Source organism: Obesumbacterium proteus (assembly GCF_001586165.1).
Classification (GTDB): domain Bacteria; phylum Pseudomonadota; class Gammaproteobacteria; order Enterobacterales; family Enterobacteriaceae; genus Hafnia; species Hafnia protea.
In genome coordinates, this window is record NZ_CP014608.1 from 1,611,085 (window position 1) to 1,668,755 (window position 57,671).

49 protein-coding genes (2 of these 49 only partly in view) are annotated in these 57,671 nt (G+C 51.3%); 34 read left to right on the plus strand and 15 right to left on the minus strand.

Features of this window, described 5'->3' with window-relative positions:
• On the minus strand, window positions 1-500 hold the 5' portion of the coding sequence (can, locus tag DSM2777_RS07420; RefSeq protein ID WP_025800292.1) for a carbonate dehydratase. The gene continues 151 nt to the left of window position 1, outside the view; 500 of the gene's 651 nt are visible here — the first part of the coding sequence; its start codon is at window positions 498-500; its stop codon lies beyond the left edge, outside the window.
• 353 nt (window positions 501-853) lie between these two features.
• Here can and DSM2777_RS07425 point away from each other — a divergent pair, with 353 nt between their 5' ends.
• From DSM2777_RS07425 to DSM2777_RS07485, 13 genes are all read left to right on the plus strand, one after another.
• Window positions 854-1,801 carry an ABC transporter ATP-binding protein gene (locus tag DSM2777_RS07425; protein ID WP_061553566.1) on the plus strand — a complete coding sequence of 316 codons (948 nt, stop codon included), beginning with the start codon at window positions 854-856 and terminating at the stop codon, window positions 1,799-1,801.
• Window positions 1,798-2,568, plus strand: coding sequence for an ABC transporter permease (locus tag DSM2777_RS07430; RefSeq protein WP_061553567.1), 771 nt, complete (start codon window positions 1,798-1,800; stop codon window positions 2,566-2,568). The genes DSM2777_RS07425 and DSM2777_RS07430 overlap by 4 nt, the downstream gene beginning before the upstream one ends.
• Window positions 2,569-2,809: 241 nt before the next feature.
• On the plus strand, window positions 2,810-3,262 hold the full coding sequence (locus DSM2777_RS07435; RefSeq protein WP_061553568.1) for a PTS sugar transporter subunit IIA: 453 nt from the start codon (window positions 2,810-2,812) through the stop codon (window positions 3,260-3,262).
• Between the two features lie 129 nt (window positions 3,263-3,391).
• A complete protein-coding gene (locus tag DSM2777_RS07440; RefSeq protein WP_025800288.1) occupies window positions 3,392-3,856 on the plus strand; it encodes a YehS family protein in 465 nt (154 codons plus the stop codon).
• A gap of 476 nt (window positions 3,857-4,332) precedes the next feature.
• Complete coding sequence (gene agaR / locus DSM2777_RS07445) at window positions 4,333-5,106, plus strand: transcriptional repressor AgaR (protein WP_043495353.1); 774 nt, start codon at window positions 4,333-4,335, stop codon at window positions 5,104-5,106.
• Window positions 5,107-5,148: 42 nt separating this feature from the next.
• A complete protein-coding gene (locus DSM2777_RS07450; protein ID WP_061553569.1) occupies window positions 5,149-6,465 on the plus strand; it encodes a D-tagatose-bisphosphate aldolase, class II, non-catalytic subunit in 1,317 nt (438 codons plus the stop codon).
• Window positions 6,462-7,640, plus strand: coding sequence for an SIS domain-containing protein (locus DSM2777_RS07455; protein ID WP_025800285.1), 1,179 nt, complete (start codon window positions 6,462-6,464; stop codon window positions 7,638-7,640). Before DSM2777_RS07450 ends, DSM2777_RS07455 begins: the two co-directional genes overlap by 4 nt.
• 17 nt (window positions 7,641-7,657) lie before the next feature.
• A complete protein-coding gene (gene agaV, locus DSM2777_RS07460) occupies window positions 7,658-8,140 on the plus strand; it encodes a PTS N-acetylgalactosamine transporter subunit IIB (protein ID WP_061553570.1) in 483 nt (160 codons plus the stop codon).
• Window positions 8,141-8,152: 12 nt separating this feature from the next.
• The gene (gene agaW / locus DSM2777_RS07465; RefSeq protein ID WP_046458914.1) at window positions 8,153-8,944 is read left to right on the plus strand and encodes a PTS N-acetylgalactosamine transporter subunit IIC; all 792 of its coding nucleotides are present in this window, start codon (window positions 8,153-8,155) and stop codon (window positions 8,942-8,944) included.
• Window positions 8,934-9,827 carry a PTS system mannose/fructose/sorbose family transporter subunit IID gene (locus tag DSM2777_RS07470; protein WP_061553571.1) on the plus strand — a complete coding sequence of 298 codons (894 nt, stop codon included), beginning with the start codon at window positions 8,934-8,936 and terminating at the stop codon, window positions 9,825-9,827. Before agaW ends, DSM2777_RS07470 begins: the two co-directional genes overlap by 11 nt.
• A 9-nt stretch (window positions 9,828-9,836) precedes the next feature.
• Window positions 9,837-10,280, plus strand: coding sequence for a PTS galactosamine/N-acetylgalactosamine transporter subunit IIA (agaF, locus tag DSM2777_RS07475; protein WP_061553572.1), 444 nt, complete (start codon window positions 9,837-9,839; stop codon window positions 10,278-10,280).
• Between the two features lie 12 nt (window positions 10,281-10,292).
• Window positions 10,293-11,147, plus strand: a complete 855-nt coding sequence (locus DSM2777_RS07480) for a tagatose bisphosphate family class II aldolase (protein ID WP_025800280.1) — start codon at window positions 10,293-10,295, stop codon at window positions 11,145-11,147.
• Window positions 11,148-11,571: 424 nt separating this feature from the next.
• On the plus strand, window positions 11,572-12,891 hold the full coding sequence (locus DSM2777_RS07485; RefSeq protein ID WP_061553573.1) for a polysaccharide deacetylase family protein: 1,320 nt from the start codon (window positions 11,572-11,574) through the stop codon (window positions 12,889-12,891).
• A 150-nt stretch (window positions 12,892-13,041) separates the two neighbouring features.
• Here DSM2777_RS07485 and panD read toward each other — a convergent pair whose 3' ends face one another.
• The 9 genes from panD to thpR form a co-directional block, all read right to left on the minus strand.
• Window positions 13,042-13,422 carry an aspartate 1-decarboxylase gene (gene panD / locus DSM2777_RS07490; RefSeq protein WP_008814566.1) on the minus strand — a complete coding sequence of 127 codons (381 nt, stop codon included), beginning with the start codon at window positions 13,420-13,422 and terminating at the stop codon, window positions 13,042-13,044.
• A 127-nt stretch (window positions 13,423-13,549) separates the two neighbouring features.
• Window positions 13,550-14,410, minus strand: coding sequence for a pantoate--beta-alanine ligase (panC, locus tag DSM2777_RS07495; RefSeq protein ID WP_061553574.1), 861 nt, complete (start codon window positions 14,408-14,410; stop codon window positions 13,550-13,552).
• A 68-nt stretch (window positions 14,411-14,478) separates the two neighbouring features.
• Entirely contained in the window at window positions 14,479-15,273 is a 795-nt protein-coding gene (panB, locus tag DSM2777_RS07500; protein ID WP_061553575.1) for a 3-methyl-2-oxobutanoate hydroxymethyltransferase, read from the minus strand.
• A 221-nt stretch (window positions 15,274-15,494) separates the two neighbouring features.
• Window positions 15,495-15,974, minus strand: coding sequence for a 2-amino-4-hydroxy-6-hydroxymethyldihydropteridine diphosphokinase (gene folK / locus DSM2777_RS07505; protein ID WP_061553576.1), 480 nt, complete (start codon window positions 15,972-15,974; stop codon window positions 15,495-15,497).
• Window positions 15,971-17,365 (minus strand): polynucleotide adenylyltransferase PcnB, encoded by a 1,395-nt coding sequence (pcnB, locus tag DSM2777_RS07510; RefSeq protein ID WP_211271123.1) that lies wholly within the window; start codon window positions 17,363-17,365, stop codon window positions 15,971-15,973. Before pcnB ends, folK begins: the two co-directional genes overlap by 4 nt.
• Window positions 17,366-17,516: 151 nt before the next feature.
• On the minus strand, window positions 17,517-18,392 hold the full coding sequence (gene gluQRS, locus DSM2777_RS07515; protein ID WP_061553578.1) for a tRNA glutamyl-Q(34) synthetase GluQRS: 876 nt from the start codon (window positions 18,390-18,392) through the stop codon (window positions 17,517-17,519).
• A 151-nt stretch (window positions 18,393-18,543) separates the two neighbouring features.
• The gene (dksA, locus tag DSM2777_RS07520) at window positions 18,544-18,999 is read right to left on the minus strand and encodes an RNA polymerase-binding protein DksA (RefSeq protein WP_046458922.1); all 456 of its coding nucleotides are present in this window, start codon (window positions 18,997-18,999) and stop codon (window positions 18,544-18,546) included.
• Between the two features lie 192 nt (window positions 19,000-19,191).
• Window positions 19,192-19,899, minus strand: coding sequence for a DNA/RNA nuclease SfsA (gene sfsA / locus DSM2777_RS07525; RefSeq protein WP_061553579.1), 708 nt, complete (start codon window positions 19,897-19,899; stop codon window positions 19,192-19,194).
• 56 nt (window positions 19,900-19,955) lie between these two features.
• Complete coding sequence (gene thpR / locus DSM2777_RS07530) at window positions 19,956-20,516, minus strand: RNA 2',3'-cyclic phosphodiesterase (protein ID WP_061553580.1); 561 nt, start codon at window positions 20,514-20,516, stop codon at window positions 19,956-19,958.
• Window positions 20,517-20,607: 91 nt separating this feature from the next.
• On the opposite strand from thpR, the gene hrpB reads away from it, so the two are divergent.
• On the plus strand, window positions 20,608-23,046 hold the full coding sequence (gene hrpB / locus DSM2777_RS07535; protein WP_061553581.1) for an ATP-dependent helicase HrpB: 2,439 nt from the start codon (window positions 20,608-20,610) through the stop codon (window positions 23,044-23,046).
• Between the two features lie 106 nt (window positions 23,047-23,152).
• The gene (mrcB, locus tag DSM2777_RS07540; RefSeq protein ID WP_061553582.1) at window positions 23,153-25,717 is read left to right on the plus strand and encodes a bifunctional glycosyl transferase/transpeptidase; all 2,565 of its coding nucleotides are present in this window, start codon (window positions 23,153-23,155) and stop codon (window positions 25,715-25,717) included.
• Between the two features lie 181 nt (window positions 25,718-25,898).
• Here the strand turns inward: mrcB and ompC are convergent, their stop codons facing one another.
• The gene (gene ompC, locus DSM2777_RS07545) at window positions 25,899-27,035 is read right to left on the minus strand and encodes a porin OmpC (protein ID WP_061553583.1); all 1,137 of its coding nucleotides are present in this window, start codon (window positions 27,033-27,035) and stop codon (window positions 25,899-25,901) included.
• Between the two features lie 765 nt (window positions 27,036-27,800).
• On the opposite strand from ompC, the gene fhuA reads away from it, so the two are divergent.
• From fhuA to fhuB, 4 genes are all read left to right on the plus strand, one after another.
• Window positions 27,801-29,966: a ferrichrome porin FhuA gene (fhuA, locus tag DSM2777_RS07550; protein ID WP_418009397.1), complete on the plus strand. Its 2,166-nt coding sequence runs from the start codon at window positions 27,801-27,803 to the stop codon at window positions 29,964-29,966.
• Between the two features lie 78 nt (window positions 29,967-30,044).
• On the plus strand, window positions 30,045-30,842 hold the full coding sequence (fhuC, locus tag DSM2777_RS07555; RefSeq protein WP_162270905.1) for a Fe3+-hydroxamate ABC transporter ATP-binding protein FhuC: 798 nt from the start codon (window positions 30,045-30,047) through the stop codon (window positions 30,840-30,842).
• Between the two features lie 11 nt (window positions 30,843-30,853).
• A complete protein-coding gene (gene fhuD / locus DSM2777_RS07560) occupies window positions 30,854-31,771 on the plus strand; it encodes a Fe(3+)-hydroxamate ABC transporter substrate-binding protein FhuD (RefSeq protein ID WP_061555350.1) in 918 nt (305 codons plus the stop codon).
• Window positions 31,768-33,771, plus strand: coding sequence for a Fe(3+)-hydroxamate ABC transporter permease FhuB (gene fhuB / locus DSM2777_RS07565; protein ID WP_061553586.1), 2,004 nt, complete (start codon window positions 31,768-31,770; stop codon window positions 33,769-33,771). Before fhuD ends, fhuB begins: the two co-directional genes overlap by 4 nt.
• Before the next feature lie 52 nt (window positions 33,772-33,823).
• Here fhuB and DSM2777_RS07570 read toward each other — a convergent pair whose 3' ends face one another.
• The gene (locus DSM2777_RS07570; RefSeq protein ID WP_061553587.1) at window positions 33,824-34,576 is read right to left on the minus strand and encodes a DUF2076 domain-containing protein; all 753 of its coding nucleotides are present in this window, start codon (window positions 34,574-34,576) and stop codon (window positions 33,824-33,826) included.
• Window positions 34,577-34,892: 316 nt separating this feature from the next.
• Window positions 34,893-35,933: an aminopeptidase gene (locus tag DSM2777_RS07575; RefSeq protein WP_061553588.1), complete on the minus strand. Its 1,041-nt coding sequence runs from the start codon at window positions 35,931-35,933 to the stop codon at window positions 34,893-34,895.
• 373 nt (window positions 35,934-36,306) lie between these two features.
• Here DSM2777_RS07575 and cysD point away from each other — a divergent pair, with 373 nt between their 5' ends.
• The 7 genes from cysD to thyA all read left to right on the plus strand — a co-directional run bounded on the left by cysD (window position 36,307) and on the right by thyA (window position 42,157).
• The gene (gene cysD / locus DSM2777_RS07580) at window positions 36,307-37,215 is read left to right on the plus strand and encodes a sulfate adenylyltransferase subunit CysD (protein ID WP_025800261.1); all 909 of its coding nucleotides are present in this window, start codon (window positions 36,307-36,309) and stop codon (window positions 37,213-37,215) included.
• 22 nt (window positions 37,216-37,237) lie between these two features.
• Window positions 37,238-38,677 carry a sulfate adenylyltransferase subunit CysN gene (gene cysN, locus DSM2777_RS07585; RefSeq protein WP_061553589.1) on the plus strand — a complete coding sequence of 480 codons (1,440 nt, stop codon included), beginning with the start codon at window positions 37,238-37,240 and terminating at the stop codon, window positions 38,675-38,677.
• Window positions 38,678-38,679: 2 nt separating this feature from the next.
• Complete coding sequence (cysC, locus tag DSM2777_RS07590) at window positions 38,680-39,321, plus strand: adenylyl-sulfate kinase (protein WP_061553590.1); 642 nt, start codon at window positions 38,680-38,682, stop codon at window positions 39,319-39,321.
• A 58-nt stretch (window positions 39,322-39,379) separates the two neighbouring features.
• Complete coding sequence (locus DSM2777_RS07595; protein ID WP_046458976.1) at window positions 39,380-39,706, plus strand: DUF3561 family protein; 327 nt, start codon at window positions 39,380-39,382, stop codon at window positions 39,704-39,706.
• Between the two features lie 111 nt (window positions 39,707-39,817).
• Window positions 39,818-40,210, plus strand: coding sequence for a FlxA-like family protein (locus DSM2777_RS07600; RefSeq protein ID WP_080950911.1), 393 nt, complete (start codon window positions 39,818-39,820; stop codon window positions 40,208-40,210).
• 210 nt (window positions 40,211-40,420) lie between these two features.
• Window positions 40,421-41,290 carry a prolipoprotein diacylglyceryl transferase gene (gene lgt / locus DSM2777_RS07605; RefSeq protein ID WP_046458935.1) on the plus strand — a complete coding sequence of 290 codons (870 nt, stop codon included), beginning with the start codon at window positions 40,421-40,423 and terminating at the stop codon, window positions 41,288-41,290.
• Window positions 41,291-41,362: 72 nt separating this feature from the next.
• Window positions 41,363-42,157 carry a thymidylate synthase gene (gene thyA / locus DSM2777_RS07610; protein ID WP_043495300.1) on the plus strand — a complete coding sequence of 265 codons (795 nt, stop codon included), beginning with the start codon at window positions 41,363-41,365 and terminating at the stop codon, window positions 42,155-42,157.
• Window positions 42,158-42,427: 270 nt separating this feature from the next.
• Here the strand turns inward: thyA and DSM2777_RS24410 are convergent, their stop codons facing one another.
• Window positions 42,428-42,598, minus strand: coding sequence for a hypothetical protein (locus tag DSM2777_RS24410; protein ID WP_156088277.1), 171 nt, complete (start codon window positions 42,596-42,598; stop codon window positions 42,428-42,430).
• Window positions 42,599-42,644: 46 nt separating this feature from the next.
• On the opposite strand from DSM2777_RS24410, the gene DSM2777_RS07615 reads away from it, so the two are divergent.
• The 8 genes from DSM2777_RS07615 (at window position 42,645) to recD (ending at window position 56,594) form a co-directional block, all read left to right on the plus strand.
• Window positions 42,645-43,088, plus strand: coding sequence for a prepilin-type N-terminal cleavage/methylation domain-containing protein (locus tag DSM2777_RS07615; RefSeq protein ID WP_237087822.1), 444 nt, complete (start codon window positions 42,645-42,647; stop codon window positions 43,086-43,088).
• Window positions 43,079-43,660 carry a prepilin peptidase-dependent protein gene (locus DSM2777_RS07620; RefSeq protein WP_061553592.1) on the plus strand — a complete coding sequence of 194 codons (582 nt, stop codon included), beginning with the start codon at window positions 43,079-43,081 and terminating at the stop codon, window positions 43,658-43,660. The genes DSM2777_RS07615 and DSM2777_RS07620 overlap by 10 nt, the downstream gene beginning before the upstream one ends.
• The gene (locus DSM2777_RS07625; RefSeq protein ID WP_061553593.1) at window positions 43,657-44,124 is read left to right on the plus strand and encodes a DUF2509 family protein; all 468 of its coding nucleotides are present in this window, start codon (window positions 43,657-43,659) and stop codon (window positions 44,122-44,124) included. The genes DSM2777_RS07620 and DSM2777_RS07625 overlap by 4 nt, the downstream gene beginning before the upstream one ends.
• Window positions 44,118-44,489 (plus strand): prepilin-type N-terminal cleavage/methylation domain-containing protein, encoded by a 372-nt coding sequence (locus DSM2777_RS07630; RefSeq protein WP_061553594.1) that lies wholly within the window; start codon window positions 44,118-44,120, stop codon window positions 44,487-44,489. The genes DSM2777_RS07625 and DSM2777_RS07630 overlap by 7 nt, the downstream gene beginning before the upstream one ends.
• Before the next feature lie 247 nt (window positions 44,490-44,736).
• Window positions 44,737-48,108: an exodeoxyribonuclease V subunit gamma gene (gene recC, locus DSM2777_RS07635; RefSeq protein WP_061553595.1), complete on the plus strand. Its 3,372-nt coding sequence runs from the start codon at window positions 44,737-44,739 to the stop codon at window positions 48,106-48,108.
• 169 nt (window positions 48,109-48,277) lie between these two features.
• Entirely contained in the window at window positions 48,278-51,184 is a 2,907-nt protein-coding gene (gene ptrA / locus DSM2777_RS07640) for a pitrilysin (RefSeq protein ID WP_061553596.1), read from the plus strand.
• Window positions 51,184-54,741 (plus strand): exodeoxyribonuclease V subunit beta, encoded by a 3,558-nt coding sequence (gene recB, locus DSM2777_RS07645; RefSeq protein WP_061553597.1) that lies wholly within the window; start codon window positions 51,184-51,186, stop codon window positions 54,739-54,741. Before ptrA ends, recB begins: the two co-directional genes overlap by 1 nt.
• The gene (gene recD / locus DSM2777_RS07650) at window positions 54,735-56,594 is read left to right on the plus strand and encodes an exodeoxyribonuclease V subunit alpha (RefSeq protein WP_174521850.1); all 1,860 of its coding nucleotides are present in this window, start codon (window positions 54,735-54,737) and stop codon (window positions 56,592-56,594) included. The genes recB and recD overlap by 7 nt, the downstream gene beginning before the upstream one ends.
• Window positions 56,595-56,631: 37 nt before the next feature.
• Here the strand turns inward: recD and argA are convergent, their stop codons facing one another.
• Window positions 56,632-57,671 carry the 3' portion of an amino-acid N-acetyltransferase gene (gene argA, locus DSM2777_RS07655; protein ID WP_046458943.1) on the minus strand. 289 nt of this gene lie beyond the right edge of the window, so only the last 1,040 of its 1,329 coding nucleotides appear in the window; the start codon falls outside the window, past its right edge — the gene reads right to left on this strand; it ends in the stop codon at window positions 56,632-56,634.

Below are 57,671 nucleotides of genomic sequence, written 5' to 3' on the forward strand. Positions count from 1 at the left end.
GCTGATTGCATGATGGTGGAATGGCCGAGGTTATAGACCTGCTCAACCACGTTCAGTTCGCACAGGGTATCCAAGCGTTTTTCTGGTGGGAGTTCGCCCAGCAGCGAGCTGTGTTTGTACCACAGGTCGCGAATGTGCAGCAGCCAGTTATTGATCAGCCCAAGCTCAGGATTTTCGACCGCAGCCTCTATCCCACCGCAGCCCAAGTGGCCACAGATAATAATATGCTCAACCTGTAATACGTCGACGGCATATTGAACAACCGACAGGCAATTCAAATCGGTATGGATAACGAGGTTGGCAACGTTACGGTGAACGAAGAGTTCGCCAGCTTCCAGCCCTGTTAACTGTTCAGCCGGTACACGGCTGTCAGAACAACCAATCCATAGAAAGCGCGGACGCTGTGATTGAGCAAGACGGCCAAAAAATTCTGGGTCTTCCTGGCTCACGGTATCCGACCATGCATGGTTATTCGCAATAAGTTTTTCGATTTCTTTCATTGAGGTTAATCGTCTGTAACATGCGGTTTGCGATGGTTAATATAGGCTAATCGTCACAGTTTTGAAATCGGAACAGTGTCTTCAGTAAAAAATGGCATAGAAAATAACGGCGTTATTCCCTGAAAAAATTACCATCCGTTAACATTAAGTTATGCAAATGTTCCTCAAAAAGCATCTTAGCATCAGGTGCCTATATGCCGTAAATACGGTAGCTAATACTGTTATGGCTATGTAAAATAGGCACTCTTCGGTCAACGTTCACATCCCGATTATTGACGGTTTCCACTGATTACTGTTTTGGAACCGTTCTAAAAAAAGCCTGATAGCTCAGGCGCAAAGGTACGCTAATCATAATGACAAACGCACTGGAACTTTCCCAGCTCACCAAAACGTATGCGGGTGGCGTGCAGGCGCTGCGCGGTATTGATTTACAGGTTGAGGCTGGCGATTTCTATGCCCTGCTTGGGCCAAATGGCGCAGGGAAATCGACCACCATCGGCATTATTAGCTCCTTGGTGAATAAATCCTCCGGTAAGGTCAACGTGTTCGGTTATGACATCGACCGTGACATCGTTAATGCTAAACGCCAGTTGGGTTTGGTGCCGCAGGAGTTCAACTTCAACCCGTTTGAAACGGTGATGCAGATCGTGGTGCATCAGGCGGGTTACTACGGCGTCACGCATTCAGATGCCTTGATTCGTGCGGAGAAATACCTCAAGCAGCTGGATCTCTGGGGAAAACGCGACGAACGTGCGCGCATGCTTTCCGGCGGTATGAAACGTCGTTTGATGATTGCCCGTGCGCTGATGCATGAGCCAAAACTGTTGATTCTTGATGAGCCAACCGCGGGCGTCGATATCGAACTGCGTCGCTCAATGTGGGGATTCTTGAAAGAGCTCAACGCTCAGGGAACCACCATTATTCTGACCACGCACTATCTGGAAGAAGCGGAGATGCTGTGCCGCAACATCGGCATTATTCAGAACGGTGAGCTGGTCGAAAACACCTCGATGAAAGAGCTGCTTTCAAAGTTGAAATCTGAAACCTTCATTTTGGATTTGGCGGCGAAAAGTCCATTGCCGAAGCTTGACGGTTATAAGCACCACCTGCGTGATACCTCAACGCTGGAGGTTGAAGTGCTGCGTGAGCAAGGTTTGAATGGCGTATTCAGCCAGCTAAGCGCGCAGGGAATTCAGGTGTTGAGCATGCGTAACAAAGCCAACCGTTTGGAAGAGCTGTTCGTGACCTTAGTCCACGACCATGATGAAAAACCGCGTGTGAATACGGAGAAAAAGGCATGAACGCACTCTATTGGGTCGCGCTGAAAAGTATCTGGACCAAAGAAGTTCATCGTTTTGCCCGAATTTGGATCCAAACGTTGGTGCCACCGGTCATTACCATGACGCTGTACTTCATCATTTTTGGCAATCTGATTGGCTCTCGCATCGGCGAAATGCATGGTTTTGATTACATGCAGTTTATCGTGCCGGGCCTTATCATGATGTCGGTGATCACTAACTCCTATGCCAACGTGGCGTCGTCGTTTTTCAGCGCGAAATTTCAGCGCAACATTGAAGAGCTTCTGGTTGCGCCGGTGCCAACGCATGTGATCATCGCTGGCTTTGTCGGCGGTGGCGTGGCGCGTGGCGTCTGCGTAGGAATTCTGGTGACGCTGGTATCATTATTCTTCGTGCCATTCCATGTTCACAGTTGGGGCATTGTGGCGGCAACGCTGCTGTGTACCGCGATTCTGTTCTCGTTGGGCGGATTGTTGAACGCCGTATTTGCCAAAACCTTTGACGATATCAGCCTGGTGCCAACCTTTGTGCTGACGCCATTGACCTATCTGGGCGGCGTATTTTATTCGCTGACCCTGCTGCCTCCTTTCTGGCAGGCGGTATCCAAGCTGAACCCTATCGTCTACATGATCAGCGGCTTCCGCTTTGGGTTCTTAGGCATTAACGATGTGCCGCTTATCTTTACCTTCGTGGTTCTGCTGGCGTTTATCGTGGTGTTCTATCTGCCGGCGTGGTATCTCATTGAACGTGGGCGCGGTCTGCGTTCCTAATCGCCTCAAGCCTCCGTGAAGACGGGGGCTTTTTTGTTTTAAATAGCACCATTTCTGCCTTATCTCACACTCCTGCATCGCCATTGATTATGTTTGCTGCGGCGAACGCCATTTCCTGATAAACCCTAATACTTGTGAGACTAATCTGAATGCTTGCTCCTAAACGCCAGCAGCAGATTTTACTATTTATCATGGCGACGAACGGCAGGATGCCGTATCAAGCAGCAAGGGGAGAACGCGCATGTTAGGGATTGTCTTAGCAGGACATACTGGCTTTGCCAGTGGCACGCTAAAATCACTCAAGCATTTGCTGGGGGCGCTGCCAGAGCAATGTATCAGCGTGGAATACACTGATTGGCTGAGCACCAATATGCTCAGCCGGATGATGTGCGATGCGTTACACGCCGCCGACAGCGGTGATGGCGTGGTGTTTATTACCGATATTTTAGGCGCGGCGCCGTTTCGTAGCGCCGCGTTGATGAGCCATAAGCACTCTAAATGCGAAGTGGTGGTGGGAATCAGCTTAGGTGCCATGATTCAACTGTTCCCTCAGCGTGGGGGGCTCACTGCTTCTGAGTTTCGCGACCGAGCATTAGAGTTAACGCGTGGGCAAGCGACCAGCTTGTGGCACGAGCAAAATCGCCACCCAACGTTGATGATGCGGAGTTCGGAGGCCTGTAACGTCGAGAATTAGCGGTCAAAAGTGTCGGCGTAGAGGCATCAATGCAAACGGATGACGATTTCTTCAACGTGAAGCACAGAATATCTCTATAATGCGCCCTGACGCTTTTTGCGAACTAAAATCGAGAGGATGTACCCGGTAATGATGAATAATGATGTTTTACGCAGCGTTCGCTACATGCTGAATCTGAATAACGAGAAAATGATCAGCATCTTAGCTCTGGCCGACACCAAGGTGACGCTGGAAGAAATGGCGAGCTTCGTAACCAAAGAAGGTGAAGAAGGCTTTAAGGTTTGTCCTGACGTCGTGATGGGCTATTTCCTGAATGGTCTGATCTTCTTCAAACGTGGCAAAGACGAAAAATATCCTGCGCCAAAAGTTGAACGTCGTATCACCAACAACATTATTCTGAAAAAACTGCGCGTGGCATTTGAGCTGAAATCCGTGGATATTATTGAGATCTTAAAGTCTCAAGATTTCGCGATTACTGAATCCGAACTGAGCGCGATTTTCCGCGCCGACGGTCACAAACACTACCGTGAATGTGGCGATCAACTGCTGCGTTACTTCCTGAAAGGCTTAGCTGCGCGCGTGCGTAAAGGCTAATTCTCACAGCGTTAAAAAACCGCTCACGGTTCTGCCGTTGCAGCGGTTTTTTTATCCCCCGCGTTAACACCCCGTTTGTACTTCAATATTGCCTGCCCATAAATTACGTTCTTAGTAGTGAAACTCAGCCAGTAAAATAGGTGCGAATTAATCGCTAACTTTTCGAAATGTGATCATCATCACTTCACTAAATATAATCTTAAGTCTTCGCTTCAAAAGGGCCTGCTTTCGTTTCTCAATGAGTATTTTTTTCTGTGAGAAGCGCCAGATAGCTATTCAACTCACAAATTTCCCTCTTCGTTGTTTCGTTGTTTGTCTTTCACTGTATTTTACATCGAAAGGTTTTTTGGCCTATTTTGCCCAAAAAGTAGGCTGTAACCGCGATCACAATTTCACTTCACTGCCTTTGCTGTAATGCATTCGAAAGAGAGCGAAAGCTTCTTGACTTAAACACCACACTCCAAGGAGTCATGGATATGACGTTAGATACCGTAAAACGCCGCGAACAGATTATTGACCTGTTGTGCCACGAGGGCAGCGTGCGCGTTGAACCTCTCAGCGCGCGCTTTGGGGTGTCAAGCGTCACCATCCGTAACGACCTGCGTTATCTGGAACAAAAAGGCTGTGCGCTGCGCTCTTACGGCGGCGCCATGCTTAATCAGCAATTCGCGTTTGATCGGCCTTTGCAAGATAAAGGGCGCATGAACCGCGACGTTAAATCGCGTATCGCTGCTAAAGCGGCAGAGTACGTGAAAGACGGCGATACGCTGATTTTAGATTCTGGATCGACCACCACGCAGATTACGCCGCACCTCAAGGGGCGACGCGATCTGGTGGTCATGACTAACGCGTTGAACATTGCCTATGAACTGGCGGGGTTTGAACGGATTGAAGTGATGGTGCTGGGTGGAAGCGTTCGTCAGAACTCCTATTCGCTCTACGGTCCGGCTGCAGAACAGCAATTGCGTCAACATCGCTTTGATACCTTATTTCTTGGCGTCGATGGGTTTGACCTGGAAGCAGGAATAACCACGCCACATACCGGCGAAGCTCACCTCAATCGCGTGATGTGCGAGGTGGCACATGAAATTATCGCCGTGGTGGACTCCAGCAAATTTGGTCGCAAAAGCTTCTGCATGATCCGTGAGGCCGGTCAGATCCACCGGCTGATCACAGATAGCCGGATCCCCGACAACTACAAGCGGGCATTAACAGAACTCGGCGTAGAAGTGATTATTGCCGACGACTGATCGACATCCTTGATCGATTAAATATGCCTGCATGGAGACATCATGCAGCCTTTATTACAGCTTATCCGTCGCCATAAATCGGGCGAGGCGGTGGGGATCTATTCGGTCTGTTCCGCGCATCCGTGGGTATTAGAAAGTGCTTTACTGCTGGCGAAAGCCCGCCACAGCGCGGTCTTGATTGAAGCAACCTCAAATCAGGTTAACCAGTTTGGTGGCTATACAGGTATGACTCCCGCGCAGTTCCGTGATGCGGTTTGGGCACAGGCCGACCGCGTTGGGTTATCACGCGAACGGGTATGGTTAGGCGGCGATCATCTCGGGCCCAATGCTTGGCAGGATCGCCGCGCTGATGAAGCCATGCAGCTCGCGGAAACGCTGATCCACGATTACGTCAGCGCCGGTTTTCGCAAGATCCATCTTGATTGTTCCATGTCATGCCTCGGCGATCCCGCTCCTTTGGGGGATATGGAAGTTGCTGCGCGTGCGGCTCGTCTTTGTGCGGTGGCAGAGAACGCGTGGCAGCAGGTGGGCGGTGAACGTCCGGTGTATGTGATTGGCACCGAAGTTCCGGTTCCCGGCGGTGCTCAAGAAGATATGGACGGTATGCTGGTCACCACGCCACAGGCCGCGGCGGCGACGCTGGATATTCATCAAAAGGCATGGCACAAGGCTGGGCTGGACAGCGTATGGGAAAGAGTGATTGCGCTAGTCGTACAGCCGGGCGTTGAGTTTGACCACCACAGCGTGGTGCATTATCAGCCGGAAAAAGCACAGGCGCTGAGCCAGTTTATCGAAAGCCAGCCGCATATGATTTATGAAGCCCATTCCACCGACTACCAAACGCCGCACGCCTATCGCGAGCTGGTGCGCGATCACTTTGCGATCTTAAAAGTCGGTCCAGCCTTAACCTTTGCGCTGCGTGAAGCCCTGTTTGCTCTCGATCGTATCGATCGTGAATGGAACGGTGAGCTTAAAGCAGCACATCTACGCGACACGCTGGAGCAGGTGATGCGCGAACAGCCGCAGCAGTGGAATCGCTATTACCACGGTTCGCCACACCAACAATTTATCGATCGCCAGTACAGCCTCAGCGATCGCGTTCGCTATTACTGGCCTCATCCTCAGGTACAGCAGGCCGTTGATTTACTGATGAGTAATCTGCGCAGCCATCCGGTGCCGATGGCGCTGCTCAGCCAGTATCTCCCCGAGCAGGCACAGGCGTTGAACGCCGGAACGCTAGATAAAGATCCACAGCAGTGGGTTCTAGACAAAATACAGCGGGTGCTTTTGAGCTACGCCGAAGCCTGTGAACCCAAGGCTGAAACTATCCAATCTCAGGCGCAAGGAGCCTTAGCATGAGTGAGCTGTTTTCCTATTCTGAAGCATGGCTGCATGAGCACCATGCGCTTCATACCGCGCGTGAAATCGACCAGCAGCCACGCCTGTGGCAACAGCTACACGATGAGTTGAGCGAGAGTCAGGGATATTGGAAGCCATTTTTGCAGCCGCTATTGGCCGATCCTACTCTGCAAATTGTGTTGTGCGGCGCGGGTTCGTCGGCGTTTGTTGGGCGAGCGCTGGCTCCTTGGCTGCGTGAGCAATGTGGTTTGGACGTAGTGGCCTATGGTACGACCGATATTGTGCCTTCGCCGCTGCAATATCTCGACCCTGAACGCCCTACGTTGCTGGTGTCCTACGGACGCTCAGGCAATAGCCCTGAAAGCGTTGCGGCCGTGCGCTTAGCCGATCAGATATTGCCGCATTGCCACCATTTAATGCTGACCTGTAACCCTGATGGAGCACTGGCACGCTACGCAGAAGGGCGACGCAATGTCTGCTCGCTGATCATGCCTCAGGGGTCACACGATCAAAGTTTTGCCATGACCTCCAGCTTTAGCTGCATGACGCTGGCCACCGTGCTGCTGCTAGGGCCGTTAACGCTGGCGCAGAGCGCACCGTCGTTACAACAGATGACTGCGTTGTGTAGCCGTGAACAACAGCATTGGCAACAGCAGGTAAAAGCGCTGGCGAACAGCGGATTCAAGCGCGCGATGGTATTAGGCGGGCGCTGTTTTACCGGTATTGCCGAGGAAGCCGCGCTGAAGATGCTTGAGCTCACCGCAGGGCGGATTGCCACACGCTACGACTCGTCAATGGGCGTGCGCCATGGACCGAAATTCATGGTGGATGGCGACACGCTGGTGCTGCTGATGATGTCTTCCGAAGCTTATTGCCACCGCTACGATGCTGATTTACTGCGTGAACTACGCCATGACGATCTGGCCAAGCAGATCGTGGCGCTGAGCGGTACGCCGGGAGATTTCCATACCGTACTCGATAGCGATCTGGATGATATCTGGCTGCTATTTCCTTATCTGATGTATTTGCAGATGTTGGCGTTTGAAACGTCTTTGGCACTGGGCATGACGCCAGATAACCCGTGCCCGACAGGGGAAGTCAACCGTGTGGTGAAGGGGGTGGAAATCTATCCGTTTACCGCAGTTCGTTCCATCAACACTCATTTAGCAAAATAACAAGTCAGGAGTGGAGCATGTCGACCCCGAATATTTTAATGACCCGCATTGATAACCGATTAGTTCACGGGCAGGTAGGTGTGACGTGGACAAATACGCTAGGGGCTAATTTGGTTTTGGTTGCCAATGACGCCGCAGCAGCCGATCCGGTACAGCAAAACCTGATGGATATGGTGGTGGCGGAAGGCGTTCAAACCCGCTATTTCACGCTGGAAAAAACCATCGACGTGATTCGTAAAGCGGCCGATCGGCAGAAAATTTTCATCGTATGCAAAACCCCACAGGATGTTCTCACGTTGGTGAAAGGCGGAGTGCCAATCAACTTCGTCAACGTTGGCAATATGCACTTTGCCGAGGGAAAACGGCAGATACACAAAACCGTATCCGTGAATGACAGCGATACGGCGGCGTTTCGCGAACTGGAGAGACTGGGTATCACCTGTGAGGTTCGGCGCGTGCCGGATGAGTCCGGTGAATCCATTGCCAAACTCTTAGCATAACCGGAGTAAACCATGTTTACAGATGCGTTATTGATTGGCTTATTAGCCGGACTGGCGGGGGTAGACCTGTTCGATGGTCTGACTCATTTCCATCGTCCGGTGGTGATTGGCCCGCTGGTCGGGCTGATTTTAGGCGATGTTCAAACCGGCCTGCTGGTCGGTGGTTCATTAGAGCTCGTTTGGATGGGAATGGTGCCGCTGGCGGGGGCTCAGCCGCCAAACGTGGTGATTGGCGGAGTTATTGGTACTGCGTTTGCCATTCTGACCCATGCCGATCCCAAAGTGGCGATAGGCATTGCGGTGCCTTTTGCTATCGCGGTGCAGGGCTGTATTACGCTGCTGTTTACGGCGTTTTCGCCGATGATGCACAAGTGCGACAAAATGGTACAAGAGCTCAACTGGCGCGGCATTGAGCGCGTGAACTATCTCGGCATTGCTATCCTGTTCTGCTTCTACTTCATTGTGGCCTTCTTGCCGGTTTACTTCGGTGCCGACGCCGCCAGTGCGATGGTGCAGAAAGCGCCAACGTGGCTGCTGGATGGGCTGGCCGTTGCGGGCGGAATGATGCCTGCCATCGGTTTCTCACTGCTGATGAAAATCATGATGAAAAAGACCTATGTGGCTTATTTCATCCTCGGTTTTATTTCCGTGACCTTTCTCAATATGCCGATTATCGCCGTTGCTTTGGGCGCATTCGCCATCGCGTTGATCGACTTCTTTAACCGTTCCCGCAACGAACAAGACGGCGAGACTAACGCGCCTTCTTCTTCGACTCATGCTCAGGAGATGGAAGATGGGATTTAATGACAACGAAGCTGTGATGGCGGCCAAAGCCGAGCAGCGTATGGCGCAGGCCTTGGCGACTAGCCAAGTTGAGCAAGACGATTATATCGACAGTACGCCAGCGGAAGCCTTGACCAAGCAAGATCTAAATCGCATGGCGTGGCGTTCTCTGCTGTTACAAGCGTCGTTCAACTATGAACGTATGCAGGCGGGCGGCTGGCTGTATACCCTGATCCCTGGCCTGCGCAAGATCCACAAGAATCCTCAGGATCTGGCGAACTCGATGAAAATGCACATGGAATTTATCAATGTGCATCCCTTCGATGTGACATTCCTTTCCGGCCTCGTGCTGGCAATGGAAGGCAGCAAAGAAAAGGTATCCACCATTCGAGCGGTCAAAGTGGCGCTGATGGGGCCGCTGGGCGGCATTGGGGATGCGCTGTTTTGGCTCACGTTGCTGCCAATTTGTGCCGGTATCGGCGCTTCGTTAGCGCTTCAGGGCAGCCTGTTTGGGCCGATTGTCTTCCTGCTGATGTTCAACATTGTGCATTTTGGCCTGCGTTTCGGGCTAGCGCACTACGGCTACCATGCAGGCACCAGCGCGTTGGCGTTGCTAAAAACCCACACTAAAAAGATATCTCATGCGGCGTCAATTGTTGGGATGACGGTTATCGGGGCGCTGGTGGCGTCGTACGTTCATCTCTCAACGCCGTTAGTTATGCATGCCGGTAAAGCCAGCGTAGCGCTCCAGAAAGACGTGCTAGATAAGCTGATGCCCAATCTTTTGCCGCTGTGCTTCACGCTGCTGGTGTTTTGGCTAATGAAACGCGGTTTTTCACCGGTGAAACTGATTGGTTTAACGGTGTTATTTGGCGTGGTTGGCAAGTTTATTGGATTCCTTTAAGGAGGCGCGATGTTAGGTCTAGTGATTACCGGACATGGCCGCTTTGCCAGCGGTCTGTTGCAGGGCGTGGAACAGGTGGTTGGTGAGCAGCCGCAATGCTGTGCGGTGGATTTTCCTGAAGGTGTGAGCACTGCTGAACTGATGGTCATGTTAGAGCAAGCCTGTGCGGCCTGTGATAGCGGGGAAGGGGTGGTGATCCTGAGCGATTTGCTGGGTGGTTCGCCGTTTCGACAGGCCGCGATGATTGCTAAGCAGCATGCCGATTATCAAGTGATTACCGGCACCAATATGCAGCTTGCGGCAGAGATGATGCTAGAGCGAGAAGGGATGAACCCTCAGTCGTTTCGCGATATGGCGCTGGAGTGCGGGCGGCGCGGTGTGACTAGCCTGTGGCACGAAGAACAAAAGTGTAATCAACAACAAAATGATTCCGTCAGCTTAGACGGTATTTAAGGAGCCCATTTTATGTACCTGATTTCAAACCGGGAAATGCTCAAAAAGGCTCAGCGCGAAGGTTACGCCGTACCCGCATTCAACGTTCACAATTTAGAAACTGTACAAGTGGTGGTGGAAACCGCGGCCGCGCTGAGATCGCCGGTGATTTTAGCCGGTACTCCAGGCACATTTACCTACGCAGGCACTGATTACCTGGTGTCTATTTGCCAAGAAGCCGCCCACCTGCATGATTTGCCGCTAGCGTTGCATTTAGACCACCACGAAAAGCTGGACGATATCCGTGCCAAAGTGACCGCTGGCGTGCGCTCGGTCATGATTGATGGCTCGCACTTTGCGTTTGAAGAGAATATTCGCACGGTGGCTGAAGTGGTACGTCTATGCCAGCGTTATGACGTGAGCGTGGAAGCTGAACTGGGACGATTAGGTGGGCAAGAAGATGACCTGAACGTTGACAGCGCAGATAGCTTCTTTACCGATCCTGCCGCCGCCCGCGAGTTTGTTCAGCGCACTGGCATTGATTCTCTCGCCGTGGCAATCGGCTCGGCGCACGGCTTGTATCACGGTGAACCGCATTTGGATTTCGCACGCTTGGCCGAAGTGCGCAAGGCCGTTGATATACCGCTGGTTCTGCATGGCGCATCGGGTATTCCAGAACACATGGTGCGTGAAGCGATAGGGCTTGGGATCTGCAAAGTGAACGTTGCTACCGATTTGAAAATCGCGTTTGCGGATGCGGTAAAAAGCTACTTCACTGAACATCCTGATGCGAACGATCCGCGCAAATATATCACGCCGGGTAAACAGGCCATGCGCGAAGTGGTTGAGGAGAAGATTAGAATTTGTGGGAGTGAAGGGAAGCTTTGATCAAAAACGTTAAGGTCTTGTTTGATCTTTTTCCCAAGACTTAAGTTAAAAAACAACCGAGGCTTTGGGATTTCTTTTTCTGATCGTCTTCGTTATAGAGCCACCAGCATGGATGCTGGCGGCAGGTCGATGGCGCACAGGATGTGCGCTCTGAGACCGTTCGGCCAAGCGACTCAGTAAAAAGGACGCGGGTGTAGGGTTCGCGTCCTGACGAACCCTACCCGTACGCCTGCACCAGAGTTATATGAAAAAACCAATGTGGAGAGGCGGGCGGAATATTGCCTTAATTCATCATAGGTTATATCCATAGCTCTCGATTACCGGTGCTATTTTTTAACCATGCACCTAACCCATCACCCATGCTATTCTGTTGTTCCTGAATGATTTCTTTGCCTGATGGCACCTGACTTTTCTAAATATAAAAATGAAGCTATTTCAATCAATAACAGCCGGATTGCTGTTCTCTCTCTATGTTATTTTTATACCGCAAACGGCTTTTGCAGACTTACTGCCCGATAGCTGGCAGCAATATCAATACATGCAAGCCGAGCGTGATAGTGAAATTTATTCGCTGGTGGGGGAGCATGTGATCCCCGTTGGGCAAATTAAGCAGGGGCAGGTGCTGAACGTCTTTCAGGCCGATGCTGAGTATTACGAGTTTCGCTTTGGCAACGGTACAGGCTTTATTGCGCGTGAAGACTTGAGCGAGCGTAAAAAACCGGAAGCGCCGCGTGATAACTTGGGCGATCTGCGCAAGAAAAGTTTTCAAAATCTTGTCACCAGTCGCTCGGTGACCGTGTATAGCCAAGCTGATAATCAAAGTACCCCAGTCGCCACGCTGGAGGAAAACCTGCGTTATCCGATCCTGAATAAACAAAAGGATCGTCTTAATCAGACATGGTATGAAATTAACTTAGGCGATCGCCTTGGCTATGTGAGTGAGCTAGACGCGGAGCTGGATAACGGCATTGCGGTACTGACTTATCATCATATCCTGAAAAATGAAGAGAATAAGCGTTTTCGCCATACGTCGACTACGACGTCAGACGTGGCATTTAGCAACCAAATGGCCTATTTGAAACAGGCTGGCTATACCACGCTCTCCATGTATCAGTTGGAAGGATACTTAAACGGCACCATGAACTTACCCGCCAAAGCGGTGGTGCTGACGTTTGATGATGGACTCAAATCGGTCTATCGCTATGCCTATCCGGTGCTCAAACAGAATGGGCAACGCGCTACGGCGTTTATTATCTCTTCGCGCATCAAACGCCATCCGCAGGCTTGGAATCCGAATGGGCTACAGTTTACGAGCATTTCAGAGCTGCGTGAGATGCAGGATGTATTTGATATTCAGTCGCATACGCACTTTTTACATCGCGTGAGTGCAAACAAGCAGCCGATTTTATTCAGCCGTTCATATCATAATATTTTGTTTGATTTCCAACATTCGCGAAGGGCGCTTTCGCAGTTTAATCCGCACGTTCAATATTTGTCGTATCCCTTTGGTGGCTATAACCAAAAGGCGATGGACGCGGCGCGTGACGCAGGATTTCACCTAGCGGTGACGACGGTTAAGGGAAGGGTTCGAATGGGGGATAACCCGTTTGCGCTGAAGCGTTTATATGTGCTGCGTACTGATTCGGTGCAAAGCATGGCGTCATTGATTGCTAACAAGCCACAGCCGGTGCCAGAAAAGCCGGATGCCGGAGTGGTTAAAGTACCCGCGGCGGCGGTGAAATAATATTTTGCTATTGTGAAAGACCCCCTCCCAACCTCCCCCTTCGCAGGGGGAGGGGCCGATCGAGATTCTCATAAACATCACCGAACGATGTCCTCTTCTGTAAAAGGGGAGGGTTAGGGTGGGGTCAAGGAGAGCGGGGGAAATAAAGAATTACGCCACCTGCACCGGAACGGCTTTTGCCAAGCGCTTCATCACATTATCACCTTCAAAATAGGCAACTTTAGGATTGTGTGAGCGAGCCTGTTCATCAGACATCTGTACGTAAGAACAGATAATCATGGTATCGCCGACGCATGCACAGCGAGCCGCAGCGCCGTTGACGGAAATAATTTTTGAACCGCGTTCGGCGGCAATCGCGTAGGTCGAGAAGCGCTGACCGTTATCTACGTTGTAGATATCGATGGCTTCATATTGCAGGATCCCCGCTGCGTCTAAAAAATCCTGATCGATGGCGCAGGAACCTTCGTAGTGCAAATCTGCCTGAGTCACTTTGACGCGGTGCAGTTTGCCTTGCAACATAGTGCGTACCATAACAATACCTTCATTAACATCTATTGATGGCTGCCATCCCTGAAATCAGAGGCGGCAGTTCTCTTGGTTACCGATTAAGTGGTCTACTATATTTTAATAAAAAAGTTTACCACTGTATGCAAAACAATTAGCTTTCGGCGTTGAACGGCACGCGCATGTTATCAATCAGACGCGCTTTACCTAACCATGCAGAAACCAAGATTACCGCAGTTTGTGTATCCACATTCACGTCTAGCAGAGTGTCAGCGTCGCGAACGAACAGTTCATCGGGCTGCAAACCAGCTTCCCGCAAGCGTCCTGCCGTTTGTTCTAACAGCTCGTCGATGTTGCGTTCGCCGTTTTCTAACTGAGTCGCCAAATGGCTCATGATGTTATATAGGCGAGGGGCTAGGCGACGTTCATCAGGCGTGAGGTAGCCATTACGTGAGCTCAGCGCCAGTCCATCCTGACCGCGCACGATAGGCACGCCCACGATATCAATATCAAAACTGATGTCGGCAACCATTTTGCGGATCAGCGCCAACTGCTGGAAATCTTTCTCACCGAAACAGGCAATATCTGGCTGGATGAGATTGAACAGTTTGCTCACGATGGTAGAGACACCGCGAAAATGTCCCGGACGGCTTGCGCCTTCCAGCATGGTTGAGAGTGACGGTACATCGACATAGGTCTGCTGTTCTAAGCCTTTCGGATAGATTTCTTTTTCAGACGGAGCGAAGACCAAATCCACGCCTAGGCGCGTTAATTTTTCACAATCTTCCTGCAATGTACGCGGGTAGCGCGCAAGGTCATCAGGGCGATCAAACTGCATCGGGTTCACAAATACGCTAACGACGACGATATCAGCCCGCGCTTTCGCTTCTTCAACCAGCGTGAGATGGCCTTCGTGCAGATTTCCCATGGTCGGCACCAGCGCAACGCGCTTGCCTTCCTGACGCCAACGGCGAATTTCACGACGTAGCAAAGGGATTGTTTCAATGATTAACACAGTGGTTCTCCAAACTTATGAGCCACGCTAACCTCCCGTTGACGGGAGGTTAGACACGGACTGACCGATTAGTTGAAAGTATGCTCCGCTGCCGGATACAAACCCTGTTCAACCTCTTCAATGTATAGACGAATGGCTGCACGAATATCACTTTGGCCCGCTAAGAAGTTCTTGGCAAATTTAGGCGTATGTCCGCCGGTGATCCCCAAGGCATCGTGCATGACTAAAATCTGGCCGTCGGTATCTTTACCTGCACCAATACCGATAACCGGAATGCGCAGCGCTTCGGTGATGGTTTTTGCCAACGCCGCAGGTACACATTCTAAAACTAACAGCTGAGCACCGGCAGATTCCAATGCCAACGCATCTTCGAGCAGCTTATCAGCACCGTCTTTGTCGCGGCCCTGAACTTTATAGCCGCCAAAGATATTCACAGACTGCGGTGTTAAGCCTAGGTGTGCACAAACCGGCACGGCGCGCTCGGTTAGCATTTTCACCGTTTCAACGAGCCAGCTACCGCCTTCCAGCTTGACCATGTTGGCACCGGCTCGCATCAGCGTGGCTGAATTTATGCAGGCTTGTTCCGGCGTGGCATAGGTCATGAAAGGCAAATCGGCGAGTAAAAGGCAGTGTGGCGCGCCATGGCGCACGGCGCGCGTATGGTAGGCAATATCTTCAATGGAGACAGGCAGCGTGGAGTTGTGCCCTTGTAGCGTCATACCGAGTGAATCACCCACTAACATGACGCGGATGCCCTGATCTTCAAACAGCTTGGCGAAGCTGGCATCGTAAGCGGTGATAGTGGCGAATTTTGTTTTTTGTTGTTTTAACTGTAACAGATGGGTGATGCTGGTCGGCTTCATGGTGTCCCCTGACGGCTTCATTCAGACTGAAACAAAAGCGCATTCTAAGAGATGTTATGCCCTAGGGATAGCGCTTTATCGGCTTATTGCCCGTGAAAGGTATTAAGGTGAAAACGTCAGTAACTCATGGAAATAGAAAGGGAATTAGGTAAAACAGAAAGGAAAGGATATATGCTAGATAGTAATTATTTATAGTTATTTCATTGATATAACTACAGCAGTTACCACCGTGTGAGCGGTTCAGCGCCGAGCTGAGTCATGACAGATTGCAGGCTTTCGCCGGTAGGAAAATGCAATTCGGGGGCAATTTCTGCGAGCGGATATAGCATGAATTGACGGTTTTTCATGTCGTAATGCGGCACCGTTAAGCGTTCGGTATTTATTATTTCATCGCCGAACAGCAAAATATCGAGATCTAAGGTGCGTGGTCCCCAGCGTTCATCTTTACGCACGCGGCCGTGTTCCAACTCGATTTTTTGCGTATGGTCTAGCAGATTTTCAGCGGATAAATCCGTGTCTAATGCCACCACCGCATTCAGGTAATCAGGCTGATCCTGAGGCCCGAGCGGCGGTGTGCGATATAGCGATGAGGTTGCAATCAGCTTAGTCTGCGGCAGTTCGGCCAGCGCGTTAAGCGCTGACTGAACCTGGTGCAGTGGATTAGCCAAGTTGCTGCCTAAGGCTATATAGACGCGTGTCATTCGCTGCTGCCTTCACGACGCGGTGCGCGACGACGTGGGCGACGCGGACGGCGACGAACGCCATCATCTCCCAGCTCATTTGCCATGCTCTTCTGACGTGTTAGAGGCGCTTTCTGGAACTCGTCCCACCACTGCGTCAAACGCTGCAGCTCATTGTTATTCTCTGCCTGTGCGCGCAGCGCCAGCAGATCAAAGGCCGCGCGGAACTTCGGTTGTTCCATCAGTTTATGTGCGCGTTTGCCCTGACGGCGAGATAAGCGCAGCTGCAATGACCAAATATCACGCACTAATGCGGTAATACGTTTTGGAATAGCCAGCGTGCGGCATTGTTCATCCAAAATATCGTTCATCGCCAATGCAAAAGCGTCGTAGTAGGTCAGACCGCTCTCGTCATTGATTTTCTGCGCTAGCTCAATCAGCGGATACCACAGCATGGCCGCAAACAGGAATGCTGGATTCACGCGCATATCGTTTTGCAAACGATGATCGGTGTTTTTCAGCACCTGATTGATGATGCGTTCCATCGGGCTATCGCCGTTTGGCGTGAAATGGCGCGCAATCACTGGGAACAACGGTTGGAACAACTGGTATTCGCACAGCAGCGTGTAAGTTGCGAAACCATAGCCAGATTGCAGCAGTTTCAACGACTCTTCAAACAGACGAGCGGATGGGATCTCATGCAGCAGCGAAGCTAAGCGTGGGATCGGTTCGCCGGTTTGTGGACAAATAGTCATGTCCAGTTTGGCAGCAAAACGCACCGCACGCAGCATGCGTACAGGATCTTCGCGGTAGCGAGTTTCAGGATCGCCAATCAGGCGAATACGGCCTTCCTGCAAATCGCGCAGGCCGCCGGTGTAATCACGCACCGTGAAATCTGAAATACTGTAATACAGGCTGTTGATGGTGAAATCGCGACGCTGGGCATCTTCTTCGATGTTGCCATAGACGTTGTCGCGCAGCAGCATGCCGTTCTGAGCCTGCTGGGAGATATTTTTGCCATCACCGGCGTGTTCATGGTGGCCACGGAAGGTGGCAACTTCGATAATTTCAGGGCCGAACATCACATGGGCCAAGCGGAAGCGGCGGCCAACGAGACGGCAATTGCGGAACAGTTTACGCACTTGTTCCGGCGTCGCGCTGGTGGTGATGTCAGAATCTTTAGGCTGTTTACCGAGCAGCAGATCGCGCACGCCACCACCAACCAGATACGCTTCGTATCCTGATTTGTTCAGGCGATAGAGAACCTTGAGGGCGTTCTCACTGATTTGTTGGCGCGAAATGTTATGTTGATCGCGCGGGATCACCGTCATTGAACGTGACTCCTCCGCTTGTGCGCTCTCCGCCTCTCGGCTTAAAACCTTACGGCAAAAGTTGGCGACTCGGGTAAAAATGGTGCACCTCGATAGTGTCTTGTTAGTCGTATGCTCTGAATCATTCAAGCCCTAGCTAATGCCAGCAACTTGAGGTCTGATGAGTATATGCAGAAAAAATAGCGGGTCATCATAGCCTAAGCAGGGCATTTTGAGAATGCCGCTGATAAATTCACGGCATTAATCGTGAGTTTTTGGGTATTTGCTGCACGTCCCAATGGGCTACTGCATATTCTAGCAGCGCTTCGGTCGTTAAATCTTCCCAGCTCTCCGGTACTGTCTGCCCCAAAAAGCCGAGTGCAGAAATGAGCACAGGGCGAGGATCGCTCATCGGAATAGGTTCGGCGTGATTCTGCTTCGACAGCTTGTTTCCATCGTGGTTCAGCGCCAAAGGCAAGTGCAGATAGCGCGGTGCCTGCCAACCCAATTGCTGATACAGCGCCATTTGACGCACCGTTGGTTCAATAAGATCGGCACCGCGCACAATTTCAGTAATGCCCTGAAAATGATCGTCCACCACCACGGCCAGATTATAGGCAAACAGGCCATCGCGTCGGTGAATAATAAAATCTTCCTCAGCCATGGCGCGGTCAGCGGCTAGCCAGCCATGGAGCGCGTCTTCAAATCCATACACCGGCTCGGTTTGCTGTAAGCGCAGCGCGGCGTGCTCAGGCCCCAGATGCAGAGCGCGGCAGTGACCATCGTAAAATCCACCGAGGGAATGAATACGGCTGCGGGTGCAGGTGCAGAAATAGGCTTTGTGCTCATGGCGCAGGGAGTCGAGCGCGGCGCGGTAGGCATCATGACGGTGCGATTGATACAGCACGCTGCCATCCCAGTGCAGTTGATAGTGTTCAAGCGTGCGTAAAATACGGCTGGCGGCTCCGGGAACTTCGCGAGGCGGATCGATATCTTCGATGCGAACTAGCCAACGACCTTGCTGTGAGCGAGCTTGTAAATAACTACCGAGAGCGGCGATAAGTGAACCAAAGTGTAAATCACCGGATGGAGAAGGGGCAAAGCGGCCAATATAATGATGTGCTGGCATGGGTTTGATGAATTTCGTTACGTCGGCGTCATGCCGCAGTACGGGAAGAATTCACCACGGTGTTGGCTTCCTGCATTAACGCCGTGGTGAGGCTGGGTTAGTGAAACTATCAACGCCCGTGTAGGGCGTTGCAGGATCTTAATATCCCAGATTAGCCGGCCATCTGCTTTTCGCGGATTTCAGCCAGAGTTTTACAGTCGATGCAAAGATCGGCCGTTGGGCGCGCTTCTAAGCGACGAATACCGATCTCAACACCGCAAGACTCACAGAAGCCGAAATCGTCGTCTTCGACTTTCTTCAGAGTTTTTTCGATCTTTTTAATCAGTTTGCGCTCACGATCGCGGTTGCGCAGTTCTAAGCTGAATTCTTCTTCCTGTGCCGCACGGTCTACCGGGTCCGGGAAGTTCGACGCCTCGTCCTGCATATGGGACACAGTGCGGTCAACTTCGTCACGGAGCTGGTTGCGCCACGCTTCAAGAATCAGTTTGAAATGAGCCAGCTGGGCTTCATTCATGTACTCTTCGCCTGGCTTCTCTTGGTACGGCTCCACCCCAGCGATGGCGAGAATGCTTAAGGACGACGGTTTACGGTTTTGCCCTTCTTGCATGTTGCTTCTCCTACATAACACGCATTAGCGATCCCCAAATGGGGGAAAAATCAGGCCGCTATAAATAGCAGATGCCGTTAACGTTGGCAATTATTCCTGCATAATGCTTGACAATGGTGTGAAGGACGGCGTATTTGGCGAGCTGCTCTGCGTTTTTTGTCGTTTTTTTCAACAGAAGACGAAATAGCGGGCTCAGGACAACCCAAACGGCAACGGGATGTTTAGCTCCATTCCTTCCGCGTTAATCTGTGCACCATAGCATATAACTTCTACGCCAAGCGCACAGGCTTGCGCCAGTAATTCCGCGTATTGCGGGTCAATATGTTGTGCTGGCGCAACCTTCGTAATACCGGTATGCAGTACGGCAAAAAACAGTACTGCGCGTTGTCCGTTTTGTACCTGCAGCGCCAGCTCCCGAAGGTGCTTTTGCCCGCGTAGCGTAACAGCATCAGGAAAGTAACCACAATCCTGTTCTAGCAGGGTCACAGACTTCACCTCAATATAGCAGTCAGGTTGATTTTCTGCCTGTAATAACAAGTCGATACGGCTATTTTCTTCACCGTAGCGCACCTCGGTGCGTAGTTTTGTGTAACCAGATAATTCTTTGATGTGCCCAGCCTCAATGGCTTCCTGCACTAACGTATTGGCACGCATGGTATTTACACAAATCCAATGATTTTGCTGAGTCTGAGTAAGCTCCCAAGAATGCGCATATTTTCGTTTTGGATTGTCTGACGTGGAATACCAAACCATATCCCCCGGTGTTGCACATCCTGTCATTGCTCCGGTATTGGCACAGTGCATCGTCATTTCAGTGCCGTCATTAAGACGAACATCGGCTAAAAAGCGTTTGTAGCGTTGAAGCAAGCGCGCTGATTGTAGCGAAGGGGAAAAAATCATAAGTTCTCTCTATGTTTTTTTTCTTTCTATATATATGTCGAGATTATTCTGAAAATTTAGTGTTCCGCGTTTTCTGCCGGTTTTTTCGGCGTAATGAGCGGCCAAGCGGCAATTTGCTCGTAGCGCGTTCGGCCACGGCGGAACTCCGACGAGTAGAGCGCGAAATATTCAAAATCAATCGGCCAATGAAACCCTGATGGCGGGAGTACTACGGCTTTCGTCGCCCCGCGTAGCAGCGTGACATGGGGGTGAAACGGTAAGGGGCTTTGATAACAGCCACTGCGGGCTGCCTGTGAGCGTAAAAGCTCGGCCAATTGCAGCAGCCCCCGAGGCGCGCGGCGGGTGCCCAGCCAGACAACGCCCGCGCCCGGCCAATGGCCCGCGTCGTCGAGATCAAGGCTAAAAGCCGGTTGTTTAATCCGCGCAGCCATATTTTGCAGGGCCTGAGATTTCTGTTCGCTGATGTCACCCAAAAATGCCAAGGTGATGTGCAGATTGGCGGCGGCGATAGGGCGTCCCGCTTCGGCAGAAAACTGATCTGCACGCCATTTAACCAACGCTCGTTGGGTTTTGGGCGGTATCGGTAAGGCAAAAAATAGGCGGCGGGTATCAGACATGCTTTCTGGTTTCTCTTAGTTTCACCGCTGAATGCTACAATGCCGTCTAGTCGATGTTAAAGCATTTAATCCTAATTAGTTTGGAGCCTTCGTGTCTTTACTTCCTGTTGCTGCGGTTCTTGAATCATTACTGGCCGCGCTGCAATCTTCAGCTCAGGTGCTATTGAATGCACCCACCGGTGCGGGTAAGTCAACTTGGCTACCGTTGCAATTGCTCAAGGCTGATTGGCTGAACGGTAAAATCATTATGCTTGAGCCTCGCCGGTTGGCGGCGCGTAGCGTGGCGCATCGCTTAGCGCAGCAGCTGGGTGAAAATGTGGGGCAAACCGTGGGCTACCGCATGCGTGCCGAAACCAAAGTCAGTGCGCAAACGCGGCTGGAAGTGGTTACCGAAGGTATTTTGACCCGTATGCTTCAGCAAGATCCCGAGCTATCAGGCGTATCGCTGGTCATTCTCGATGAGTTCCATGAACGCAGCTTGCAGGCTGATTTAGCGTTAGCGCTGTTGTTGGATGTGCAGGATGGATTGCGTGACGATCTGCGGTTGCTGATTATGTCTGCTACGCTGGACGACGCGCGTTTGACTCATTTACTGCCCGACGCGCCGGTGATCCGCTCCGAAGGCCGCAGCTTCCCTGTGGTGCGCAATTACATGCCTGTGTCAGCGCATGAACGGCTGGATCACAGCGCTTCAAACGCGGCGCTGAATTTGTTACGCCAAGAGTCAGGCTCGCTGCTGCTATTTTTACCCGGCGTGGGCGAGATCAAGCGCACGGCCGAACTGCTTGAGCAGCGTGTGGATGCCGATACCGACATTTGCCCGCTTTATGGCGCATTGCCGCTGGCTGAGCAACAGAAGGCCATTGATCCATCACCGGCAGGGCGGCGCAAAGTGGTGCTGGCCACCAATATTGCGGAAACGAGTTTAACCATCGACGGCATTCGTTTAGTTATCGACAGCACGCTTGAGCGTGTTAGCCAATTCGATGTGCGCAGCGGGCTCACTAAGCTGGTCACGCAAAGAGCCAGTCAGGCATCTATGACGCAGCGTGCTGGGCGCGCAGGGCGCTTAGAGCCGGGGATCTGTTGGCATTTAATGGCGGCAGAACAGGCCGAACGTACCGCTGAATATAGCGAAGCTGAAATTCTTCATAGCGATCTGAGCAGCCTGTGGCTGAACCTTTTGCAGTGGGGATGCCACGATGTTGCTCAGCTAAAATGGCTGGATACGCCATCGCCTGCGGCGATCTCTGCCGCGCAGCGGCTGTTATTTCAGCTCGGGGCGATTAATGAACAGGGCGGCTTAACGCCAACCGGTCGTGCTATGGGCGATGCCGGTAGCGATCCGCGTTTGGCGGCAATGCTCTGTGCCGCGCAAAGCGCCGGTGAGGATGCGCTTGCGACGGCGGCGCTGCTGGCCGCTATCATTGAAGAGCCACCGCGTAACGGCGGCGTCGATCTGCGCAATGCACTTTATCATCCGCAGAGCCATTGGCAACGCCGTGCAAATCAGCTGACGAAGCGTTTGGGGAACGGTCGGGGCCGCGTAGAGCCCGATGATGCCGCATTTTGGCTCGCTCATGCCTTTCCCGATCGTATTGCTAATCTACGTGGGCAAGATGGGCGCTATTTGTTGGCGAATGGTCTGGGTGCGGCAATGGAAGCTGATGATGCGCTTGCCCGTACTCCATGGCTGATTGCGGCAACGCTTTTGCAGGGCGTGAATAACAGCGAAGCGCGTATTTTGCTGGCGTTGCCTTGTGATATTGATCTTTTAGCCGCCCGCCTGCCGCACCTGATCAGCGAGCAAACCAGCGTGGAGTGGGATGAAGCGAAAGGTACGCTCCGCGCATGGAAACGCCAGCAGCTAGGACGTTTGGTGATTAAGGCACAGCCGCTGGCCAAACCATCGGTCGAGGAGCTGTCGCTGGCGTTACTAAATTGGGTTCGCAATCAGGGCGTTAGTGCTTTGAATTGGAGCGACTCTGCCAAGCAGCTGCGTTTGCGGTTACAGTGTGCAGCGCAATGGCTACCAGAAGTTAACTGGCCTGCGGTAGATGATGATAGTCTGCTGGATTCATTAGAGAGCTGGCTACTGCCTGCGCTAGACGGCGTGCGCGATCTGCGCGGTTTACAGAATATCAATCTGACCGATGCGCTGTTGAGCTTAATGGATTGGTCGATGCGACAGCGTCTAGATAGTGCGTTGCCGACTCATTACACTGTGCCGACAGGATCGCGTTTACCGCTACAGTATTTTAGCGATAAACCGCCGGTATTAGCCGTGCGCTTGCAAGAGGTCTTTGGTAAGCAGCACAGCCCTAAAATCGCCGAGGGGCGAGTGGCGTTGGTATTGGAATTGCTATCGCCAGCCCATCGCCCGCTGCAAATTACTCGTGATTTGGCCGCATTTTGGCAGGGCTCATATCGTGAAGTGCAAAAAGAGATGAAAGGGCGTTATCCAAAGCATGCATGGCCGGACGACCCAGGAAATGCGCTGCCGACGCGTCGAACGAAACGCTATCAGTAAGAAATTCCTACGGCGCAGCCATGACGCTGCGCCAATTTCGGAGGTTTCCTCTTCCCCCTTTCGGCGGTGAGGAACAGATTAGGCGCCACTGCCGGAGAACTAAATAATGTCTAGGGATGACGATCGCGAGCCGATCGGACGTAAAGGTAAAAAAGGTGGCACTCCACCGTCCCGTAAAGCGGTACCTAATCGCCGTCGCCGTTATGACGACGAGGACGATGATTATCGCGATGATTTCCGTGATACCGCAGATGATCATGACGAATATGAAGAAGATGATGATTATGATGATGAAGACAGAGAGGACGACGTGGCGCGTAAGAAAGTGAAAAAATCGCGTAAACGCAAGCTGTTAGGTTTACTGATCAATCTAGCGCTGATCGTCTTTGTGCTGCTGGCGATTTATGGTTTCTATTTGGATCAGCAGATCCGTGGCCGTATCGATGGGAAAGTCTGGCAGTTGCCAGCGACCGTCTATGGCCGGATGGTCGATCTCGAGCCGGGTATGTCCTACAGCAAAAAAGAGATGGTGAATTTGCTGGAAGGTATGCAATACCGTCAGGTGAGCCGCATTACGCGTCCGGGTGAGTTCTCGGTGAATGGCAATAACATTGATTTGCTGCGCCGCCCGTTTGATTTCCCGGACGGAAAAGAAGGGCAGATCCATGCGCGCTTGGTGTTCAGCAACGATCGTCTAAGCCAGATCCAAAATATGGACAACCAGCGCCAGTTTGGTTTCTTCCGCTTGGATCCGCGCTTAATCACCATGTTGCAGTCTCCCAACGGTGAGCAGCGTTTATTTGTACCGCGTAGCGGATTCCCCGATCTGTTAGTGGATACGCTGATCGCGACCGAAGACCGTCATTTTTATCAGCATGATGGGATTAGTTTCTATTCGATTGGCCGTGCCGTAGTGGCTAACCTCACCGCCGGACGCGCAGTGCAGGGCGGTAGTACGCTGACGCAACAGCTGGTTAAAAACCTCTTCTTATCCAACGAGCGTTCGCTGTGGCGTAAGATCAACGAGGCGTACATGGCGCTGATCGTTGATTATCGCTATAGCAAAGATCGCATCTTGGAGCTGTATCTGAACGAAGTGTATCTGGGGCAGAGCGGAAGCGATCAGATCCGTGGCTTCCCGTTAGCGAGCCTCTATTACTTCGGACGTCCAGTTGATGAACTTAGCCTCGATCAGCAAGCATTGCTGGTGGGCATGGTTAAAGGCGCTTCGCTGTATAACCCGTGGCGTAACCCAAAACTGGCGTTAGAGCGTCGTAATTTGGTACTGAAATTGCTGGAAAACCAGCAGATCATCGACCAAGAACTTTACGATATGCTGAGCGCTCGTCCGCTCGGCGTACAGCCAAAAGGCGGCGTTATCTCGCCACAGCCTGCGTTTATGCAAATGGTTCGCCAAGAGCTACAGCAAAAACTGGGCAACAAAATTAACGATTTGTCTGGGGTGAAAATCTTCACCACGCTCGATCCGGTGTCGCAAGACGCTGCGGAAAAAGCGGTGGAAGACGGTGTTCCTGCGCTGAAAGCTGCGCGTCATGTGAACGATCTTGAAGCTGCCATGGTGATTGTCGACCGTTTTAGCGGCGAAGTTCGTGCCATGGTGGGCGGTGCTCAGCCACAGTTTGCTGGTTTTAACCGCGCAATGGATGCCCGCCGTTCAGTGGGTTCGTTAGCAAAACCACCGACTTACCTCACCGCATTGAGCGAGCCGGATAAATATCGCCTGAATACGTGGTTAGCCGATCAGCCACTTTCGCTGAAGCAGCCAAATGGCAGCATATGGCAGCCGAAAAACTACGATCGTCAGTATCGTGGTCAGGTGATGCTGGTGGATGCGTTGGCGAACTCGCTGAACGTACCAACCGTAAATCTGGGGATGGCCGTAGGATTAGATCAAATCAGTGCGACATTGCAGCGTTTAGGTATTCCTAAAGATGTAATCAATCCGGTTCCATCCATGCTGCTGGGGGCAATTAGCCTCACACCGATGGAAGTTGCGCAGGAGTATCAAACGATTGCCGGTGGTGGTAATCGCGCGCCGCTGTCAGCCGTTCGCTCGGTGATTGCAGAAGACGGAACCGTGCTGTATCAAAGCTTACCGCAGGCACAAAGCGTGGTGCCACCGCAGGCGGCTTATCTGACGCTGTATGGTATGCAGCAGGTTGTTGCACGCGGGACATCACGTTCTCTGACGGCTAAATTTGGCAATTACCATCTGGCTGCGAAAACGGGTACCACTAACGATCTGCGTGATAGCTGGTTTGCCGGCGTTGATGGCAAAGAAGTGGCCATTGCATGGGTTGGACGTGACAACAATGGCCCCGCTAAGCTAACCGGTGCAAACGGTGCTCTGACGCTCTATCGTCGCTATCTGGAAAACCAGACTCCGTTGCCGCTGAACTTGGTGCCACCGGAAGGGATTACCACGATGAATATTGATGAGTCAGGCAACTTTGTGTGCAACGGCGGTGGTTCACGTAGCATTCCCGTATGGACGGAAAATCCAGAAGGACTATGTGCCGCATCTGCTGCACAGCAACCCGCCGCTCAGACTCAGCAGCCGCAAACCGAAGGGCAGCAGCCCGCGCAGCAGCAACAACAAAGCAGCGATGGTGTAGCCGGTTGGATTAAGGATATGTTTGGCAGTAACTAATAATATTCTTGCGTGAACGAAAAGGCCTCTAGCTAAGAGGCCTTTTTTATTAGATGAATAATGAATAATAAGCAAGGTGGCGAATAGAGTATTAAATCCGCTTGACGATCATTTAATAGACAAATAAAAACGGGTGGCCTGAGTCACCCGCGATATTCATTTAAACAATGATTAAGCTAAATTAGAACTGGTATACCAAACCAACGCCGATGACGTCGTCGGTCATGAGGCCAGCTGAACGGCTGAAATTATTGTCGTTCAGCAAGTTGATTTTATAGTCAACGTAGGTAGACATGTTTTTATTGAAGTAGAAATAAGTACCAACATCAATGTAATTGACTAAATCTTCGTTGTCGTAATGCTTGCCGCCAGCGCTATAGTCAAGATCTTTACCTTTAGAATAGACATAGCCCAGAGATGGGCGCAGGCCGAAATCAAACTGGTATTGAGCCGTGACTTCAACGTTTTGTGTTTTGTTGGCAATGTACCCGTCAGTATCACCGAATGCGGTCATATTCTGAGTTTGGGCATACATGACGGCTAGATAAACATTGTTTGCGTCATATTTTGCACCCAAAGTCCAAACATCGGCGGTATTACCACCTGCCAATGAACGATGCTCTTGGTCATAGGTACGATTGGAGGCCGCATAAGACGCACCAAAGTTCAGACCCATACCGGTGTCATAAGTGGTAGAGAAACCAAAGCCATCGCCGTTTTGAGTTGCAATTTTACGATCGCCATTGTTGGTGCCGTTATTACCTTCGGCTCCACCATTGTCGTTAGCGCTTTGATATTGCAGAGCAAAGTTCAGGCCATCAACCAGACCGAAGAAGTTGGTGTTACGGTAGGTGGCAAGGTTATTGGCGCGGGTATTCATGAACACGTCAGTTTGAGTGTAGCTATCGCCACCGAAGTCTGGCAGCATATCGGTCCACGCTTCAACGTCGTACACAACGCCATAGTTACGACCGTAATCAAACGAACCAAAGTCACCGTATTTCAAACCTGCAAAAGCTAAACGGGTGGCATTGCCATTGCTACCAACGCCTTCAGACTCGGTGGTTTGAGCTTGAACGTTATATTCCCACTGGCCAAAACCGGTCAGTTGATCGTTGATTTGGGTTTCGCCTCTGAAACCAACACGTAAGTAGGTTTCATCACCATCTTGGCTGCTAGCATCAGAGAACTGATGGCGAGCATCGACTTTAGCTTCCAAGTCTAATTTATTACCATCTTTATTATAAATCTCTGATGCATGTGCCATACCTGCCATTAATAAAGAAGGAATTACCACCGCGAGAATTTTACGCTTCATTATCATTTCCTTGAATTGACGCTTTTGTATTATTCTTATTCCCTATATTTAATAAGGATTCCTTTTTAAAACATCAGCAGGATAATGTGAGTGGTTATTAAAATACAATATGGTTCATAAAATAAATAATTAATTTTGTGACGAGGCGTAGGAATATAATAAATTACAATATTGGCAGGTTATGATTCGCCAGTATTTATACTTTTCAATAAGTGATTGGAGTGTGTTATTTAATAATATATTAATTTTCACTTACCTAAAAAATGCTTAATTAAGTGTTTCGTTTAATTTAAGTAAGAATGGGGAAACTATGTCGTAGCGTAGATGCTACCTAGCTTTTTGAGATGAAAAATAGCGTTATGGTTAATCATTTTTGATTAATAAAATATGACACCTGTGCCGCGTTTTTAAATCCATTGTTTGTATGATTTTAATTAAACCATTTATGCAAACCAAATATAACAATCGCATAACCATGAAATACGTCTCATTCATATTTACCTCATGATTTAATCCCATTTTTAGATAGTTAAAACCTATTGATTTAAGCCTTATAAAAATAAAGGCTATTTTTTGTTCCCTTGGTTCTTATAAGGATTAATTTCGCTTGAACTTTACATTTAGTTACGCATAAAATGCGATCTTTATAATAATCATTCTCGTTTGCTTTATTATTTGTCTTTCGCCAGAGAAACCAACATGACTTTACCATCGTTCAAATATTCACGAACCAAGGTTGCAGTTTCTATCGCTGCCAGCTTGGGGATGTGGGCCTCTTTCGCCAATGCTGCTGATACAGCTCAAAAAACTCAAAATGATGACACGCTGGTTGTTACCGCCGGCGGCGGCGTTCAGCAAGAGAGTGCATGGGGGCCTGCGCCAACGATTGCTGCCAAGCGCAGCGCAACGGCAACGAAAACTGATACGCCAATTGAGAAGACGCCACAGTCTGTCTCGGTTGTAACCTATGAAGAAATGCAAATCCGCCAGCCGAAATCGGTCAAAGAGGCTCTGGGCTATACGCCTGGCGTAACGGTTAACAGTCGCGGTGCCTCCAGCACCTATGACTTCGCCATCATTCGTGGTTTCTCTTCGGTTGGTTTGAACCAGAATAACTATTTGAACGGTTTGAAGTTGCAGGGCGACTTCTATAACGACGCCGTCATTGATCCTTATATGCTTGAGCGTGTCGAACTCATGCGTGGGCCAACGTCAGTGCTTTATGGCAAAAGCAATCCTGGCGGGATCATCTCTATGGTCAGCAAGCGTCCGACGACAGAACCGTTGAAAGAAGTGCAGTTTAAAATGGGGACAGATAATCTGTTCCAAACGGGTTTTGATTTCAGCGATGCGTTGGATGATAACGGAGAGTTCTCATACCGTTTAACCGGTATGGCGCGTTCTAATAACGAACAGCAGGACGGTGCCAAGCAGAAACGTTATGCAATTGCCCCAACGTTCTCTTGGCGTCCGAGCGAGCAAACTAACTTCACGTTCTTGTCATATTTCCAGAACGAGCCAGAAACCGGCTACTACGGCTGGTTGCCGAAAGAAGGAACCGTAGAGCCATTGCCAAACGGTGGTCGTCTACCAACTAGCTTCAATGAAGGCGCAGCCAACAACACTTATTCCCGCAACCAGAAAATGGTCGGCTATAGTTTTGACCATAGTTTCAATGACACCTTCACAGTGCGCCAGAACCTGCGTTTCTCTGAGATGAAAACGGCTCAGAAAAGCGCATACGGTACCGGGCTGTGTAATAACAGCATGAATGGTTTTAACGCGTATTGTCAGTCGCTCTCTGATGCTGATAAGGCCCATTACTTGGGACGCGGTACGGTAGTTGATCATGAGCGTTTACAGAACTTTAGCGTCGATACTCAGTTACAGAGTAAGTTTGCGACTGGCGACGTGGATCATACCCTGTTAACCGGTGTTGATTACATGCGTATGCGTAATGACATCAGCGCACTGTTTGGTAATGCACCTTCACTGGACCTGGATAATTTACCCGATCGTACCGATGTTGATTTCGGTAGCGCGGTTCCTTATCAGATGAACGAAAGTAAGCAAACCGGGCTTTATGTTCAGGATCAGGCCGAGTGGAACAAATGGGTTCTGACCTTGGGCGGTCGTTATGACTGGTCTACTCAGGCTACGACTGTTCGCAGCGATAATGGTTACATTGAGCGTAAAGATCAGCAGTTTACCTGGCGTGGTGGTGTGAACTATTTGTTCGACAACGGTATTTCACCGTATTTCAGCTATAGTCAATCTTTCGAGCCGAATGCCTTTAGCCTCTACAGCACACCTCGTGTAGCCTATGCGCCGTCGAAAGGTGAGCAGTACGAAGCCGGTGTGAAATATGTGCCGAAAGATATGCCGATTGTGGTCACTGGCGCAGTTTATCAGTTAACCAAAACTGACAATTTGATGGCTGATCCAACGAATGCGTTGAATCAAATCCCAGCGGGTGAAATTCGCTCACGTGGTTTTGAATTTGAAGCAAAAGCTGCCGTTAATGCCAATATCAACATGACGGCGTCTTACACCTATACAGAGGCAGAATACACCAAAGATACCAACTTAAAGGGCAATACACCGGTTCAGGTGCCAAAACATATGGCTTCCCTGTGGGGTGATTACACCTTTAACGAAGGTGCTTTAAGTGGTTTAACGCTGGGTACAGGCGGTCGATTCATTGGTTCAAGCTACGGCGATCCAGCGAATACCTTCAAAGTGGGCAGCGCAGCGGTGATGGATGCGGTGATCAAATATGATCTGGCGCGCTTCAATCTGCCGGGTTCTAGCATTGCGGTTAACGTGAATAACCTGCTGGATCGCGAATACGTGGCCAGCTGCTTCGATACCTATGGTTGCTTCTGGGGCGCAGAGCGTCAGATTGTGGCAACGGCGACCTTCCGCTTCTAGTAAGATATACACTCAAGGGCGCGGTTACCGCGCCCGTTCTTTTCTGCAAAGAACATAAGACTAAAGGCTATACCGGAATTGAGTAAAACCGCGATCTCCACCCCGTCAACTTTCACTTTGCAACAGGTCAGCTTCACTGTTCCTGGCCGCACATTGCTGCAAAACGTTTCTCTCACTTTTCCTCAAGGTCAGGTTTGTGGCTTGATTGGTCACAATGGCTCGGGTAAATCGACGCTGCTAAAAATGCTCGGTCGCCATCAGGCGGCAAGCGTTGGCCAGATTTTACTGGGCGATAAACCGTTAGCTGAATGGGATAGCAAAGCGTTTGCCCGTGAAGTGGCCTATCTTCCCCAACAGCTGCCCGCCGCTGAGGGAATGACGGTGCGCGAGCTGGTGGCCATTGGCCGCTATCCTTGGCATGGCGCGCTAGGGCGCTTTCGCAGCGAAGATCGTGAACGAGTGGAAGAGGCTATTGCCTTGGTCGATCTTAAACCGTTGGCAGGGCGTTTGGTTGACAGCTTATCCGGCGGTGAGCGTCAGCGTGCATGGCTGGCAATGACAGTGGCACAAAATAGCCGCTGTTTATTACTCGATGAACCGACATCGGCGCTGGATATCGCCCATCAGGTTGAAGTGTTGGCCCTCATTCAACGCCTCAGTCGTGAACGGGGGTTAACCGTGATTGCGGTTCTGCATGACATCAATATGGCCGCGCGTTATTGCGATTATTTGATGGCGCTGCGCGGCGGTGAACTGATTGCTCAAGGTACGCCTGCCGATATTATGCAGGGCGACGTGCTGGAAAAAATCTACGGTATACCGATGGGGACGCTGCCGCATCCAAGCGGTGGTGCACCCGTGAGCTTCGTCTACTGATGCAAGATTCAATGCGTGATCCCAACTCTCCTGATTTTGGCCGTCGCCGTCTGATTACGGCGCTGGCGTTGTCGCCATTTTTGCTTCCACTTTCGGCGCAGGCCTCTGCGCTGACCAGTACCACCTATCCCGATCTCAATCGTATTGTGGCGCTCGAATGGCTGCCGATTGAGCTTCTGCTGACGCTTGGCATTACGCCGCTTGCCGTGGCTGAAATCGCCAATTACCGCCTTTGGGTACAAGAGCCAGCATTGGCACCCACGGTTATCGATCTCGGCAACCGCACAGAGCCGAATATGGAGCTGCTGCAACAGATTGATCCTTCGCTGATCCTCTATTCCACTGGATTTGGCCCCTCCGTGGCGAAAATGCAAACCATTGCACCCGCGATGGGCTTTTCCTTTAACGATGGCTCAGGCCTGCCGCTGAAACTGGCTAAAAAGTCACTGCAAAATCTGGCGGAAAAACTGGGTGTCCCTGAACGTGCTACCGAACACCTTGCGCTGTTTCAACAGCGACTGGCGCAAAGCAAACAGCGCTTGGGCGCGTGGGACAATACGCCACTGTTGCTGTTTACATTGTTAGACGCCGGGCATGCTTTGGTCTTTGGTAAAGGCAGCATGTTCCAAGAAGTGATGGATGAGCTCGATTTAAAAAATGCGTGGACGGGTGATACCAATTTTTGGGGCAGCGCGATCGTTGGCATAGAACAGCTGGCGACGGTTTCCCCACAGGCGCAGGCCATTTTCTTCAGCCACGGTAATGACGCATTGTTTGCTCAGGTGCAGAAAACCCCGCTGTGGCAGGCGCTGCCTTTTGTGCGAGGGCAAAAAGTGATCAGCCAGCCGGGCGTTTGGTTCTATGGTGCCACGCTCTCCGCGATGCGTTTTTGTGATTTGCTGGAGTCTGCGTTAGGAGCGAAACCATGAACGCTAACGTAAAAGCATCTCAGGCTAAATTCAGCCTGTGGTTGATTCCGCTGTTGCTGGCATTGCCTGCGCTGGGATTAACCCTATTCAATCTGCATCACCAACTGCCATTTAATCAATGGTGGCAGGCCGCGACCACGCCGGATATGGATAATATCCAACAGGTAGTGATGCATTACAGCATTCTGCCACGCGACGTTGTTTCTTTGTTGGTGGGCGCGGGGCTTGGCCTTGCGGGGCTACTGTTCCAACAGGTATTAAAAAACCCGCTGGCGGAACCTGCAACGCTGGGGGTTTCCGCCGGTGCCCAGTTTGGGGTAACGGCGGCGGTACTGTTGGCCGTTTCGCCCGAAAGCTGGATGATGCAGCTAGCGGCTCTGTTGGGTGCCGTGCTGGTCGCGCTTATCGTGTTTGGCCTGTCGTGGGGTAAACGTATGTCGCCGGTAACGCTGATTCTGGCGGGGCTGGTGATGGGGCTGTACTGCGGCGCACTGAATTCCCTGATGGCGCTGTTTAATTACGAATCCCTACAGGGCATGTTTGTGTGGGCGAGCGGGGCGTTAAACCAACATGATTGGCATAACGTGACCGAACTAGCTCCGCGTTTGCTGGTGGCATTACTGCTTTCCGCTTTGCTGATTCGCCCTTTGACGCTGCTGGGATTAGACGACGGCGTCGCTAAAAATCTAGGGCTTGGCTTAAGCAGCGCTCGTTTGGCTACTCTCGCGCTGGCGGTGTTAATCAGCGCACAGATGGTGAATGCCGTGGGCGTGATTGGCTTTATCGGCCTATTTTCGCCGCTGTTGGCGCGCATTTGTGGCGCGCGTCGATTGTCTCAACGGCTGTTAATGGCGCCTTTTATTGGCGCTTTGCTGCTGTGGCTCACCGATCAGGTGGTGCAATGGCTGGCCGTAGTTTGGCACGAAATTCCAACCGGCTCGGCCACCGCGCTTATTGGCGCACCGGTACTGCTGTGGTTATTACCGAAGCTGCGTACCAACGGCAATATGCCGGATATGAACCAAGGCGACCGTGTTACGCCAGAACGTCACCATCTGTGGCGCTGGATGATCATCGGTATGGCTCTACTGGCGTTGGCTCTAGCCGTTGCTTTGCTGTTTGGACGCGGCAGCGAAGGTTGGTACTGGGCGCACGGCGTTCAGATAGATGCGCTGATGCCTTGGCGCTGGCCGCGTGTGGTGGCTGCTTTGGCTGCGGGAATGATGCTCGCCGTAGCTGGAACCATGATCCAAAAGCTCACCGGTAACCCGATGGCGAGCCCTGAAGTGTTAGGGATTACGTCGGGTGCTGCTCTCGGCGTTTTAGTGCTGATGCTGTTAGTACCGGGCAATGCGTTTGTATGGCTACTTCCGGCGGGAAGCCTCGGCGCTGCGCTGACGTTATTGTTAGTGATGATTACCTCGAGCCGTAACGGATTTTCCGCTCAGCGTATGTTGTTGGCCGGGATTGCGGTGAGTACGGTGTTTAGTACGCTGGTGGTGATGGTGCTGGCAAGCGGCGATCCGCGTACCGGCATGTTGCTCACATGGCTAGCGGGCTCAACCTATGGCGTGGATAGCGCGCAGGCGCTACGTACCGTGGGCATTGCCGTGGTGCTGATTGCGGCAACGCCACTGTGCCGCCGTTGGCTCATGTTATTACCTTTAGGCTCGGTAACGGCGAAAGCGGTAGGCGTGGCGCTGATGCCTTCGCGTGTCGCCATCCTGCTGATCGCATCGGCGTTAACCGCAGCCGCGACGCTAATGACCGGTCCGCTCAGCTTTGTTGGCCTGATGGCGCCTCATATGGCGCGAATGTTAGGCTTTAAACGAGCGATGCCACAGCTGATGGTTGCTGCACTAATCGGTGGTTTTCTGATGATGTTTGCGGATTGGTGCGGACGGATGGTGATGTTCCCTTATCAAATCCCAGCCGGATTATTAGCAACGTTTATAGGCGCACCGTACTTTATTTTCTTGCTGCGCAAGCAGGGGAAATAAGCAAATTCAATCCGCCGCGCGATGCGGCGGATATGATATCTAAGCGATAGTTTTAGAAGAACGAATCATCGTCGCTGTTATTGTAACTGTCGTCATCGCTGCCAAAGCCTGAATCGAAGAATCCGCTATCTTGCCCATTCTGATTTGACGCATCATCTTGCCAATCCGCATTTTGCAGATCGGGCTGTGTGTTATCTGGTTGAATCGCATCAGATTGAGTCGTATCGGGCTGAGCAATCGTATTTTCCTCAACCACGTTCACGATCTCTTCCGGCCGGCTATTGTGGAACATACCGGTCAGCATATCCGCAATCACCACGCCGCCCGCAACACCCGCTGCCGTTTGCAATGCGCCGCTTAAAAAGCTGCTGCCGCCACGAGAGGCCGCAGGCGCATAACCACTATTCGCATTGTTGGCGTACTGGTTATTGGCATAGTTTGCCGCGCCAGGAATGGGCTGGCTTCCGCTGTTTGATACGGCGGCTGGGCGTGACTCGGTTGCATTGGTGCTGCCACCGCCGAACAAGCCTGCTAAAAAGCCGCCGCTGCTCTGTTTCGGCTGGTTTTGTAGCTGAGCCACCTGCTGCTGAAGAGCATTCACCTGATCGTTTAAACGCTTAATCGCCGCTTCTTGGACCAGCATCGCCTGAGCCATGTAGTAAGGTGCCGCAGGCTGTTTGGCGATACATTCCTGAATCAAACGCTCGGCCTGAGCATCCCTCGGCCCGCTGCCTGCTTCAGCCTGTTGTAGGCGAGAGAAAAGGCCAGAGATAACGCGTTGCTCAACGGATTGTTCATCAGACATAGAAACCTCAACAAATATTGATGCCAAAGCGGCACTAAAACAGATCAATCTGGAATAAATGTAATGCCCATTCATTAAAGATCAATATGGTTTAACGCTTTGTCACAAAGGCAGAGGTTTCTATACAGAGGGGCGAGTAAAACAGAAAGGAAACAAGTTACTCGCTGATGTTTGATGTTTGATGTTTGATGTTTGATGTTAGGGAGAGCACTCCGATGGGGTCGTAGCGACGTAAGCCGCCGGAACGTCCCGCGGTGTGCTAGACCCCGTATATCTCAATCCTCTAAACGACCTAAATAAGTCGATAGGAGCATGATTACTTAGCCACCTCTTCCACCAGTGGCAGCAAAATCCTCACGCTATCTCGGGTACGCGATTTGATACGCCCCGGCAGATGTTTATCTAAGTATTGAAGATTGTCATATTGCGGTTGGTGCCACGTGGTGCCTGCTGGGAAACGCGTATTCTTGCTGGTTTGCTGATAGCCATCTTTTTTACCCAAAGACCAATTGCTGGCTTCAACGGCAAGTACTGGAATATTGGATGCATCAAACGTCATATGATCTGAGCAACAACCGGTGCCTTTCGGGCTGTGTTCGCCATGACCATTGTTAATGGCAGCGCTAATGCCAAAGCGCTTAGCAAGCTTAAGGGCGCGGTCGCGGGTTTTCTCGGCGATGGCTTTCGGCGTGTTAACACCGCTGTGGAAATAGAGTTTATCGCCGGTAATCAAAGAGTCGAGGTTGATAACCAACAGCGTGTTGTCTTTGTCGGCTTTGCTCATTCTGCTGAGATAGTTCTCAGCCCCTTTGCTGCCCAACTCTTCGGCGCTGAGCGCAAGGAAACGAATAGTCGCCTTGGTTTTTACGCTGCGCAGACGCTCGGCAAGCTCCAACATCACGCCAACGCCAGACGCATTGTCATCTACGCCCTGCAACGTTAATCCGCCAAGATTATGGTTTACATCGCTGTCGCTCATTGGGGTATAGGTATCAAGGTGGGCGACGATTAAGATCTGTTTGTCGGTGTTGCCGGGTTTCACCGCAATCACCGACGTGGCGTTCACGTTATGCCAATCTTTTTTACCTTCGCTTGAGGTATACACATAGTGGGTTTTGAAATCTCTTAGGTCACTTTGATAGCCCATGCTTTGGAAACGCTGATTAACATAATCTGCCATCATCAGCTCGGCGGGGCTACCTGCCATGCGGCCGGGGAAGTAGGTCGAGATATGCCGCACTTCTTGTTCGGCAATTTTACCTACGGGTTGATGGGTAATACCTGCGGCTGAAACCGCGAAACTACTGCTTAGACATAGCGCTGCGCAAACCAGTTTAAGTGAACGGCAGGAAAACATGGGTAAAGCGTCCTTAGCGCTGCTGAAAATCAAAAACGTGTTCAACAGCGTGATAATTGGGATGATAAATCAGTGCGGCTAGTATGGAGTCTTCGCTCTTATTACACAATTTCTAGCGCTCCTAAAATTTAAGGAAATGTTGACTTCCTTAATCCTGCGCTGCCTCAGCTTGCTGCATATTTCTTTCGGTTATTTCAAATACCTTTTCGTCATTTCATTTGGGCAAAGCTGACACCTTATAGTGCCCCTATCCTGCTTTTTGAAGTTACCGCTGCGCTCACTCCGTTTGATTTGCTGTAACTCCAACCCTCTTGGATAAATATCCGATGTGCCGGTGTGGCCTTCGGGAGAATTTCTGGCTTAAGGATCGTCCATGGATAACCAAAGATTGACGCACTTACGACAGCTTGAAGCGGAGAGTATTCACATCATCCGCGAAGTGGCTGCCGAGTTTTCTAACCCTGTCATGATGTACTCCATCGGCAAAGATTCTTCGGTGATGCTGCATTTGGCGCGTAAGGCATTTTATCCGGGGACGCTGCCGTTCCCGTTGCTGCACGTTGATACCGGCTGGAAATTCCGCGAAATGTACGAATTTCGCGATCGCACCGCCAAGGCTTACGGCTGCGAACTTTTGGTGCATAAGAATCCAGAGGGCGTCGCGATGGGGATTAGCCCGTTTGTTCACGGCAGCGCCAAACATACCGACATCATGAAAACCGAAGGCTTAAAACAGGCGCTGAATAAATATGGTTTTGACGCCGCCTTCGGCGGAGCGCGTCGTGATGAAGAGAAATCGCGCGCCAAAGAGAGGATCTATTCATTCCGCGACCGCTTCCATCGCTGGGACCCGAAAAACCAGCGCCCTGAGCTGTGGCACAACTATAACGGTCAGGTGAACAAAGGGGAGAGCATCCGCGTATTCCCGCTGTCAAACTGGACTGAACTCGATATCTGGCAATATATCTACTTGGAAAACATCGATATTGTTCCGCTTTATTTGGCGAAGCCGCGCCCTGTTTTAGAGCGTGACGGCATGCTGATGATGGTGGATGACGATCGTATCGATCTCCAACCGGGTGAAGTGATCAAACAACGCATGGTTCGATTCCGTACTTTAGGCTGCTGGCCGCTAACCGGCGCGGTGGAATCTCAGGCGCAAACGCTGCCTGAAATCATCGAAGAGATGCTGGTTTCTACCACCAGCGAGCGTCAGGGAAGAATGATCGACCGCGATCAGTCTGGCTCGATGGAGCTGAAAAAGCGCCAAGGGTACTTTTAAGAATTCGTAGAGGACGAGAACCATGAGCCAGATTATTAACCACTCCATCGCAGACCAAATTGCTGAGCAAGGCGGGGTGGAAGCCTATTTACAGTTACAACAAGATAAAAGCCTGCTTCGATTTCTGACCTGCGGCAGCGTGGACGATGGTAAAAGCACGCTGATTGGACGCCTGCTGCACGATACGCGCCAAATTTATGAAGATCAGCTAACGACGCTGCACAGCGACAGCAAACGCATTGGCACACAGGGTGAGAAACTCGATTTGGCGTTGCTGGTTGACGGTCTTCAGGCCGAGCGTGAGCAAGGCATTACCATTGATGTTGCTTACCGCTACTTTTCGACGGAAAAGCGCAAATTTATTATCGCCGATACTCCAGGGCATGAGCAGTACACCCGAAATATGGCGACCGGCGCGTCGACCTGTGACTTGGCTATTTTACTGATCGACGCGCGCAAAGGCGTTCTGGATCAAACTCGTCGCCATAGCTTTATTGCCACGCTGCTCGGTATTCGTCATCTGGTGGTGGCGGTGAATAAAATGGATCTGCGTGACTATCAGCAGGACGTATTTGAGCAAATCAAACAGGACTATCTCAGCTTTGCCGAGCAACTGCCCGGTGACTTGGCGATTAAGTTTGTGCCGCTGTCCGCGCTTGATGGCGACAATGTGGCGACACAAAGTGAGGCCATGAGCTGGTATCACGGGCCAACGTTATTAGAAATTTTGGAAACCGTTGATGTGGTACACGATGCTGAAAAGCAGCCGCTACGTTTCCCTGTGCAGTACGTGAATCGCCCTAATCTGGATTTTCGCGGCTATGCGGGAACGCTGTCCGCAGGCGTACTCAGCGTGGGGCAGTCGGTGAAGGTGTTACCGTCTGGGGTCACTTCACGCGTTGCTCGAATTGTCACCTTTGATGGCGACCTGCAAAGCGCCATTCCTGGAGAAGCCATCACGCTGGTTCTTGAAGATGAAATTGATATCAGCCGTGGCGATCTAATCGTGGCCGCTGATGCCTCGATTCCTGCGGTACAGGGCGCGACGGTGGATGTTGTCTGGATGTCTGAGCAGCCGCTGAGCCAAGGGCAAAGCTTTGATATTAAACTCGGTGGCAAGAAAACCCGCGCTCGCGTGGAGCGAATTGACTATCAGGTGGATATCAACACGCTTACGCAGCGTGCGGTAGAGTCTTTGCCGCTCAATGGCATTGGTTTGGTTGAGCTCACTTTCGATGAACCGCTGGTTATCGACAGCTATGCGCAAAACCACGACACCGGCAGCTTTATTTTCATCGATAGGCTCACCAACGTTACCGTGGGTGCAGGGCTTATCCGTGAGGCGTTGACACCGTCACAAACGAATACGTCTGATTTTAGCGCTTTTGAAATTGAGCTGAATGCGTTGGTTCGCCGTCACTTCCCACATTGGGGTGCGCGAGATTTGCTGGGTGGAAAATAGCGGTGACTGATATCAATTTATTACAACCAGCTACTGAAAGTAACGCCTCTAGCCCTGATATCGTCTGGCATGAACATGCAGTCAACCGCGAGAGCCGCGAAAAGCTGCATGGACATCAAGGCGCGGTGATTTGGTTTACCGGGCTTTCGGGCTCGGGAAAATCATCGATTGCAGGCGCGTTAGAGCAGGCATTGCATCAGCTTGGGGTGAGTACATACTTACTGGATGGCGACAACGTGCGGCATGGCTTATCGCGCGATCTGGGTTTTAGCGATGACGACCGTATCGAGAATATTCGCCGCGTGGGCGAGGTCGCTAAACTCATGCAGGATGCGGGTTTGTTAGTGCTCACTGCATTTATCTCTCCCCATCGCCATGAGCGCCAAATGGTACGCGAACTACTGCCGGAAGGGCGTTTTATCGAGGTCTTTGTGGATACGCCACTCGCCGTATGTGAGCAACGTGATCCCAAAGGGCTATACAAGAAAGCGCGGGCGGGTGAGATTAAAAACTTCACGGGAATTAGCTCAGTTTATGAGCAGCCTGAGCAACCTGAAATTCACCTAAATGGCGAACAATTAGTAACAAATTTGGTCGCACAAATGTTAGACGTTTTACGCCATCACGCTATTATCAAACCCTAGTTATTGTTGCATTACATTTATTCCTTTGGTGAATGTAATGAATATTCAGGGTCGATATATGCTAATAAACGCCGCCAACATTCCCGCTGACAAGAAAAAGTCATTGGAGAAAGAAGAGCCTTCTTACGCCTTTGCCGGTGGGGTATTGGGCTTTTCTTTCTATTGGTTGGCTTTTGTTCTGCCCTTTATCGTCTATGGTCTGAATACCCCTTTCTTCCTGCTCTACACGTGGCCGTTTTTTCTGGCGCTGATGCCGATTTCAGTGCTGCTTGGCATTGGTATCAATAAGCTGGTGTCGGGACGGTTGCTGATTAGCGTACCGCTGTGTGCGGTGCTGGTGGTGATGCTGTTCTGGCAAACCTTCTCATTGCTGACAGGCTGGTAATCCCTGCCAAGTACGGCCAAATTCTTCGCTCAGGTTTTTTCCTCTTCCGCCGATAACTCAGAGATATTTTAAAAATATCTTTGGGGTTAGTCGTTACAGAGGATAATTACTATGGCAAATGTATCTATCACCATGTCAGTGCCCGCAGCGGGTGTTTCTCCCGCGCTAACCGGCAGCGGTGAAAGCGTTGGCAGTGGAAGCGGCAGCACCGTAGGGGCGAGTACCTCGGGAAGCGGTTCAGGGCGTATCCAACAGCTGATGAAGCAAATTCAGGAGCTGCAGCAACAGCTGCGTGATTTAGCCGATTCTGGTGGCTCACCGGAAGAGCTTAAAAAGCAGCAAGAGCTGATTCAAAACCAAATTAAAGCGCTACAGGCTGAAATCGCACGTATTCGCCAGCAAGAGGCGGAACAGGCGCAGCAAAGCCAGTTGGATAAAGTGGGAAAAACCGGCGACGGCGTTAACCGCCCAACCGATGAAAATCAGATCGATGTTTATATCTGATTGTGCGAAAAACCCGTCATCTTCTCTCATGAAATGGCGGGCTCTTCGATGCAAGATGATTCACGGTTTTACATAACTTTTCCGCAACCTCAAGCCCGTTCTATTTATTTCCTATGCTATCATGCGCAACTTGCCTTCCCGCTGATATCCCGATGCCTTCTGGTTAAGGGAGTGATAGGGAATAAATATTCGATATTGTCGTGGTGATAGATGACGAGCTATCTGCATTTTCCTAGTTTTGACCCAGTAATTTTCTCTATTGGGCCGGTGTCTTTACATTGGTATGGCCTGATGTATCTGGTGGGCTTTGTCTTTGCTATGTGGTTGGCCGTGCGCCGTGCTAATAAGCCGGGAAGTGGCTGGACGAAAGACGAAGTTGAAAACCTGCTGTACGCTGGCTTCTTGGGGGTATTCCTCGGCGGCCGTATTGGCTATGTGTTGTTTTATAACTTCTCGCTGTTCCTCGAAAACCCACTTTATCTCTTCAAAGTTTGGGACGGCGGCATGTCGTTCCACGGCGGATTGATTGGTGTCATCGTGGTGATGTTGGTATTTGCTCACCGCACCAAACGTAATTTCTTCCAAGTGTCAGACTTTATTGCGCCGCTGATCCCGTTTGGCTTGGGCGCTGGCCGCTTAGGCAACTTTATTAATGGCGAACTTTGGGGCCGAGTGAGCACCGATACGCCATGGGCGATGCTGTTCCCAAGTTCTCGTAGCGAAGACATTCCTTTGGCTGCCACCAATCCACAGTGGCAAGAGATCCTCAACCAGTATGGCGTGCTGCCGCGTCACCCGTCTCAGCTGTATGAACTGCTGCTTGAAGGCGTGGTGCTGTTTATCATCCTGAATCTCTTTATCCGCAAACCGCGCCCGATGGGTAGCGTGTCTGGACTGTTCCTGATTGGCTATGGCGCATTCCGTATCATCGTTGAATTCTTCCGCCAGCCAGACGCCCAGCTCGGTCTGTTTGATGGCGTGATCAGCATGGGGCAGATCCTTTCTATCCCAATGATTATTGCGGGTCTGATCATGATGGTTTGGGCGTATCGTCGTCCTCAGCCACAGAAAACTCTTTAAATAACGTTCCATAGCCTGCTGCGGACGATCACGCCGCGGCAGGTATCAAAAGCATAAACGTCGTGAGGTGACATGAAACAGTATCTGGATTTAATGAAAAAAGTGCTCGCAGAGGGAACACAAAAGGCCGACCGCACCGGAACCGGCACTGTGTCCATTTTTGGGCATCAGATGCGTTTCAACCTGCAAGAAGGCTTCCCGCTGGTCACCACCAAACGTTGTCATTTACGTTCCATCATTCATGAGCTGTTGTGGTTCCTGAATGGAGATACCAATACGGCTTACCTGCGCGAAAATAACGTCACTATCTGGGACGAGTGGGCAGACGAAAATGGCGATTTGGGCCCGGTGTATGGCAAACAGTGGCGTGCTTGGGGCGCGGCTGATGGTCGTCAAATTGACCAGATCAGCAAAGTGATGGAACAGCTGAAACAAGATCCAGATTCACGCCGCATTATCGTATCGGCTTGGAACGTGGGTGAGTTAGACCAAATGGCGTTGGCGCCATGCCATGCGTTCTTCCAGTTTTATGTGGCAGACGGCAAGCTCTCCTGCCAGCTCTATCAGCGTTCTTGTGACGTATTCCTTGGCCTACCGTTCAATATCGCCAGCTATGCCTTGCTGGTACACATGATGGCGCAGCAGTTGGATCTGGAAGTGGGTGATTTTGTCTGGACCGGTGGTGATACCCACTTGTACAGCAACCACATGGAACAAACGCAGCTACAGCTCAGCCGCGAGCCTCGTGCGCTGCCTAAACTGGTGATTAAGCGTAAGCCAGAATCTATTTTCGATTATAAATTCGAAGATTTTGACATCGAAGGCTACGACCCGCATCCAGGAATTAAAGCACCTGTTGCGATTTGATATCGCGTTATTTGCTTTGAAAGCGCCAGCTACTTTAATGCTGGCCATTTGAAAGATCGAGATACACGGGGGCTACCGCAGGGTGGGGCTGTTACAGAACACATCCATGTGTTCTGCCCTACGGGCCAACGCTAAAGCGCTGTTCAACGTTGCTCCATGCAAAGTTGTCGGCAGCTAAAGCTGCTACGACCCCATCCCTACGATTCCCCCTAAAATCGAGCTTAAATGACCGATGCTTCAACCATTTTGCTGGCGTTTTTTTATTTCCTTTTAACCGTATTTTTCCTTTTCCTCTTCCTCTTCCTCTTCATTTGTATTTGGTTTTGCGTGGTACTTCGCAAACTCCGATGCACGTTTCACTGCGTAATCAAATTGATTGCGGCGAGCATTGCTAAAGCCTTTCGTTCCGCTTTTCCTTTCTAAAATCAGTTTTATAGTCATCTTCCAATCAAGCAGAGATTAAGGGCTTACGATGGAATGGTCACGGATGAGTGGATTTACACTGCTGGAAATGATGGTGGTGATGCTGTTGGTTTCAAGCATGGCGCTGTATGGCCTCCATGGATTCAGGCAGCAGCGTATGGCGCTTCAGCTTGAGCAGGCGGGGCAGGCGTTGCTGGTTTTTTTACAGCAGGCGCAGCGGCGTGCGTTTGCTGAAAACAGCACGGTGCAAATTGAGGTTGATACCGAGCAGCGTAGCGTGGAGGTACAGAATACCTCCCGAAAGTATGTGCCATCCTCATCGGATATCACAGTTATCTCTCAACTGACTAAAAACGCAGGTTTTTACGGCGTGCGTAATAATGCTTTAGCCGGGCATATCGAGCTAAGTAATCCAGCTGGCACGGTGAGCGTTATTTGGTCTGCGCAGGGGCGTCTTCGGCTGTGTGCACTGTCTCAACGCCTGCTAGGAATACCGTCATGCAGCTGAGCCATCAAAGTGGTATGACGCTGCCGGATGTTCTGGTTACGCTGCTGTTATCCAGCATTGTCCTGTTATCAACGAGCCAAATTATGGTCATGCTGCGAGCCAGCAGCGTTCGAACCCAACGCTGGCAGCAGATACAGGAAAATATGACCCAGTTGCTCGACCGCGTGGATAAAGATCTCACCCGAGCGGGTTTTTGCGCACGGGGCTGCTTGGTGCCAGAGCCTAAAATTTCGTCGGCGGAGGGGGAAGCCGCCAGCTCGTGCGTTATTCTGTTTTACGATCTGAATGCCAACGGACGAATTGACCTTACCCCGCCCGCTAACGCGGACTCCTTCGGCTACCGTCTCCGCAATGGCGCCTTAGAAACAGCGCGTGGAATACAGCAATGTTCGGGAAATGGTTGGGAGAAGATATCCGATGAAAGAGATATTAACGTTTTGCTGTTTAAAGTGATCCCACTTTATCGTGGGTATGAAGTGCTGCTGGGATTAAGGCGGCTAAAACCACCGTTTATGGCTGAGCAGCAGTCGCGTTTTATTCTGCCTGAAAATGGCCGAGTGACGGGTAAATGAATTTAGCGTATAGCCACGACAACCCACAAGCAGGCAGCATGCTATTGCCTTCGGTACTTCTGATGCTGAGCCTGTCACTTCTGGTTGTCGGAGCGCAGCAGGGGCGTCTGGAGCGACAGGTTCAGAACCTAGGCTATCAGCGACAGCTCAAGATGTTTCGCCAACAGGCGGAGTCTGCGCTAGATCTGGCGATAATATCGGATAAATGGCCGACGCCGCTGACCGATGTCTGCCAAACCTCAGCACAGGCTACCGTATGTTTTAAAGCTATCGGTGCTGATATCGGGATAGTGTGTTCCGCGGTGAAAGCGCAAGTCTATGGCTTGAAAATACAACGGTTTAGCTATGTGAGTATGGGGAGTTCGGTGAGTACACCATCGAACTCATCGGCAACGCCTAGGATGTTAACGCTTTCAGGTGGCTGGCTTGATTATCCATCGGCAGATAGCGAAAATTTATGCTAACCGTATTGAGGCAGAAAGGGCATAGTCAGTCTGGTTTTGGTCTGATTGAGGTCATGGTGAGTATCCTCTTGGTATCTGTTGGTTTTCTCGGCATGCTGCACTATCAGCAATGGATGAGGCAGGCACAAATAAGAGTGTGGCAACAGCAACGGGCATGGCAGTTCAGCGAGCAGGCTATCACGCTGTATCGAATGGGCGTGCCCGTTGCGGAGATCCAGACAAGGTTGTCTCTGCCTAAATCATGGCAGTTGGAGGTCAACATTGAGCAACATGTGAAGTGTGAAATGATTAACGCCAAGATTTCCGCGCCGTTGAACATCCAAGCAAAGCTTGAGAGAACAATCTGCGAACAGTTGGCCGAGTGAATGGGCGCTAATGATTTCCTCCTTACCTATGAAAGGCTAAAGTGTGTATACCCTGCATACTTGAAGCTGCTTCAGCGTTGGCTGCGCTCGTGCACCCGAATCACTTACTAGAGTAAGCTCATCGGGATTTACTCACTTGCCGCCTTGAAGCAACTCCAATTATTTTGGGTATAGATTTTCATACTTGAAGCTGCTTCGCTGCTGGCTGCGCTTGTTACCCGCCAAAAACTGAGTTATCGGAGAAAGCATGTTTACTGTTTATCACTCGAACCAATTGGATCTGCTTAAGCAACTTATCGCGGCGCTTATTGAAGGCCAACCTTTGCAGAATCCTTTTGAGCAAGAAGTGATTTTGGTACAAAGCCCCGGTATGGCTCAGTGGCTACAGATGGAGTTAGCCAAACAGTTTGGCATTGCGGCGAATATTGAATTCCCCTTACCTGCCACCTTTATTTGGAATCTTTTTACTCAGGTAATGCCGGGTATTCCCAAGGAAAGCGCTTTTAGCAAAGATGCAATGACCTGGAAGCTGATGTGGCTGTTGCCACAAATGCTAGAGCAGGAGGCCTTTGCTCCACTGGCGCGTTATCTTTCTGACGATGAAGATCGTCGTAAGCACTTTCAACTCGCCGCTCGCGTGGCGGATCTGTATGACCAATATTTGGTGTATCGCCCTGAATGGCTACAGATTTGGGAGCGCGGTGAGCGTATTGATGGGCTGGATGAAGCTCAGCAGTGGCAGGCTCCGCTTTGGGTCGCGCTTAAAGAGTACACCGCGCAGCTTAACCAGCCTGAGTGGCACCGAGCCAATTTATATGAGCGCTTTATTCATACCCTAGAGCAATCAACTGAGTGTCCGGCTGGGCTGCCTAAACGGGTCTTTATCTGTGGAATTGCGGCGCTGCCGCCGGTATATCTCGATGCGCTACAGGCGCTGGGCAAGCATATTGATGTGCATCTGATGTTCACCAATCCGTGCCGCTATTACTGGGGTGATATTCAGGACTATGCCTTTCTTGCCAAGTTACAGAGCCGTAAAAGGCGTCATCATATTCAGCGGCAACAAGAGATCGAACTCTTCCGCGATCCGCAAACTGCCTCTGAGCTGTTTAAACCCGACGGTGAGCAGGAGTTAAGTAATCCGCTGCTAGCATCATGGGGAAAACTGGGGCGCGATCACATGTATCTGCTGGCGCAGCGTGAACCACAGGAAGTACACGCGTTTGTGGATTTAGCCCCCGATAACTTACTCAAGCGTATCCAACACGATCTGTTGGAATTGGAAGATCATGCCCAAATTGTCGATCGGCCCGATCGTCTGGAAAGCAGTAACGGCAAGCGATTGCTGGATCTGAACGATCGCAGCATTAGCGTTAATCTATGCCATAGCCCTCAGCGTGAAGTCGAGGTGTTGCACGATCGGCTGCTGGATCTGTTTGCCGAAGATCCTTCTCTTACACCGCGTGATGTCATTGTTATGGTGGCAGATATCGACAGCTATACGCCGTTTATCCAAGCCGTATTTGGTAATGCGCCTCGCGAACGCTATTTACCTTTCGCTATTTCTGACCGCAGTGCGCGACAAGCACATCCGGTGATTCAGGCATTTCTCACCTTATTAGAGCTACCCAACAGCCGGTTTACCTCCGAACACGTTTTAACTTTGCTTGAGGTGCCTGCCTTAGCTGAGCATTTTGGCATTAGTGAAGAGGGGCTACGTCGCTTACGTCACTGGGTGGATGAATCCGGGATCCGCTGGGGTCTGGATGATGACAACGTGCGTGAGCTCGATCTTCCTGCGACAGGCCAGCACACGTGGCAATTTGGGTTAACCCGCATGCTGTTGGGTTATGCCATGGATAGCCGCTGTGGTGACTGGAACGGGGCTCTTCCATACGACGAATCGAGCGGCCTGATTGCCGAATTGGCTGGCCAGCTTGCCGACTTATTGATGAGGCTCAGCGAGTGGCGCACGCGTTTGAGCGGCGAATATCGAGTACAAGAGTGGCAGCCGTTATGCCGTGAGATGCTCAATGAGTTCTTCGTTCAGGATAGCGAAACGGAAACCGTTCAGGCATTGATTGAACAACAGTGGCTAAAAGTCATTGGCTACGGGATCAGCGCTGAGTATCCACAGGCCATTCCGCTCTCAATACTGCGTGATGAGCTGGTTTCACGCTTGGACAATGAGCGAATTAGCCAACGTTTTCTGGCGGGGCCAATTAACTTCTGTACGCTGATGCCAATGCGATCCATCCCTTTCAAAGTGGTTTGTCTGCTTGGCATGAATGATGGCATCTATCCTCGTACCATTGCACCGCTTGGCTTTGATCTGATGGCAAACAAGGTACAGCGCGGTGACCGAAGCCGTCGAGACGATGACCGTTATCTGTTTCTCGAAGCGCTGCTTTCCGCACAGGAGCGTCTGTATATCAGCTATATAGGCCGCTCGATTCAGGATAATGCGCCACGTTATCCCTCGGTGCTCGTCAGCGAGTTGATGGAATATATTGCCCAAAGCCATCATTTGCCGGGGGATGAGAAGCATGATGTTGATAGCAGCGCCCAGCGAGTGATGGACTATCTGCAAATTGAGCATCCGCGTGTGCCTTTTGCCACCGAAAACTATGTTAATGACAGCGAAAGTCAGAGCTATGCCGCTGAGTGGCTACCTGCGGCGCAGCGCGCCGGAGAAGCGCATCAGGCGTTTGCTCAGTCGCTGCCGCTAGAAGATATTTCGATGGTGACGCTCGACGATCTCATTCGTTTCTACCGTCATCCTGTGCGTGCCTTTTTCCAAATGCGCCTCGGGGTAAACTTTATTTTAGAAGAGACGGAATTGCCTGATGAAGAGCCGTTTACACTGGATAACCTCAGCCGCTATAAGTTGAATAGCCAACTGCTAAACCAACTCATTGATGGCGAAGAGCCCACTGCGCTATTTCGTCGTATCCGCTCGGCGGGCGGCTTGCCATACGGGGCTTTTGGCGAGATCTACTGGGAAAAACAGCAGGAAGAGATGCAAGAAGTGGCAGCCAAGGTTCGAGAGTATCGCACCACGGGCCACAGTATCGAAATTGATGATGTGCTAGACGCTGTGCGGCTAACCGGCTGGCTGCAGCAGGTTCAGGATAATGGCTTAGTGCGCTGGCGGCCTGCGGTGTTAGGCGCGGTAGACGGCATGGCTCTCTGGATTGAGCACCTGTTTTATTGCCTTAGTGGCGGAGAAGGTGAAAGCCGTTGCTTTGGACGTCAAAACTCGGCATGGCATTTTGCTGCTATGAGTAAAAAAGAGGCCGAGAAAGCGTTACTGCCCTTGATTGAAGGGTATCGACAAGGCCGCAGCAGCCCGCTCTTGCTGTTACCTAAAACGGGCTGGGCATGGCTGAATAGCTGTTTCGATAAAGATTCTGGCGCTGTTGATTGGGATGAACAAACTCAGTCTAAGGCGCAAATGAAGCTACTGCTGGCATGGCAGGGCGACCAGCGGGTGATAGGAGAAGGCTCCGATCCCTATATTCAACGCGTCATGCGTACCATGGACGAAAAGAGACTGCGCGAAATTCAGCAACTGGCTGAATACTATTATTTGCCATTAGCGCGGAGTAATTCGGCCTGATAGAGGTCCAACATATGTGATTTTGTGAGGTTGAATTTGCGTGAACGCTAAGTCTGCCTTAACGTGGTATTTATTTTTAAGCTGAAACGGTATCTGAATCACTCTATTTTTCAGCATTATGCTATCTGTCGCTGACAGTATTTTGGGGTAAATGATGGTTAGGTTTTTCATGCGTAGGCAGTTATCCATCCTGACGGTATTTGCATTCTTGCTGACGAGCGCGTCGCTGTTGTGGATACCGGCTAGTTCAGCAAAAATTGAGCCTGCTGGCTGGCAGGCATTGGCGGAAAAGATTGATAAAAGCGCCAGCGATCCGCGTCTCTATCAGGCGATTAAGCTTGATAACGGTATGAAGGTGATCTTAGTTTCAGACAAAGATGCGCCTAAATCTCTTGCTGCGCTGGCTTTGCCCGTGGGTTCGCTTGAAGATCCTAACTCACAGCTGGGTTTAGCTCATTACCTTGAACATATGGTTCTGATGGGGTCAAAGCGCTATCCACAGGCTGATAATTTATCCGAGTTTCTGAAAAAGCATGGCGGAAGCCACAATGCGAGCACGGCGTCTTATCGCACTGCGTTTTATCTTGAGGTCGAAAATGATGCCTTGTCGCCAGCCGTTGACCGTTTAGCGGATGCCATTGCCGAACCCTTACTTGATCCGGTGAATGCCGACCGCGAGCGTAATGCGGTGAACGCTGAGCTAACGATGGCGCGTTCACGTGATGGAATGCGAATGGCTCAGGTTTCAGCCGAAACGCTCAACCCAGAACATCCAAGCGCTCGTTTCTCCGGTGGTAATCTGGAAACGCTGAGTGATAAGCCGAACAGCAAACTTCATCAAGAGCTGGTTTCGTTCTATCACCGCTATTATTCCGCCAATCTGATGGTTGGCGTGATTTACAGTAATCAACCGCTTCCTAACCTTGCCAAGCTGGCCGTGACCTCTTTTGGCCGTATTCCAAACCGCGATGCGAGCGTACCGCCTATTACGGTACCGGCGGTAACGCCGGAACAGCAGGGAATTATCATTCATTACGTCCCTGCGCAGCCGCGCAAGATGCTGAAAATTGAGTACCGCATTGAAAATAATAGCGCGGCGTTTCGCAGTAAAACCGATACCTATATTGCTTATTTGATCGGTAATCGTAGCAAAAACACGCTATCTGATTGGTTACAAAAGCAGGGATTAGCAGAGTCTATCGGTGCGGGTGCAGACCCAATGATCGATCGTAATGGTGGCGTGTTCTCTATCAGCGTTTCACTCACCGATAAAGGCTTGGCCGAGCGCGATCGCGTGATTGCCGCCGTGTATGATTATTTAAAATTGCTGCGTGAACAGGGCGTTAAGCAAAGCTATTTCGATGAAATTGCTCACGTGCTCGATCTTGATTTCCGCTATCCATCCATCACGCGCGACATGGATTACATCGAATGGCTGGTCGACAACATGCTGCGTGTGCCTGTGCAAAACGTTCTCGATTCTTCCTATCTGGCCGATAGATATGATCCACAGGCCATTAATGCGCGTCTGGCGAGCATGACGCCTGAAAATGCCCGAATTTGGTTTATCAGCCCGAATGAGCCTCATAACAAAACCGCGTATTTTGTTGATGCGGCTTATCAGGTTGATCGTATTACCGCGCAGCAGTTCGCCGCATGGAACAACTTAGAGCAGCGTATTTCTTTATCTCTGCCAGCGTTGAACCCTTACATTCCAGATGATTTTTCGCTTATCAAGCCGGTTCAACCACGCCTGACAAAACCGGAGATGGTGTTGAATCAGCCGGGGCTGCGTGCGTTGTATATGCCAAGCCGCTATTTTGCCGATGAGCCAAAGGCCAATATCACGCTTTCGCTACGTAACAAAGTCGGTCGTGATGGAGCAAAAGAGCAGGTGATGTTTGCCCTGACTGATTATCTAGCCGGTGTTGAACTTGATCAGCTTGCCTATCAGGCTTCGATTGGTGGGATTAGTTTCTCAACCACCTACAACGACGGTTTAACGATTAACGCCAACGGCTTTACCCAGCGCTTACCGCAGCTGCTGACGACGCTGGTGGAAGGCTATGCCGGATTTGACGCCAGCGAAGAGCATCTGGAGCAGGCTAAGTCATGGTATCGCGAACAGCTTGATTCAGCGGATAAGGCTAAGGCGTTTGAACAGGCTATGCAGCCGATTCAGGCGCTATCAAGCGTGCCTTACACCGAACGCAGCGAGCGAAGAGCGCTGCTGGATGGTATTACGCTAAGCGATATTAAAAACTATCGTAGTCAGCTAATTGAAGGCGCAACGCCAGAGTTGCTGGTCGTGGGCAATATGACCGCCATTCAGGTGAAAGCCTTGGCGCAAAACATTCGCGATCGGCTCAAGTGCGGCGGTACGCTCTGGTGGCATGGAAAGGATGTGGTGATTGAGCATAAGCAGCTTGCCAATATCCAACGAGCTGGTAGCAGCAGCGACTCCGCGTTAGGCGCCGTTTATATCCCAACGGGATATGATGAAATTCAGGGGATGGCCTACAGTAATCTGCTGAGCCAAATTATTCAGCCATGGTTCTACGACCAGCTGCGTACCAAAGAACAGTTGGGATATGCCGTCTTTGCATTCCCATCATCCATTGGTAACCAGTGGGGGATCGGCTTCTTGCTGCAAAGTAATAATCAGGCGCCCGACTATCTGTATAACCGTTACCTAGAGTTTTATGGTCAGGCAGATAAGCGTTTGAAAGCGCTGAAAGAGGCTGATTTTAATCAGTATAAACTTGCTTTGGTTAATCAGCTGCGCCAGCGTCCACAGACGTTGGATGAAGAAGCTGGCCGCTTTGCGAATGATTTTGACCGTGGCAATTTCGAGTTCAATACACGCGACAAGTTGATCAAACAAATTGATATGTTACATCGTGACAATATCGTGACGTACTACCATCAGGCGGTGATTAAACCGCAGGGGATGGCGCTGTTGTCTCAGGTGCTCGGTGGTCATGCCAATGGGCATTACGCGGCGCCAAAAGGATGGACAACTTACCAAAATGCCTCTGCGCTGCAGCAAACTCTGCCCGTTAAGGTTGCTCCATAATGACTCAGGCACAAACGTTAGATGCTTTGGCGCTGCCGCTGATTGGGGAGCGCCTGATTGAGGCCTCAGCCGGTACAGGTAAAACATTTACCATCGCGGCGCTGTATCTGCGTTTGCTGTTGGGGCTGGGAGGCGAGAATGCTTTTCCTCGCCCCCTGTCCGTAGAAGAAATTCTGGTTGTGACCTTTACCGAAGCGGCGACCGAAGAGCTGCGTGGGCGCATTCGTAGCAATATCCACGATCTACGGCTGGCCTGCGTGCGTGGCAGTAGCACCAATCCGCTGTTGTCTGATTTGCTCGATCTTATCGATGATAAAACCGATGCGGTAAGCCAATTATTAGCGGCAGAGCGCCAAATGGACGAAGCCGCTATTTATACCATCCACGGTTTTTGTCAGCGAATGCTCAGCAACAATGCCTTTGAGTCTGGCATTCTGTTCCAGCAAACCTTGGTTCAGGATGAGCTACCGCTGCGCCGCCAAGCCTGCGCCGATTTTTGGCGTCGGCACTGTTATCCGTTGCCGCTGAATATTGCGGCGGTGGTGAGCCAAGAGTGGAGCGGTCCTGAACAGCTGCTGAGTGATTTACAGCCCTATCTGCATGGGGAGCTGCCCGAATTACGCCAAGTGATTGCCGATGACGAAACGCTGGCTCAGCGACACCAGCAAATTATTGAGCGCATTGATGCCGTGAAATCCCAGTGGCGCGCAGCCGCTGGCGAAATTGAAAGCCTGATCGCGGATTCCGGCGTAGACAAACGCAGCTACAGCAGCCGTTATCTACCTAAATGGCTAGCTGCGGTTGGCGACTGGTCGGCCGCCGAGACGCTGGATTATCAATTACCCGATGAGCTCAAACGTTTTGGCCAGAACATCCTGTTGGAAAAGACCAAGAAAGGTACGCCCCCACAGCATGCCGTGTTTGTCGCGATCGATCAGCTACTGGTTGAACCGTTGTCCCTGCGTGACTTGCTGTTATCGCGTGCCTTAAGCGAAGTTCGCACCAGCGTTCAGCAGGAAAAGCGCCAGCATGCGCAGTTAGGCTTTGATGATTTGCTCAGCCGCCTTTCACAGGCGTTACAGCAACCCGGTGGTGAGATGCTGGCTCAGGCGATCCGCCAGCGTTATCCCGTGGCGATGATCGATGAGTTTCAAGATACCGATCCCCAGCAATATGGCATCTTCCAAGCGATCTATTTCCAGACAGAGCGCGCCCAGCAATCAGACTCGGCGCTGTTGCTGATTGGCGATCCTAAACAGGCTATTTACGCTTTTCGCGGTGCAGACATTTTTACCTACATGTATGCGCGTAGCGAAGTGAAACATCATTATACGCTGGGCACTAACTGGCGCTCATCGCCCGGTATGGTGGCAGCGGTCAATCAGGTTTTCTCCACGATTGCATCCCCTTTTCTTTTCGAAGATATTCCGTTTTTGCCGGTTGAAGCGGCTAAAAATAACCAGGCGCTGCGTTTTGAAATTGAAGGGCAGCGTCAGCAAGCCATGCATATTTGGCTGCAATCCGGCGAAGGCTGCGGCACCGTTGAATATCAACAGTCATTGGCAACACAGTGTGCGGCCCAAATTCGCGATTGGCTGACGGCGGGGCAGCAGGGCAAAGCATTGCTCTACTCCAATAAAAATCAGCCGAAACCCGTAGAAGCATCAGACATCACCATTCTGGTGCGCAGCCGCGCTGAAGCGGCGTTAATTCGTGATGCGCTGAGCGCGCTGGCGATCCCTTCTGTCTATTTATCTAACCGTGACAACGTTTTTGAAACGCCGGAAGCGCGCGATTTGCTGTGGCTCTTGCAAGCCGTGCTGGCTCCAGAACAGGAACGACTGTTGCGCAGCGCTCTGGCAACCAGTTTGATGGGGCTGAACTCGCAGCAGATTAACCATTTCAATCAGGACGAGCGCTTGTGGGATGCGCTGGTTGATGAATTCGATGGTTATCGTCAGCGCTGGCAAAAGCAGGGTGTATTGCCCATGCTGCGTGAAATCATGGTGAGCAGAAATCTGGCCGAGAATCTGTTGGCCAGTGAGGGCGGTGAACGACGCCTAACGGATGTGCTACACATCGGTGAACTGTTGCAGGAAGCGTCGCTAACGCTAGATAGCGAACCGGCATTGCTGCGTTGGTTAGCGCAGCAAATTGATAATCCCGCGGTGCAGTCGGAAAACCAGCAGCTTCGTTTAGAAAGCGATCGCCATTTAGTGCAGGTGGTGACCATCCATAAATCGAAAGGGCTCGAGTTTCCGATAGTGTGGCTGCCATTTATTGGCAGTTATCGGCTGCAAAAACAGCCGTTGTATCACGACAGAGATAATTTCAAAGCGGTGCTCGATCTTAACTATAACGATGATGCGGTTAAGCTGGCGGAAGAAGAGCGCTTGGCGGAAGACTTACGCCTGCTCTATGTTGCGCTCACCCGTTCTGTTTATCACTGTAGCCTCGGGCTGGCTCCTCTGTTTTTAGGTGGTCGAAAAAAACAGGGTGAAACTGACGTGCATAACAGCGCCATCGGATACCTGCTACAAAAAGGTGAGCCCGGTGATGCCGGGTTGCTGTTGGAGTGTCTCCAGCGCCTACAAAATGACGATATCGTGGTGACGCCTGTTTCCAGTGAGGATACCTCACCGTGGGTGCCTAATGCTCCTGAAGCACAGGATCTTCAAGCCAAGTTGTTTACCCGTAAGATGCAAGATGACTGGCGTGTCACCAGTTATTCAGGGTTACAGCAGCACAGCAGCACGCCGTTTTTCGACTTGCTGCCTAAACTTGATGTGGATGCGGTGGGGGAATCTGATATTGAAACCACGCCAGAGCTCACACCGCATACGTTCCCTAAAGGTGCGGCACCGGGGACCTTTTTACATAGTTTATTAGAACCGTTGGATTTCACTCAGCCACGCGATCTTGAATGGCTGAGCGAGCAGGTGACTCTGCAAGGATTGGATGACCAGTGGGTTCCTGTACTCGATCGTTGGCTAGAGGCTATTTTACGCGCCCAGTTAGCTGAAACTGGGCCCTGTTTAGCGCAGCTTCCACCAAGCCAAATTCAGGCCGAACTACAGTTTTATTTGCCGATTGAACAGCTGCTAAAGAGCGCTGAACTGGATGCCCTGATTAAACGTTATGATCCACTTTCCGCTCAGTGCGATCCGTTAGATTTCCGTCAGGTTCGCGGCATGTTGAAAGGCTTTATCGACTTAGTCTTTTTCTGGCAAGGGCGCTATTACGTGTTGGATTATAAGTCCAATTGGTTAGGTGCCGACGAAAATGCCTATACACCAGAGGCGATGGCGGGGGCGATGGCAGAACACCGCTACGATTTCCAATACCAGCTTTACTCATTGGCGCTGCATCGCTATTTGCGCCATCGGCTGCCTGATTACCAATACGAGCAGCATTTCGGCGGCGTTTTCTACTGCTTCCTACGCGGGATGTCGCCAGATAAACCGGGGCAGGGTGTTTTTCATTGTCGTCCAGATGTCGCGCTCATTGAGGGAATGGATAAGCTCTTTAGTTCCGCCTCGGAGGACGCAACATGCTGATTTTCGATCTGCTGTTAAACATGGGCGCGCAAAAATACCTACGTTCTCTGGACGTTCAGTTTGCGCGCTTAATGGCAAATCAAGGACAACCGCATCTGGCTTTGGCGGCGGCGTTGGTGAGTTTAGAAACTGCTTCGGGCCATGTGTGCTTGCCGCTGAGCCAGCTCAGCCTTACCTCGCTGGCCAAGCAATTTCCTGATTTTGCTGACGAGCTTAGCCAGCTATTTGGCAACATGGATGAGACTGCGTGGCAGGCATGTTTGCTGGCTGAGGCCGAGGTCAGCGATGGCAGCTATCCCGCACCGCTGGTGTTGCAAAATCAACGATTGTATCTGCAACGCCTTTGGCAGGATGAAGGCGCTGTTGCTAGTTTCTTTGCTGGCAACGAGGCGGCGTCAGATGAGTCAGCGCCCGCGTTATCGGCGATTTTGTCTCAGCTTTTCCCTGCGAGGCCCGAGGATTCCGAGGTTAACTGGCAGCAGGTCGCTGCCGCCGTTGCTGCAACGCGCCAAGTTTCCGTTATCTCTGGTGGCCCTGGTACAGGAAAAACGACCACGGTTGCGCGTCTGTTGACGGCGCTGGTACGTTTGCATCCCCAACGTAAACTGCGTATTCAATTAGCTGCCCCAACGGGCAAAGCGGCTGCACGCTTGACCGAATCATTAGGTAAAGCCGTCGAAGCCTTAGGATTAACCCCCGCTGAGCGCGAAGTTATTCCCCAAGAAGCGTACACGTTGCACCGCCTGCTTGGCGCACAGCCGAACAGTATTCGTTTGCGTTATCACCGCGAAAATCCGTTGCATGTTGATGTGCTGGTGGTGGACGAGGCCTCGATGGTGGATTTGCCGATGATGTCTAAACTTATCGCCGCGCTGCCTCAGCGTGCACGACTGATTCTATTAGGCGATCGCGATCAGTTGGCATCGGTGGAAGCGGGAGCGGTCTTAGGCGATCTTTGTCGCTTTAGTAAATACGGTTATCGCCCTGAGCGCGCGAAACAACTTTCTGATCTGTGCCAGACAGCGATCCCCGCGGGAGCCGAACAGCCTGATATTGCGGTACGCGACAGCATTTGTTTACTCAGGAAGAGCTATCGCTTTGACGCTAATTCAGGCATCGGACAGCTAGCCTCTGCGGTTAATGGCGGAGATGTTGCCGCTGCTCGCCGCTGTTTTGATGGGCAGTTCTCGGATATCTCATGGTCGCCGATGACGCAGGATGAAGACTATTCCACGCTTATCCAAACCTGCGTTGAGGGCTATCGCTCAACGTTGCAACGGGTACGGGAACAGGCTGATGCGGCTGAAGTTCTTGAGAGCTTCTCACGTTTTCGTTTGCTGTGTGCACTGCGTGAGGGACCGTTTGGGCAGTCTGGACTGAACGATCGAATTGAGCTGGCCTTAGCTAAAGCAAGGCTTATTCACAAGCCTACGCAGGCTCATCAGCGTTGGTATAGCGGTCGTCCGGTGATGGTTACGCGCAATGATAGCTCGTTGGGATTGTTTAACGGCGATATCGGCATTGCGTTGGCTGATGCTGAGAATAACATTCGCGTGTATTTCCAACTGCCCGATGGCTCGATTAAATCTGTCCAGCCGAGCCGTTTACCGCAGACCGAAACGGCCTACGCGATGACGGTGCATAAATCGCAGGGCTCTGAGTTCGAACATACTCTGCTGGTGCTGCCTGCCGATTTTTCACCTATCGTGACGCGTGAGCTGTTGTATACGGCCATCACCCGTGCAAAAAATCAGTTAACGCTGTTTAGCCGCGAGCAAATCTTAAAGACGGCGATCCGCACGCCGACCCTGCGTCGAAGCGGGTTGATGGAACGGATGATGTTGCCCGTCTAGCTGGCTGTCCGCATCCTGCGGACAGCGCGAGGTAGCCTCAAGATAAGTCGGCGAGCAAAATCTTGGAGCGGCGCTGATAGTTGTACAGCTCCTGTTTTTGCATCGGGAGCACGTCAACTTCAGCGGGAGTAAAACCGCGCTCTTGGAACCAATGGATGCTGCGAGTGGTGAGCACAAACAGTTTTTCCAATCCCATTTGTCTGGCTTGTGCCGCCACGCGTTTGAGCAGGGCTTCGCCGCGAGAAGAGCTGCGATAGTCTGGATGTACCGCCACGCAGGCCATTTCGCCAATCCGTTCCTCAGGGAACGGATAGAGCGCCGCACAGGCAATGGTCAGATTATCTCGCTCAATAATGGTGAATTGATCGATTTCCCGTTCAAGCTGTTCACGCGAACGGCGAACCAAAATACCTTGCTGCTCTAGCGGGCGGATAAGCTCCAAAATGCCGCCGATATCATTAATGTTGGCGCGACGTATTTGTTCTGCGCTTTCCATTACGATCTGGGTGCCGATGCCGTCGCGGGAGAACAACTCTTGCACCAAAGCGCCATCGTCCTGATAGCTAATCAGATGACTACGTCCCACGCCGCTCCGGCAGGCTTTTACGGCTCCACGTAAAAAGCGCACGGTGCCAGAATTGTAATCTCCTGAGGCTTCCAGCGTTTCAATGCGGGTCTGCGCTTCATTGGGTAACAGCTCGGAAACGATCGAGCCATCATCGTTTGTGACGCCTTGTGAAGAGCAAAAACCAATCAGCTTTTCGGCTTTGAGCTTAATCGCTAACTGAGTGGCGACCTCTTCGGACGTGAGGTTAAAGCTTTCACCGGTAACGGAAACGGCGACGGGGCCCATCAACACAATGGCACCGCTATCGAGCTGACGGTGAATCGCGTCTTCATCGATACGACGAATGCGCCCGCTGTGGCAATAATCCACCCCGTCATCGACGCCGAGCGGCTGCGCGATAATAAAGTTCCCGCTCACCACGTTGATGTGGGCACCCTGTAGAGGCGTGTTATTCAAACTCATGGATAGGCGCGCTGTAATATCTAGTTGCAACTGACCTGCCGCCTGTT

Coding starts and splice junctions, on each gene's coding strand:
- DSM2777_RS07425 (WP_061553566.1), top strand. CDS start 854: ATGACAAACGCACTGGAACTTTCCCAGCTCACCAAAACGTATGCGGGT.
- DSM2777_RS07430 (WP_061553567.1), top strand. CDS start 1,798: ATGAACGCACTCTATTGGGTCGCGCTGAAAAGTATCTGGACCAAAGAA.
- DSM2777_RS07435 (WP_061553568.1), top strand. CDS start 2,810: ATGTTAGGGATTGTCTTAGCAGGACATACTGGCTTTGCCAGTGGCACG.
- DSM2777_RS07440 (WP_025800288.1), top strand. CDS start 3,392: ATGATGAATAATGATGTTTTACGCAGCGTTCGCTACATGCTGAATCTG.
- agaR (WP_043495353.1), top strand. CDS start 4,333: ATGACGTTAGATACCGTAAAACGCCGCGAACAGATTATTGACCTGTTG.
- DSM2777_RS07450 (WP_061553569.1), top strand. CDS start 5,149: ATGCAGCCTTTATTACAGCTTATCCGTCGCCATAAATCGGGCGAGGCG.
- DSM2777_RS07455 (WP_025800285.1), top strand. CDS start 6,462: ATGAGTGAGCTGTTTTCCTATTCTGAAGCATGGCTGCATGAGCACCAT.
- agaV (WP_061553570.1), top strand. CDS start 7,658: ATGTCGACCCCGAATATTTTAATGACCCGCATTGATAACCGATTAGTT.
- agaW (WP_046458914.1), top strand. CDS start 8,153: ATGTTTACAGATGCGTTATTGATTGGCTTATTAGCCGGACTGGCGGGG.
- DSM2777_RS07470 (WP_061553571.1), top strand. CDS start 8,934: ATGGGATTTAATGACAACGAAGCTGTGATGGCGGCCAAAGCCGAGCAG.
- agaF (WP_061553572.1), top strand. CDS start 9,837: ATGTTAGGTCTAGTGATTACCGGACATGGCCGCTTTGCCAGCGGTCTG.
- DSM2777_RS07480 (WP_025800280.1), top strand. CDS start 10,293: ATGTACCTGATTTCAAACCGGGAAATGCTCAAAAAGGCTCAGCGCGAA.
- DSM2777_RS07485 (WP_061553573.1), top strand. CDS start 11,572: ATGAAGCTATTTCAATCAATAACAGCCGGATTGCTGTTCTCTCTCTAT.
- panD (WP_008814566.1), bottom strand. CDS start 13,422: ATGGTACGCACTATGTTGCAAGGCAAACTGCACCGCGTCAAAGTGACT.
- panB (WP_061553575.1), bottom strand. CDS start 15,273: ATGAAGCCGACCAGCATCACCCATCTGTTACAGTTAAAACAACAAAAA.
- folK (WP_061553576.1), bottom strand. CDS start 15,974: ATGACACGCGTCTATATAGCCTTAGGCAGCAACTTGGCTAATCCACTG.
- gluQRS (WP_061553578.1), bottom strand. CDS start 18,392: ATGCCAGCACATCATTATATTGGCCGCTTTGCCCCTTCTCCATCCGGT.
- dksA (WP_046458922.1), bottom strand. CDS start 18,999: ATGCAAGAAGGGCAAAACCGTAAACCGTCGTCCTTAAGCATTCTCGCC.
- sfsA (WP_061553579.1), bottom strand. CDS start 19,899: ATGATTTTTTCCCCTTCGCTACAATCAGCGCGCTTGCTTCAACGCTAC.
- thpR (WP_061553580.1), bottom strand. CDS start 20,516: ATGTCTGATACCCGCCGCCTATTTTTTGCCTTACCGATACCGCCCAAA.
- mrcB (WP_061553582.1), top strand. CDS start 23,153: ATGTCTAGGGATGACGATCGCGAGCCGATCGGACGTAAAGGTAAAAAA.
- ompC (WP_061553583.1), bottom strand. CDS start 27,035: ATGAAGCGTAAAATTCTCGCGGTGGTAATTCCTTCTTTATTAATGGCA.
- fhuA (WP_418009397.1), top strand. CDS start 27,801: ATGTGGGCCTCTTTCGCCAATGCTGCTGATACAGCTCAAAAAACTCAA.
- fhuD (WP_061555350.1), top strand. CDS start 30,854: ATGCGTGATCCCAACTCTCCTGATTTTGGCCGTCGCCGTCTGATTACG.
- fhuB (WP_061553586.1), top strand. CDS start 31,768: ATGAACGCTAACGTAAAAGCATCTCAGGCTAAATTCAGCCTGTGGTTG.
- DSM2777_RS07570 (WP_061553587.1), bottom strand. CDS start 34,576: ATGTCTGATGAACAATCCGTTGAGCAACGCGTTATCTCTGGCCTTTTC.
- DSM2777_RS07575 (WP_061553588.1), bottom strand. CDS start 35,933: ATGTTTTCCTGCCGTTCACTTAAACTGGTTTGCGCAGCGCTATGTCTA.
- cysD (WP_025800261.1), top strand. CDS start 36,307: ATGGATAACCAAAGATTGACGCACTTACGACAGCTTGAAGCGGAGAGT.
- cysN (WP_061553589.1), top strand. CDS start 37,238: ATGAGCCAGATTATTAACCACTCCATCGCAGACCAAATTGCTGAGCAA.
- DSM2777_RS07595 (WP_046458976.1), top strand. CDS start 39,380: ATGCTAATAAACGCCGCCAACATTCCCGCTGACAAGAAAAAGTCATTG.
- DSM2777_RS07600 (WP_080950911.1), top strand. CDS start 39,818: ATGGCAAATGTATCTATCACCATGTCAGTGCCCGCAGCGGGTGTTTCT.
- lgt (WP_046458935.1), top strand. CDS start 40,421: ATGACGAGCTATCTGCATTTTCCTAGTTTTGACCCAGTAATTTTCTCT.
- thyA (WP_043495300.1), top strand. CDS start 41,363: ATGAAACAGTATCTGGATTTAATGAAAAAAGTGCTCGCAGAGGGAACA.
- DSM2777_RS24410 (WP_156088277.1), bottom strand. CDS start 42,598: ATGACTATAAAACTGATTTTAGAAAGGAAAAGCGGAACGAAAGGCTTT.
- DSM2777_RS07615 (WP_237087822.1), top strand. CDS start 42,645: ATGAGTGGATTTACACTGCTGGAAATGATGGTGGTGATGCTGTTGGTT.
- DSM2777_RS07620 (WP_061553592.1), top strand. CDS start 43,079: ATGCAGCTGAGCCATCAAAGTGGTATGACGCTGCCGGATGTTCTGGTT.
- DSM2777_RS07625 (WP_061553593.1), top strand. CDS start 43,657: ATGAATTTAGCGTATAGCCACGACAACCCACAAGCAGGCAGCATGCTA.
- DSM2777_RS07630 (WP_061553594.1), top strand. CDS start 44,118: ATGCTAACCGTATTGAGGCAGAAAGGGCATAGTCAGTCTGGTTTTGGT.
- recC (WP_061553595.1), top strand. CDS start 44,737: ATGTTTACTGTTTATCACTCGAACCAATTGGATCTGCTTAAGCAACTT.
- ptrA (WP_061553596.1), top strand. CDS start 48,278: ATGCGTAGGCAGTTATCCATCCTGACGGTATTTGCATTCTTGCTGACG.
- recB (WP_061553597.1), top strand. CDS start 51,184: ATGACTCAGGCACAAACGTTAGATGCTTTGGCGCTGCCGCTGATTGGG.
- recD (WP_174521850.1), top strand. CDS start 54,735: ATGCTGATTTTCGATCTGCTGTTAAACATGGGCGCGCAAAAATACCTA.